This window comes from Vreelandella zhanjiangensis DSM 21076 (assembly GCF_000377665.1).
GTDB classification, from domain to species: domain Bacteria; phylum Pseudomonadota; class Gammaproteobacteria; order Pseudomonadales; family Halomonadaceae; genus Vreelandella; species Vreelandella zhanjiangensis.
The window spans coordinates 227,867-285,537 of sequence record NZ_KB898649.1 but is presented as its reverse complement, the minus strand read 5'-3'; the positions used below and the strand labels follow the sequence as shown (position 1 = coordinate 285,537).

At 56.1% G+C, this 57,671-nt stretch carries 48 protein-coding genes and 1 riboswitch (2 of these 49 running past the window's edge); of the genes, 28 read left to right on the top strand and 20 right to left on the bottom strand.

The features are described 5' to 3' along the window. The 4 genes from pgi to ptsP all read right to left on the bottom strand — a co-directional run. On the bottom strand, positions 1-629 hold the 5' end (the start) of the coding sequence (gene pgi / locus D467_RS0110320) for a glucose-6-phosphate isomerase (RefSeq protein ID WP_018917444.1). Its footprint begins 1,033 nt before the window's first position; the window shows 629 of its 1,662 coding nt (coding positions 1-629); its start codon is at positions 627-629; the stop codon falls past the left edge of the window. A 187-nt stretch (positions 630-816) separates the two neighbouring features. Beyond that, on the bottom strand, positions 817-2,556 hold the full coding sequence (locus D467_RS0110315; RefSeq protein WP_018917443.1) for a PTS fructose-like transporter subunit IIB: 1,740 nt from the start codon (positions 2,554-2,556) through the stop codon (positions 817-819). Next, the gene (gene pfkB, locus D467_RS0110310; protein WP_018917442.1) at positions 2,553-3,518 is read right to left on the bottom strand and encodes a 1-phosphofructokinase; all 966 of its coding nucleotides are present in this window, start codon (positions 3,516-3,518) and stop codon (positions 2,553-2,555) included. The genes D467_RS0110315 and pfkB overlap by 4 nt, the downstream gene beginning before the upstream one ends. Next, positions 3,518-6,415 carry a phosphoenolpyruvate--protein phosphotransferase gene (gene ptsP / locus D467_RS0110305; RefSeq protein ID WP_018917441.1) on the bottom strand — a complete coding sequence of 966 codons (2,898 nt, stop codon included), beginning with the start codon at positions 6,413-6,415 and terminating at the stop codon, positions 3,518-3,520. The genes pfkB and ptsP overlap by 1 nt, the downstream gene beginning before the upstream one ends. 84 nt (positions 6,416-6,499) lie before the next feature. Here ptsP and cra point away from each other — a divergent pair, with 84 nt between their 5' ends. Beyond that, entirely contained in the window at positions 6,500-7,606 is a 1,107-nt protein-coding gene (cra, locus tag D467_RS0110300; protein WP_340139690.1) for a catabolite repressor/activator, read from the top strand. A gap of 21 nt (positions 7,607-7,627) precedes the next feature. On the opposite strand, the gene D467_RS0110295 is transcribed toward cra, so the two are convergent. Then, positions 7,628-8,101 carry a methylglyoxal synthase gene (locus D467_RS0110295; RefSeq protein ID WP_018917439.1) on the bottom strand — a complete coding sequence of 158 codons (474 nt, stop codon included), beginning with the start codon at positions 8,099-8,101 and terminating at the stop codon, positions 7,628-7,630. 3 nt (positions 8,102-8,104) lie between these two features. Next, positions 8,105-9,583: a pyruvate kinase gene (gene pyk, locus D467_RS0110290; protein ID WP_018917438.1), complete on the bottom strand. Its 1,479-nt coding sequence runs from the start codon at positions 9,581-9,583 to the stop codon at positions 8,105-8,107. 257 nt (positions 9,584-9,840) lie between these two features. On the opposite strand from pyk, the gene gap reads away from it, so the two are divergent. From gap to D467_RS0110270, 4 genes are all read left to right on the top strand, one after another. Next, positions 9,841-10,845 (top strand): type I glyceraldehyde-3-phosphate dehydrogenase, encoded by a 1,005-nt coding sequence (gap, locus tag D467_RS0110285; protein WP_018917437.1) that lies wholly within the window; start codon positions 9,841-9,843, stop codon positions 10,843-10,845. A 209-nt stretch (positions 10,846-11,054) separates the two neighbouring features. Further along, positions 11,055-11,576, top strand: a complete 522-nt coding sequence (locus D467_RS0110280) for a DUF3455 domain-containing protein (RefSeq protein ID WP_018917436.1) — start codon at positions 11,055-11,057, stop codon at positions 11,574-11,576. A 112-nt stretch (positions 11,577-11,688) separates the two neighbouring features. Then, positions 11,689-12,252, top strand: a complete 564-nt coding sequence (locus D467_RS0110275; RefSeq protein WP_018917435.1) for a sigma-70 family RNA polymerase sigma factor — start codon at positions 11,689-11,691, stop codon at positions 12,250-12,252. Continuing rightward, the gene (locus D467_RS0110270; RefSeq protein WP_018917434.1) at positions 12,249-12,989 is read left to right on the top strand and encodes an anti-sigma factor; all 741 of its coding nucleotides are present in this window, start codon (positions 12,249-12,251) and stop codon (positions 12,987-12,989) included. Before D467_RS0110275 ends, D467_RS0110270 begins: the two co-directional genes overlap by 4 nt. Before the next feature lie 59 nt (positions 12,990-13,048). Here the strand turns inward: D467_RS0110270 and trkA are convergent, their stop codons facing one another. The 4 genes from trkA to D467_RS0110250 are packed head-to-tail and all read right to left on the bottom strand — an operon-like array spanning position 13,049 to position 17,776. Then, the gene (trkA, locus tag D467_RS0110265) at positions 13,049-14,422 is read right to left on the bottom strand and encodes a Trk system potassium transporter TrkA (RefSeq protein WP_018917433.1); all 1,374 of its coding nucleotides are present in this window, start codon (positions 14,420-14,422) and stop codon (positions 13,049-13,051) included. Further along, entirely contained in the window at positions 14,419-15,135 is a 717-nt protein-coding gene (locus D467_RS0110260; RefSeq protein ID WP_018917432.1) for a response regulator transcription factor, read from the bottom strand. Before D467_RS0110260 ends, trkA begins: the two co-directional genes overlap by 4 nt. Continuing rightward, complete coding sequence (locus D467_RS0110255; RefSeq protein WP_018917431.1) at positions 15,128-16,237, bottom strand: sensor histidine kinase; 1,110 nt, start codon at positions 16,235-16,237, stop codon at positions 15,128-15,130. The genes D467_RS0110260 and D467_RS0110255 overlap by 8 nt, the downstream gene beginning before the upstream one ends. Positions 16,238-16,285: 48 nt before the next feature. After that, the gene (locus tag D467_RS0110250) at positions 16,286-17,776 is read right to left on the bottom strand and encodes a TrkH family potassium uptake protein (RefSeq protein WP_018917430.1); all 1,491 of its coding nucleotides are present in this window, start codon (positions 17,774-17,776) and stop codon (positions 16,286-16,288) included. Between the two features lie 326 nt (positions 17,777-18,102). Here D467_RS0110250 and zwf point away from each other — a divergent pair, with 326 nt between their 5' ends. From zwf to D467_RS0110230, 4 genes are all read left to right on the top strand, one after another. Continuing rightward, complete coding sequence (gene zwf, locus D467_RS0110245; protein ID WP_018917429.1) at positions 18,103-19,608, top strand: glucose-6-phosphate dehydrogenase; 1,506 nt, start codon at positions 18,103-18,105, stop codon at positions 19,606-19,608. A gap of 1 nt (position 19,609) precedes the next feature. Continuing rightward, complete coding sequence (gene pgl / locus D467_RS0110240) at positions 19,610-20,275, top strand: 6-phosphogluconolactonase (RefSeq protein WP_018917428.1); 666 nt, start codon at positions 19,610-19,612, stop codon at positions 20,273-20,275. A 35-nt stretch (positions 20,276-20,310) separates the two neighbouring features. Next, positions 20,311-20,973 carry a bifunctional 4-hydroxy-2-oxoglutarate aldolase/2-dehydro-3-deoxy-phosphogluconate aldolase gene (locus D467_RS0110235; protein ID WP_018917427.1) on the top strand — a complete coding sequence of 221 codons (663 nt, stop codon included), beginning with the start codon at positions 20,311-20,313 and terminating at the stop codon, positions 20,971-20,973. A 210-nt stretch (positions 20,974-21,183) separates the two neighbouring features. Beyond that, complete coding sequence (locus D467_RS0110230; RefSeq protein WP_018917426.1) at positions 21,184-22,779, top strand: solute:sodium symporter family transporter; 1,596 nt, start codon at positions 21,184-21,186, stop codon at positions 22,777-22,779. A 105-nt stretch (positions 22,780-22,884) separates the two neighbouring features. On the opposite strand, the gene D467_RS0110225 is transcribed toward D467_RS0110230, so the two are convergent. The 10 genes from D467_RS0110225 to D467_RS0110180 all read right to left on the bottom strand — a co-directional run bounded on the left by D467_RS0110225 (position 22,885) and on the right by D467_RS0110180 (position 35,919). Beyond that, positions 22,885-23,769 (bottom strand): SMP-30/gluconolactonase/LRE family protein, encoded by an 885-nt coding sequence (locus D467_RS0110225; protein ID WP_018917425.1) that lies wholly within the window; start codon positions 23,767-23,769, stop codon positions 22,885-22,887. After that, complete coding sequence (locus tag D467_RS0110220; RefSeq protein WP_018917424.1) at positions 23,766-24,374, bottom strand: 2-dehydro-3-deoxy-6-phosphogalactonate aldolase; 609 nt, start codon at positions 24,372-24,374, stop codon at positions 23,766-23,768. The genes D467_RS0110225 and D467_RS0110220 overlap by 4 nt, the downstream gene beginning before the upstream one ends. Positions 24,375-24,416: 42 nt before the next feature. Continuing rightward, positions 24,417-25,442, bottom strand: a complete 1,026-nt coding sequence (locus tag D467_RS0110215; protein WP_018917423.1) for a 2-dehydro-3-deoxygalactonokinase — start codon at positions 25,440-25,442, stop codon at positions 24,417-24,419. A 3-nt stretch (positions 25,443-25,445) separates the two neighbouring features. Further along, the gene (gene dgoD / locus D467_RS0110210; protein WP_018917422.1) at positions 25,446-26,594 is read right to left on the bottom strand and encodes a galactonate dehydratase; all 1,149 of its coding nucleotides are present in this window, start codon (positions 26,592-26,594) and stop codon (positions 25,446-25,448) included. A gap of 88 nt (positions 26,595-26,682) precedes the next feature. After that, on the bottom strand, positions 26,683-27,402 hold the full coding sequence (locus D467_RS0110205; RefSeq protein ID WP_018917421.1) for a FadR/GntR family transcriptional regulator: 720 nt from the start codon (positions 27,400-27,402) through the stop codon (positions 26,683-26,685). A 178-nt stretch (positions 27,403-27,580) separates the two neighbouring features. Beyond that, positions 27,581-28,543 (bottom strand): carbohydrate kinase family protein, encoded by a 963-nt coding sequence (locus D467_RS0110200; RefSeq protein WP_018917420.1) that lies wholly within the window; start codon positions 28,541-28,543, stop codon positions 27,581-27,583. Between the two features lie 60 nt (positions 28,544-28,603). Further along, positions 28,604-29,572, bottom strand: coding sequence for a glucokinase (gene glk, locus D467_RS0110195; protein WP_018917419.1), 969 nt, complete (start codon positions 29,570-29,572; stop codon positions 28,604-28,606). Continuing rightward, positions 29,569-31,461: a phosphogluconate dehydratase gene (gene edd / locus D467_RS0110190; RefSeq protein WP_018917418.1), complete on the bottom strand. Its 1,893-nt coding sequence runs from the start codon at positions 31,459-31,461 to the stop codon at positions 29,569-29,571. Before edd ends, glk begins: the two co-directional genes overlap by 4 nt. A 279-nt stretch (positions 31,462-31,740) precedes the next feature. Next, positions 31,741-34,854: an efflux RND transporter permease subunit gene (locus D467_RS0110185; protein ID WP_018917417.1), complete on the bottom strand. Its 3,114-nt coding sequence runs from the start codon at positions 34,852-34,854 to the stop codon at positions 31,741-31,743. A 9-nt stretch (positions 34,855-34,863) separates the two neighbouring features. Then, complete coding sequence (locus D467_RS0110180) at positions 34,864-35,919, bottom strand: efflux RND transporter periplasmic adaptor subunit (RefSeq protein WP_018917416.1); 1,056 nt, start codon at positions 35,917-35,919, stop codon at positions 34,864-34,866. A 174-nt stretch (positions 35,920-36,093) separates the two neighbouring features. Between D467_RS0110180 and D467_RS0110175 the strand changes: the two genes are divergently transcribed. From D467_RS0110175 to D467_RS0110095, 19 genes are all read left to right on the top strand, one after another. Beyond that, entirely contained in the window at positions 36,094-37,563 is a 1,470-nt protein-coding gene (locus D467_RS0110175) for an efflux transporter outer membrane subunit (protein WP_018917415.1), read from the top strand. A 111-nt stretch (positions 37,564-37,674) separates the two neighbouring features. Next, a complete protein-coding gene (gene cobT, locus D467_RS0110170) occupies positions 37,675-38,721 on the top strand; it encodes a nicotinate-nucleotide--dimethylbenzimidazole phosphoribosyltransferase (protein WP_026285712.1) in 1,047 nt (348 codons plus the stop codon). A gap of 5 nt (positions 38,722-38,726) precedes the next feature. Continuing rightward, on the top strand, positions 38,727-39,689 hold the full coding sequence (gene cbiB, locus D467_RS0110165) for an adenosylcobinamide-phosphate synthase CbiB (protein ID WP_018917413.1): 963 nt from the start codon (positions 38,727-38,729) through the stop codon (positions 39,687-39,689). Positions 39,690-39,968: 279 nt separating this feature from the next. Beyond that, positions 39,969-40,505: a bifunctional adenosylcobinamide kinase/adenosylcobinamide-phosphate guanylyltransferase gene (locus D467_RS0110160; protein ID WP_018917412.1), complete on the top strand. Its 537-nt coding sequence runs from the start codon at positions 39,969-39,971 to the stop codon at positions 40,503-40,505. Next, on the top strand, positions 40,502-41,272 hold the full coding sequence (gene cobS / locus D467_RS0110155; RefSeq protein ID WP_026285710.1) for an adenosylcobinamide-GDP ribazoletransferase: 771 nt from the start codon (positions 40,502-40,504) through the stop codon (positions 41,270-41,272). The genes D467_RS0110160 and cobS overlap by 4 nt, the downstream gene beginning before the upstream one ends. Next, the gene (locus D467_RS0110150; RefSeq protein WP_018917410.1) at positions 41,209-41,862 is read left to right on the top strand and encodes a histidine phosphatase family protein; all 654 of its coding nucleotides are present in this window, start codon (positions 41,209-41,211) and stop codon (positions 41,860-41,862) included. Before cobS ends, D467_RS0110150 begins: the two co-directional genes overlap by 64 nt. Then, complete coding sequence (locus D467_RS0110145) at positions 41,814-42,245, top strand: bifunctional adenosylcobinamide kinase/adenosylcobinamide-phosphate guanylyltransferase (protein WP_026285709.1); 432 nt, start codon at positions 41,814-41,816, stop codon at positions 42,243-42,245. The genes D467_RS0110150 and D467_RS0110145 overlap by 49 nt, the downstream gene beginning before the upstream one ends. Before the next feature lie 161 nt (positions 42,246-42,406). Next, positions 42,407-44,485, top strand: a complete 2,079-nt coding sequence (locus D467_RS0110140) for a type VI secretion system Vgr family protein (protein ID WP_018917408.1) — start codon at positions 42,407-42,409, stop codon at positions 44,483-44,485. Continuing rightward, entirely contained in the window at positions 44,486-45,460 is a 975-nt protein-coding gene (locus tag D467_RS0110135) for a DUF4123 domain-containing protein (RefSeq protein WP_018917407.1), read from the top strand. Beyond that, positions 45,453-48,749 carry a T6SS effector BTH_I2691 family protein gene (locus tag D467_RS0110130; protein WP_018917406.1) on the top strand — a complete coding sequence of 1,099 codons (3,297 nt, stop codon included), beginning with the start codon at positions 45,453-45,455 and terminating at the stop codon, positions 48,747-48,749. The genes D467_RS0110135 and D467_RS0110130 overlap by 8 nt, the downstream gene beginning before the upstream one ends. Before the next feature lie 10 nt (positions 48,750-48,759). After that, complete coding sequence (locus D467_RS19180; RefSeq protein ID WP_018917405.1) at positions 48,760-49,494, top strand: hypothetical protein; 735 nt, start codon at positions 48,760-48,762, stop codon at positions 49,492-49,494. 562 nt (positions 49,495-50,056) lie between these two features. Then, the gene (locus D467_RS19560; protein ID WP_020610680.1) at positions 50,057-50,359 is read left to right on the top strand and encodes a hypothetical protein; all 303 of its coding nucleotides are present in this window, start codon (positions 50,057-50,059) and stop codon (positions 50,357-50,359) included. A gap of 7 nt (positions 50,360-50,366) precedes the next feature. Beyond that, the gene (locus D467_RS19555) at positions 50,367-50,789 is read left to right on the top strand and encodes a hypothetical protein (RefSeq protein WP_020610679.1); all 423 of its coding nucleotides are present in this window, start codon (positions 50,367-50,369) and stop codon (positions 50,787-50,789) included. 583 nt (positions 50,790-51,372) lie between these two features. Next, positions 51,373-51,783: a hypothetical protein gene (locus D467_RS20005; RefSeq protein WP_018917404.1), complete on the top strand. Its 411-nt coding sequence runs from the start codon at positions 51,373-51,375 to the stop codon at positions 51,781-51,783. Positions 51,784-51,812: 29 nt separating this feature from the next. Continuing rightward, complete coding sequence (locus tag D467_RS20000) at positions 51,813-52,706, top strand: hypothetical protein (protein ID WP_244147821.1); 894 nt, start codon at positions 51,813-51,815, stop codon at positions 52,704-52,706. Beyond that, the gene (locus D467_RS20080) at positions 52,707-54,023 is read left to right on the top strand and encodes a hypothetical protein (RefSeq protein ID WP_018917402.1); all 1,317 of its coding nucleotides are present in this window, start codon (positions 52,707-52,709) and stop codon (positions 54,021-54,023) included. A 301-nt stretch (positions 54,024-54,324) separates the two neighbouring features. Further along, on the top strand, positions 54,325-55,035 hold the full coding sequence (locus tag D467_RS0110105; RefSeq protein WP_018917401.1) for a hypothetical protein: 711 nt from the start codon (positions 54,325-54,327) through the stop codon (positions 55,033-55,035). A gap of 200 nt (positions 55,036-55,235) precedes the next feature. After that, a riboswitch (cobalamin riboswitch) is annotated at positions 55,236-55,443 on the top strand. A gap of 136 nt (positions 55,444-55,579) precedes the next feature. Continuing rightward, positions 55,580-57,385: a TonB-dependent receptor domain-containing protein gene (locus tag D467_RS0110100; RefSeq protein WP_018917400.1), complete on the top strand. Its 1,806-nt coding sequence runs from the start codon at positions 55,580-55,582 to the stop codon at positions 57,383-57,385. Next, positions 57,366-57,671: the 5' portion of a cobalamin-binding protein gene (locus D467_RS0110095; protein WP_018917399.1), read on the top strand. It continues 618 nt past the right edge of the window; only the first 306 of its 924 coding nucleotides appear in the window; it begins with the start codon at positions 57,366-57,368; the stop codon falls past the right edge of the window. The genes D467_RS0110100 and D467_RS0110095 overlap by 20 nt, the downstream gene beginning before the upstream one ends.

Below are 57,671 nucleotides of genomic sequence, written 5' to 3'. Positions count from 1 at the left end.
GTGGAAAACGTCTTGGTCGAGACGATAAACAGTGTGGTGGCCGGGTCCAGGCGCGAAAGCACCTTCTGGATATGCGTGCCGTCCACGTTGGAGACAAAGTGGAAATGCATCTCCGGGTGGCGATATTTAAGCAGCGCGCGCACGGCCATATTGGGGCCTAGGTCCGAGCCGCCAATCCCGATATTGACCACGTCCTTGATCGCTTTGCCGCTGTAACCTTTCCATTCACCGCTGCGCACCGTTTCCGAGAACTGCTTGATCTGCTCGCGGGTGCGGGTTATCTCCGGCATGACGTCTTCGCCATCCACATACACCGGTTCATCACTTAGGTTACGCAGTGCGGTATGCAGTACCGGGCGGTTTTCGGTGACGTTGATAATATCGCCGGAGAACATCTGTGCCCGGCGCTGTACCAGGGCGGAATGGTTGGCCAGTTCAATCAGCTTATCCAGCACGTCTTCTGAAATATGGTGCTTGGAGTAGTCCAGAAACAGGCCGCCTACCCGCAGGCTCATTTTGTCAAAGCGCTGTGGGTCTTGACGAAAATAGTCGCGAATACGGTCGTTGGCGGTTTTATCGCGCAGGCGTTCAAGCGCCTGCCAAGTGACACTGCGGGTAAGTTGGAACATAGGGCGGTCCGTGGTTGTGTATCAGCCAATGGCCGTGATGTTATTTGTGTAAAAATACTACATAAAAAGCGCGATGGGGCAAATAGATGCCCATAATTCATGTTTGGGAAGTAATAAAACAAGTAGGAAAAATAAGTAGATATTGAGAAAGGCAGGAACATCCTGCCTTTCTACGGCTAAACGATGTTTAGCTTGCCACCGCAACCTGCGCCGCGCCACGTTTGAGCATCGCGTAGCTTAAACCGGTCACCAGCGAGCCCGCCACAATCGCGCCCAGGTACAGCAGGGCGGGGGTAATGGCGTTGGGAATCAGCAGCACGAAGATACCGCCATGAGGCGCCATCAGTTTGGCACCCACCAGCATGGAAAGCGCACCGGTGATGGCTCCACCCGCGATGCAGCAGGGAATGACCCGCAGCGGATCCTTGGCGGCAAACGGAATGGCGCCTTCACTGATAAAGCATAGGCCTAATACAAATGATGCCTTGCCCGCTTCACGCTCCGGTACGGAGTATTTGTAGCGCGCCACAAAGCTTGCGATACCCATTCCAATAGCCGGTACCATGCCCGCTGCCATAATCGCGGCCATCGGGCCGTAGGTTTCTGATGCCAGCAGGCCCACGCCAAAGGTATAGGCCGCTTTGTTGATCGGGCCGCCCAAGTCAAAGCACATCATGGCGCCCAGCAGAATACCCAGCAGCACGGCGTTGGTTGAATCCAGCGATGCAAGGAAGCTGGTTAAAGCGTTCAATAACGCCGCGACCGGCTCGCCGACTACGTAAATCATCACCAGGCCGGTCACCAGGCTCGCGACTAGTGGGATAATCAAAATAGGCTTGAGCGACTCAACGCTTGAAGGCAGTTTCACATAACGAGTGATCGCCAGGGCGACGTAACCGGCCAAAAAGCCTGCCAGAATACCGCCGATAAACCCCGAACCAATATTGGCGGCCAGCATGCCGCCAATCATGCCCGGTGCAATACCGGGGCGGTCGGCAATCGAGTAGGCAATATAGCCCGCCAGCACCGGGATCATCAGCGCGAACGCGGTACCGCCACCAATCTGCATAAGCGCCGCGGCCAGCGTGCCTTCCTGCTCGAAGGCTTCGATACCGAACATGAACGACAGTGCAATCAGCAGGCCACCCGCGACGACCATGGGCAGCATGAACGACACGCCGGTAAGCAGGTGCTTATACACGCCTTTCTCTTTCAGGCTTTTGCCTTCAGTTGAGGAAGCATTAGATACGCCTGCACTTTCCAGCGTGGCCTGGGCCAGGGCGTTTTCAATCGTTGCCTGGGATTTTTTCAGCGCCGTGCCGGTAGACGTACGGTAAACGCGCTTGCCCGCAAAGCGGGTAGGATCCACTTCAATATCGCAGGCCAGAATCACCACGTCAGCGGCGGCAATTTCGTCATCGGTGAGTTTATCCTGAGCACCCACCGAGCCTTGAGTTTCTACACGGATAGCATGTCCCATGGCTTTGCCCGCTTCAGCCAGCGCTTCAGCCGCCATAAAGGTGTGGGCAACGCCAGTCGGGCAGGCAGTGACGGCCACGATGCGCTTTTCACCTGGTGTGGTAATGGCTTCGCTAACCGGAGCAACTTCTGGCGGCGTGTAAAGCGGCGCCTCGCGCTTGGCGGTGGCTAGAAAGGTTTCCGGGTTGGGCAGTGCCTGGGCTATAGGCGCCTGGTATAAACGCTTACCTGCAAAGCGTTCGGGGGCCGGTACGTGATCCGCCGCGACCACGATTAAATCAGCGTGGGCAATTTGGTCGGCGTTAGCCGTGTCTACCGGGGCCAGCTCACCATGCATTTCTACATGGACTTTCCAACCTTGGCGCTGGGCGGCCTGTTCCAGGCGCCGAGCTGCCAAAAAGGTTGTGGCCATGCCGCTGGGGCAGGCGGTAATTAAGATGATATTCATGAAGTTCCCTCGGCGCTGTAGGCGTGCAGGCGCTGGACCTGAGTACGTTGTAGAAGTAAGGCAAAGTCGTCGGCATGGGCATTACCCACGCCTACATGGCGAACCGATTCGGCAGAAAGTGCTGTGGCAAACCGTAAGGTTTCTTCACTACTGTGCTGGCTAAGCAGGCCATGCAGCATGCCAGCCACAAAGGTGTCGCCTGCGCTCACGGTATTGGCCGCCTGAACGTGGGGCGGCGTTGATTGCCAGGCACCGCTCGCATTCACCCAGATAACCCCTTCAGCCCCGGCAGAAAGCAGCGCCTGGCCGACGCCTGCTTGATGAAGGTGCTTTGTAGCGTTTATCCGCTTGGCGTGATTATCCAATGCTTCACCGGCCCATTCGGCAAGCTCAACCTCGTTGGGTTTAACGGCCTCGGGGCCTACCTCAATAGCACGCAGCAGAGCCTCACCGCTGGTATCGACCCATAGCGGCACGCCGGTGGCTTTCAGGTGAGTGAGAAACTCACTAAACGCCGCGAGGCTTAATCCCGGCGGCAGGCTGCCGGCTACCAGAATGGCGTCAACCGGGGCTTCGTTTAACTGCTGTTCAATGGTGCTCAGCAGGGCGGTAATTTGAACCGCGTCTACGCCAATGCCTGGGCCGTTGATGTCGGTTACTCGACCACTTTTTTCGGCCAGCTTGGCGTTAATGCGGGTTTCGCCCGGCACGCGGACAAACGCATCCGTCACGCCCATGTGCTTAAACGCCAGTTGGAAAGGGCCATCGTTATCGCGGCCTAAAAAGCCGCTGACCACTACGTCATGGCCCAGTGAAGCCAGCACGCGCGCGACGTTAACGCCTTTGCCCGCGGCTTCGAGCTGCGCATGCCTGGGGCGGTTAACCGCGCCCAGGGCTAGCTCTTCAAGATCAAATGCCAAATCCAGCGCCGGATTAAGCGTGATGGTCATTACCCGCGCCATTAGCGTGCCTCCAGCGCATCGCGCACGGCAATGCTGGTGGCCTGGCTAAGCGCTAGCTGGGCGCAGGCCTGGGCATCGGCCAGGTCAAACTCGCGCAGGCGGGCTTTCACCAGCGGAATTTGTCGGGCGCTAACCGAAAGCTCATCCACCCCAAGCCCGACCAGAACCGGGATAGCCGCGGTATCAGAGGCCAGTTCACCACACACGCCGACCCATTTGCCTTGAGCGTGGGCGGCTTCAACGGTCATCTGGATCAAGCGCAGCACCGCCGGGTGCAGCCCATCGGCCTGAGCGGAAAGCTCCGGGTGGCCGCGATCGATCGCCAGGGTGTACTGGGTGAGATCGTTGGTACCAACTGAGAAGAAGTCCACCTCGGCGGCAAGCGTGGGTGCGAGCAGGGCGCTGGAAGGAATCTCGATCATCACGCCCAGCTGCACGTCGCTTGCCCGTTCGCCTGCGGGAATTTCGGCAAGCAGGCGATCAAATATTGCCTTAGCGGCGCGGAATTCAGCGATGTCCTTGACCATCGGCAGCATGATGCGCAAGCGTCGCGGTGCATCTTCAGAACCCGCTACCGGCGCTGCCGCCATCAGCAGGGCACGCAGCTGGGTTTCGAGTACGTCGGGCTCGGTCAACGCCAGGCGAATACCGCGCAGACCCAGGAACGGGTTGTCCTCCTGGGGCACTGGCCAGTAGGGTAGCGGCTTGTCGCCGCCGACATCCAGGGTACGTGCCACCAACGGGCGGCCGTTTAATGCATCGATAGCCTGGCGGTACTCGGCGGTTTGCGTGGCAAGGTCCGGCGCGCTTGAGTGGGCCATAAACAGGAACTCGGTACGCAGCAGGCCAACGCCTTCTGCACCGCGCTCCACAGCGTCTTCCGCGTGGGCGGTGTTGCCCAGGTTAGCGGCAACCTCAATAAGGTGGCCGTCGCGGGTCTGGGCAGTTTCAAAACGCCGCTCCCAGGCGTCGGCTTCACGCGCCTGTAAATCAAGCAGGTGCTGCTCGGCGCGGCTTAAACGCTGCTCAGAAGGTGAGGGGATAACCCGGCCTCGTTCGCCATCCAGAATCATCATGCTGGCGTTGGTTAGTGCCATCACCGCTTTGCCTGCGCCAACCACTGCCGGTATGCCCAGCGCACGGGCCAGAATAGCGCTGTGGGCTGTGGCGCCACCGCGCTCGGTTAAAAGACCCCGCACGCGCGAGGTATCCAGGCGGGCAACATCTGAGGGGCCGATATCGTCCATTACCAAAATGTAGGGATGGTCAGGCGGCTCGGGCAGTTGAACGTCGCACAGAATACTCAGCACCCGCCGACCCACATCGCGAAGGTCAGTGGCCCGCTCGGCAAGCAGGCGGTCCGCGAGCATTTCCTGGGCGTGGGCGGCGGTTTCAATGGCATCCCACCAGGCGGCTTCTGCCGAGCGGCCTTCGCGAATAGCGTCTTCGGCGGCGCGGTGAAGCTCGGGGTCGTCCAGCATCTCTTCGTGCATGGATAAAATATCGGCGACTTCGCCCCCAGCGGCGTTACGCACCAGGGCTTCCAGCTGGGCAATGCCTTCCTGAATAGCATTATGCAGCCGGGTCAACTCGCGGTCAGGGTGGTCGGCCTGCTCGGCGTAATCAAAGTGCTGAGGACGAATAACAAATACCGGTGCAATCGCAAGCCCGGGTGACGCGGCAATCGCCGTATGCGGCGTATCGGCTGCCAAGGGCTCGACGATGGCTTCCTGACGGGTGGGCCGGGGCGCCAGGCGCTCACGGCCGCTGTCAAAGGGCGTTACTTTTTCACCCAGGCCGCCTTCGATGGCTTCCGCCACGTTGGTCAGCGCCTGCTGGGCGTCGGCGCCTTCGGCTGACAGTACCAGCCACTGACCGCGGCGTGCGCCCAGGCCAATCACTTTGGTCAGGCTTGCCGCCGAAACGCTCGCAGGGCTGCCTTCCTCCAGGCGGACGTTAATCGCCACCGTCTGTGCACGAGCCGTTTGCACCAACTGTTTGGCTGGGCGGGCATGCAGCCCGTGAGGATTTAAAACACGCACCCGCTGGGTATGCGTATTGGCCGTTTCACCCGCTAGCAGGGCCAGCACTTGGGATGCATCGGCCTTCAGCAGCGCCCTGCTATCAGCGTTTTCAAGTACGGCCTGGAGTTGCTCCAGCAAGGGGCGGTGGGCGTTGCCCTGCGCGGCCAGACAAAACAGCCCGTGCACAGCATGGCTGTTTTCTTCCAGGTTCGTTTCAACCGGGGTTGCCACGCCTAGCGCAGGGTTTTGCACGCCGCTGGCGCTGCTGGCAAGCCAGAAACCTTCACCCAGCCAAATCGGTGGTTTCGCGGCGATATCGGCAATAAAACAGTTATCCACACAGCCGCTTTGGCGCAAACGGGCGGCGGCTGCCAGGGCCAGTTCCTGGACGCTTTGTGCCGGAAACTGTAGGCACAGGGTGTCGCTATCCAGCTTGGGCGCAGGCACTGATTTAGACAGCAGGCGGGCGACGTCCTCGGCGGAGCTGGCAGCGGCAAGCTCTTCAGCAACGCCGTCACGGTCCAGCACATGGGTCAGGGCGCGCAAGATATCCAGATGTTCGTCATTTTGTGCCGCAATGGTTACCAGCACATACACCCGATGCCCATCGTGCCATTTTATACCTTCAGGAAACTGCAGCACCCGAACGCCGGTACGCTTAACGTGCTGACGGCTTTCCGGCGTGCCGTGGGGAATGGCAATCGCATTACCCAAGTAAGTAGACGACTGCGCTTCACGGGCATGCAGGCCGTCACGGTAGGCTGAGCCAACCAGTCCCGCGTCGGTCAGCACCCGGGCGGCCTCATCCAGTGCCGCTTGCCAGCTATCGGCATGGCGATTCAGCAAGATGTCATTAGGGCCGAGTGTAAGCATGCATTTCTCCTGTAAAGACGAGTCCGGTAGCGACTCGACCGCGACGCAAGCGTGCGTTGGCGCATCGAGTTTTCGGATTGAACGATGCCTGTGGTTTATGATGGTATGCTGAAACGATTCAGCAAAAGGTACAAGGGGTGTGTTTTTAGACTTTGGTGGGGGTGTAGTCAAGGCGCTGTTACACTTCGCAGGCTTATAAGGAGAAAAAACATGACATTAGCCGATATCGCCCGGCTTGCCGGCGTTTCGCGCACCACGGCCAGCTATGTCATCAACGGGCAGGCGGAACAGCGTCGTATCAGTGCGGCCACGATTGAAAAGGTGATGGCCGTTGTCCGTCAGCACCAATACCAGATCGACCCCCAGGCAGCGGCGCTGCGCCGTGGGGCGAGTCGCTTGTTGGGGTTGATTGTTCCTGATCTGGAAAATATCAGCTACGCCCGCCTGGCCAAACGGCTAGAGCGTGGCGCGCGCGAGCAGGGTTATCGGCTGCTGATTGTAAGCTCTGATGACTGCGCACAAAGCGAGCGCGCCCTGGCGCTGGCCCTGCGTGCCCAGCGCTGCGAGGTGCTGATTACCGCCAGCTGTCTGGCCGATGACGACCCTTTTTACGTGGATTTAGCCAACGACGGCTGGGCTGTGGTAGGCGTGGATCGGGGGCTTGATCGCCAGCATTTTGTCAGTGTGGTCAGCGATGATTATGACGCCGCCGAAAAGTTAACCCGCTCGGTGCTTAACGAAAATACTCGGCGGGTAGCCTGGCTGGATGCCATGCCGGGGCTTTCGATTAGCCGTGAACGCCGGGCCGGTTTTAAGGCCGCCTTAAAAGAGCAAGGCATTGAGGCCGTGTGTTTGAGCGCAGAGCATTACGAGCGCAGTGAGGCAATGGTGCTTGCGCAGCAGGTGCTTAATCAACCCGAGGGTGTGGATGCGCTGGTAACGGCTTCGTATACCTTGATGGAAGGCGTCTTCGATGCGTTTTTAGAGCGCGGTGGGCTTTCCAAACATATCCGGCTGGCCACCTTTGGCGATCATCGCCTGCTGGATTTTTTGCCCGAGCCGGTCAATTCGGTGCTTCAGGATTATGACCGCATTGCGGCGTTAACGCTGAATAGCGCTTTAGAGGCTGCCCAAGGCGGTCGTAACGTTGGGCAGCAGGTCGTCAAACGGCATCTTTTCAAGCGGGCTTAAAGCCCGCTGAAGCAAGAAACGTTAAGCGCGGGCACTGGCCCAAGCGTTGGCGTCGGGTATCGACATATCGTAGCTTTCGCTTAAATAGGGCGAAGAGAGCATAAAATCGGCGCTCGCGGCGTTGCAGGCCACCGGTACGTTCCATAGTGCTGCAAGGCGCAACAGCGCTTTGACATCGGGGTCGTGAGGCTGCGGGGCGAACGGGTCCCAGAAGAACACCAGCACGTCGAGCCTCTGCTCGGCGATGCGCGCCCCAATCTGCTGGTCGCCGCCGAGTGGCCCGCTCATCAATCCTTCAACCGTTAGGCCTAATTGATCGGTTAAGCGTGCAGCCGTAGTGCCCGTACCCATCAGCTGATGCTGACGCAGCGTATCCTGCCAGCGTGCGGCCCACTCCAAAAGCTCCCCTTTTTTACCGTCATGGGCAATCAATGCAATGCGCTTTTGAGCGGGTAGGGTACGCTGCGCCTGGCGAGGCGGTCGGGCATCGTTCATTGATTACTCTCCTAAGGTTTCCGGCTCGATGGCGATAATCTTCATGGTATTGGTGCCGCCATGGGCATTCATATGGTCGCCGCGAGTAAGAATGATATGTCCACCGGGGCGTGCCAATCCATAAGCTTTAAGCAATTTTAGCGCTTCTTGGTTTACCTCGGTGGGTTCCATCTGCGTGGTATCGAAGGGAAGCGAAACCACGCCGCGATAAAGTGCCATGCGTCGCTGGGCAACGGGGCTATGGGCCAGGCCGACGATGGGCAGCCCCGAACGAATGCGTGAGGCGATAAGCGGCGTGTAACCGGTGGAGGTCATGCAGGCAATCGCGCTGACGCCGGTTAAATGGTTGGCGGCGTACATGGCCGAAAGGGCGATGGTTTCATCCATGCGCTCAAAGCCTTCATGCATGCGGTGACCGGACGACTGCGCCAACCGTTCGCGCTCGGCGCCCAGGCAAACCCGGTCCATGGCTTCAACGGTTTCTACCGGAAACTCGCCGGCGGCGGTTTCGGCGGAAAGCATGACCGCGTCGGTGGCATCCAGCACGGCGTTAGCCACATCGAACACCTCGGCGCGGGTCGGCAGCGGCGATTCAATCATCGATTCCATCATCTGGGTCGCGGTAATCACCGCGCGGTTAAGCGTACGGGCATGCTTGATGATGCGCTTTTGGGTACCAATCAGCGCTTCATCGCCTATCTCTACGCCCAAGTCGCCGCGGGCCACCATGACGGCTTCTGAGGCGATGATGATGCCATCCAGCGTTTCGTCATCCGCAACCGCTTCGGCGCGCTCCAGCTTGGCGACCAGGCCGATTTCTTTGCCTGCTTCGCCCAGCAGTGCGCGGGCTTCCTGCATGTCAGCTGCCGAGCGCGGAAAGGAAACCGCCAGATAATCTACGCCGATTTCCACGGCGGTTTTTAGATCGGCTCGATCCTTGTCGGTCAAGGCCGGAGCAGAAAGGCCGCCACCCTGTTTGTTGATGCCTTTGTTATTGGAGAGCTTGCCGCCTACATGCACATTGGTGTGTATTTCCTGGCCAACAATGGAGGCCACATCCAGCACCACGCGGCCATCATCCAGCAGCAAACGGTCGCCGGGGGAAACATCATCAATCAGCGCCGGGTAATCGCAGCCCACGCGCTCACGGTTACCGGCATGGGTGTCGAGCGCCATATCTAAAATAAACGGCTGCCCCGCTTCCAGGTGAATAGGGCCTTCGGCAAAGCGGGCGATACGGATTTTAGGGCCCTGTAAATCGCCTAGCGCGGCAACGCATTTGCCTAAGCGCTGCGCAATATCGCGAACGTCCTGCAGGCGGCGTCGGTGATCGTCAGGCGAGCCGTGAGAAAAGTTAAGGCGAACCACGTCGACCCCCGCCTTGATCATCGCTTCGAGCACGCCAGGGCGGTCGCTGGCTGGGCCTAAGGTGGCAACAATCTTGGTACGACGCAGCGGCAGAGGTGCATTCGATAAATTCATGGCGGGTTCTCCTTAAATATTGCTAATAAATCGTAAAAACCAGCGTTGCCAGGGATCAGAATATTGATGCAATTGTCATCATGAAGGTATAGACGGCCCTGGTGATAATATAGTAATTTTACTACATATAAATTGTTAAGTAGCTACAAAACAACCGGTTTCAGCCATTTTTAAGCTTTTTAGGCGCCATAAAAGTGTCTTTTTGGTAATTTTTTTACCGAATTGAAGCCGTTTACCACCGAGCGTGAGGTGTCAGTATGACTATCAGAGTTGCTATCAACGGGTTTGGCCGGATCGGTCGTAACGTACTTCGAGCGCTTTATGAAAACCGCTACCGTGAGCAGATTCAGGTGGTGGCGATTAATGATCTGGGCGACCCGTCGCTAAATTCACATCTACTGCGCCACGACACTGTGCATGGGCATTTCCCTTTCACTGTAGAGCACGATGCGGAAAGTATCAGTGTCGATGGTGATCGCATTGCTATCTCGTCAGAACGCGACCCTGCCAAGCTTCCCTGGGCCTCCCTGAATATTGATTTGGTCATGGAGTGCACGGGGCTATTTACCAAGCGTGACGCGGCTGCCAAACACCTGGAAGCGGGCGCCAAGCGGGTGTTGATCTCAGCGCCCAGCCCCGATGCTGACGCGACGATTGTTTACGGTGTGAATGACAGTATTTTGACTGCTGAACACAAGGTGGTGTCTAACGCGTCCTGCACCACCAATTGCCTGGCGCCAGTGGCCAAGGCGTTAAACGATACGGTGGGTATTGAGAACGGTCTAATGACCACGGTTCATGCCTACACCAATGATCAGAATCTGTCAGACGTCTATCACTCTGACCCGTACCGCGCACGTAGCGCGACGCACTCCATGATCCCGACTAAAACCGGGGCCGCCGCCGCGGTTGGATTGGTACTGCCCGAGCTTGAAGGCAAGCTGGATGGGTTGGCGGTACGTGTGCCGGTAATCAACGTGTCGCTGGTGGACCTGACCTTTACCGCAGGCCGTGACACCAGCAAGGAAGAGATCAACCAGATTGTCGAAAAAGCCGCCGCTAATTCGAGCGTGCTGGCAGTGAATGCTCAGCCGCTGGTGTCTATCGATTTCAACCATGACGCGCATTCATCGACATTTGATGCTAACCACACGCGTGTGAACGGACGTTTGGTTAAGGTGATGGCGTGGTACGACAACGAGTGGGGTTTCTCCAACCGCATGCTGGATACGGCGATCGCCATGCAGGCAACCGCTGTGTAAGCGTTTAGCGTTCGATTAGCTGTATTCTCAGCGCTGTTAGAAGGGCCGTTTTACCAAACGGCCCTTTTGTTTTTTTAGCGTATTTAAAAAAGTATTTAAAAAAGTATTAAAAAAATTTAAAAAGACTGCATCCAAAACGTCTCCTCGCGTGTATTCCCTATACAGCCGCTATTTACGGTGGTTGATAATAATCCTTTAGGAGACTGAATATGACCATTAATCATCTAACGCGTACTGCTCTGGCCGCCGCTGTGATCGCATCCTTCAGTCATGCCGCTCTGGCCGAAACGCCAGCGGATGTCCAGGTACCGGACGGCAACACCGTAGCGCTTGAAACCGTAGGTGTTGGCGCAATTACCTATATGTGTGAAACCAATGATTCTGGCGAGATGGCGTGGGTTTTCAAAGGCCCGCATGCCGCGCTAAACGATAACGATGGCAGCCAGGTAGGCAGCTACTACGGCCCCCCGGCTACTTGGGAAGCGCTGGACGGTTCTAAAATTACCGCTACTCAGTTAGCCACCGCACCCAACGGTGACGGCAACATTCCTCTTCAACTGGTAGAAGCCAATCCTGCTGAAGGTGAAGGCGCAATGTCAGGCGTTAGCTACATTCAACGCTTGAATACCGAAGGCGGTGTAGCGCCAGACGTTGCCTGTGATAGCGATCATGACGGTGCTACTGCGGTAGTTACCTATCAGGCTGACTATATTTTCTGGACAGCTGAATAAGCAGTAAAAAGTTAATTTAAGTTACGCTAGGGGCTCGTGCGTCGTGCCCCTAGCGGCTATGCTAACTGGATGTGCGGCAAGCGATATTGGCGCGCCACCAGGGAGCTAGGGTGTGACAGACGTAACCAACGAATTTGACTATGTTGCCGTGCTTGCACGCTGCGCGCGCGGTGATCATGACGCCCTTCACCAACTCTATTCAAAAGAGGGCGCTGCACTGTTAGGTGTTGTACTTCGAATCGTTAAAGACCGGGGTATGGCGGAAGATATTGTGCATGATGCCTGCCTGAACATCTGGCAGCGTGCCGATAGCTTCGATCCTGCAAAGGGATCAGCGCGAACCTGGATTTTTAGTATCGCGCGTCATCTGGCGCTCAATGCGATTCGCTACCGGGACCGTGAAGTCAATGTCGACCACAACGACCCTTCCGAATTTGATCATGATGAAACATTCCAGCATGCCTCACGCGTTGAGGAAGCCTATGATTGGCAAACCGGTCAGCGTATTGACGAGTGCTTGGAGCAACTTGAAACAGAACGGCGTAACTGCGTGCTTCACGCCTATGTGGACGGTTTGAGCCATGCGGAAATTGCCGCTCATACGGGCGCACCGCTAGGCACCGTTAAAGCCTGGATTAAGCGTAGTTTGCTGCGCCTACGGGAGTGTATGGCATGACCCGTCTTAGTCAGTCCGAATATGAACACGATGATGACCATACCTTGGCGGGTGAATACGTACTCGGCACATTGCCGCTTAATAAGCGCCAGGAAGTGGAAGCGCGTTTGATACACGATGAGGCGTTGCAGAAAGCCGTTGCCGCCTGGGAAGACCGTTTTCAACCTTACACGGCGCTTACCCAGCCGGTGGCACCCTCGGACTACCTGTGGCCGCGCATCAAGCGCAGCCTGAACAACTCGTCAGTTCAAACGCCTGTGCCGGACGTTGCGCCCGCAAGGTTACCGCGTCGGCGTTTCATCAACAGTCTGCCGGTTTGGCGTGGCGCTGCAGGGCTTGGAATTGCTGCCGCTTTGGTTATGGGAATTATGCTCGCTAATAACTCCCCGTTGCCCGCCACGCCTGAATATATGGTGGTGCTTTTAGCACCGCAAACGCAGTCGGCCGGCTGGGTGGTGCAGGCCTCAACGCGCCAGAGTATTCAGCTGATACCTTTGGGCACCTTTGAAGTACCGGAAGGCAAGGCGCTTGAGTTCTGGACAAAAGCGGACGACTGGCAGGCGCCGGTATCGCTTGGGCTGGTGGAGCCAGGCAGGCCCATCAACGTAAATCTTGATGAGCTGCCGCCCCTTCAGGACAATCAGCTTTTCGAGCTGACGCTTGAAGAGGAAACCGGCTCAGCAACCGGCTTGCCCACCGGCCCCATTGAGTTTATCGGCAGGGCGGTGGAGATCTAAGCAGCTAGAGGTCTTGATTTAAATAATCTGTTTAAAAGAACCTGTTTACAAAAACCTGGTTAAAAGAACGTCAAGCCCACCTGGAACAAGCGCTCGACATCACGGATGCGGCGCTTGTCGATCACAAAAAGAATCACGTGGTCACCGCTTTCCACCAGGACATCGCCGTGGGCGATAATGACTTCCTTGCCGCGCACAATCGCGCCGATAGTGGTGCCGTCCGGCAGATTGATCTCGCGGATGGTACGCCCCACCACCTTGGAGGACTGTTTGTCGCCGTGGGCGATGGCCTCAATGGCTTCCGCCGCCCCGCGGCGCAGCGAGTGCACGTTGACGATGTCGCCGCGGCGCACGTGGGTTAAGAGGCTACCGATAGTCGCCTGCTGGGGAGAAATCGCGATATCGATATCGCCGCCCTGCACCAGGTCCACATAGGCAGCGTTATTGATCAGCGTCAGGACCTTCTTGGCCCCCAGGCGTTTGGCGAGCAGCGACGACATGATATTGACCTCGTCGTCGTTGGTCAGCGCGCAGAAGATATCGCAGTCTTCAATGTTCTCTTCTTCAAGCAGCCGCTTGCTGGTGGCACTGCCGTGCAGCACCACGGTGCGGTTCAGCCGCTCGGACAGCGTGGTGCAGCGCTCAAGGCTGTGTTCAATGATCTTGACCTGGTGGCTATGCTCCAGGTGTTCGGCCAAGCGCTCGCCGATATTCCCGCCCCCGGCAATCACTACCCGTCGAAAACCGCGCTCGATACGCCTGAGTTCACTCATCACCGCGCGAATATCGCGCCGGGCGGCGAGGAAGAACACCTCGTCATCGGCCTCGATCACGGTGTCGCCGCGCGGGATAATCGGCCGGTTGCGCCGGTAAATCGCCGCCACGCGGGTATCCACATTGGGCATATGGTGGCGCAAAAACGCGAGATCCTGACCCACCAACGGGCCGCCAAACACCGCTTTCACCGCGACCAGTTGCACCAAGCCTCCGGCAAAATCCAGCACCTGCAGGGCGCCCGGATGTTCGATCAGGCGGCGTACGTGATCCGTCACCACCTGCTCGGGGCTGATCAGCACATCGATCGGAATGGCTTCGTGGGCGAATAGCCCCTTGCGGGTCAAATAGGGGGTGGCGCGCACCCGGGCAATTTTGGTGGGCGTACGAAACAGGGTATGCGCAACCTGACAGGCGATCATGTTGACTTCGTCGGAGTTGGTGACCGCAATCAACATATCGGCATCTTCACAGCCGGCCTGGCGCAGAACGTTAGGATAAGAAGCCGCGCCGGTTACGGTGCGAATATCGAGCTTGGTATGCAGCTCACGCAGTTTATTGGCGTTGGTATCGACCACGGTGATGTCGTTTTCCTCGCGGGCGAGGTGCTCCGCCAGGGTGCCGCCGACCTGGCCAGCGCCGAGAATGATGATTTTCATGGAGTTGTATCCTCACGGTCAGGCTCGATGTAGAGCCGATAACCAATGCCGGGTTCGGTTTGAATAAGCGTAGGGAATTGCGAGTCACCGCTTAGCTTTTGGCGTAGTTTACTGACCACAATCCGCAGGTAATGAGTGTCTTCCCGGTGGGTGGGCCCCCAAATATCGCGTAATAGCTGGGTTTGGGTGACAATTCGCCCGGCATTGGCCATCAGCTGAGCAAGCACGGCAAACTCTTTAGGCGTCAGGTGAATGTCACGGCCGTTAAGCGTGGTTTGATAAGCCGCCATATCAAGGATTAGGCCAGCGTGCTGATAGCGCTGGGGATGACTTTGTGGCGCCTGGCGGCGTAACAGCGCGCGAATGCGTGCCAGAAGTTCTTGAATGCCAAAGGGCTTGGTAACGTAGTCATTGGCGCCGTTATCCAGTGCGTGGACTTTCTCTGCCTCGTGGCCGCGTACCGACACGACAATAACTGGAATAGCGCTGCGCTTTCGAAGAGTAGCCAACACCTGTTGACCGTCCATGTCGGGCAGTCCCAAATCCAGCAGAACAAGCGTAAAAGCCGTCGGCTGGGCGTTGAGTAAAGCCAGCCCCTGTTGGCCGGTGCTGGCCTCGGTTACCTCAAAACCTTGCGAACTCAGGCTGATGCGCAGGAAGTGACGAATTTGTGGCTCATCGTCAATGACCAGAACTTTTCCATGATCACTCATCCACAGCTTCCTCGTCAGTGGCAGCCTTGTGTGGCACCGTAAGGGGAAGCGACATGACAATGCGGGTGCCAAGGCCATTAGATCCTTCATCAACATAAACGCTTCCACCATGAGCGCCCAGCATGCCCCGGCATATGGCTAACCCCAGGCCGCTACCGTGTAGGCTGCGATCACCGCTGTTGCCGATAAAGAACATTTCAAACACCTGTTGACGCATTTCAAACGGAATACCTGGACCCTGGTCGGTTACGGAAAACTGCAGCGTCTGAGCATCTGCGTTGTGCTGGGCCGCAATCACGATAAGGCCATTAGGTGGTGAAAAACGCGCCGCGTTTTCCAATACATTGATGAGTGCTTGTTCGATCAGCGCAGGATGGGCATATAGCAGCGGAATTTCCGGGCTCCACGCTTGCTCGACCCGGCAGTGATCAAGCGCTGTGCCCAGACGTTTGCACGCCGAGGCCACAATATCGTCAAACGCAATCCAGTCACGCTCGATTTTTAATTCCCCATGGCCCAGGCGCGTCATATCCAGCAAATTCTGGATATAGCGGTTAAGCCGTTCGCTTTCACTGAGCACGCCATCTAAAAGCTCGATCCTGTCCTGCGGGGTCAGTTGGGCATCCAAGGTGCGCAGTGAGCTTGCGGCACCAATGATTGACGCAAGCGGCGTACGCAGATCATGCGAAACGGACGCCAGCAGTGATGAGCGCAGCCGTTCTTGCTCTTCAGCCAGGCGGGAGGCATTGAGTGCCAGCATACGTTGGCGGCTATCGCCTGCCACCTTGCCCACCACAATGGCAATCAGCAGGAAAAAAAGCAGGGTTAAAAGCTGTTCACGGTCGGCAACGGCCAGGGAAAAGTGGGGCGCCGTAAAACAGAAGTTAAAGGTTAAAAAGCCCACTACTGCACTTAATAGGGCGGCATAGCTGCTGGCCAGAATGGCGCAGGCAAGTACGGCGGTTAAAAAAAGCAGTGAAAGGTCAGCTAATGCAAGCCAGGTATACAGTCCCCAGGCGACCAGCAAGGCAGCCAGATTGCTTATCACTACGCTAAGTAGCTCATGCCTATTGGGCAGTCGAGGCGTTACGGGCAGTATCATTGTTCACCTCTATTCATAAGCTATTAGTCACAATCTATTAGTCATAAATTATCGACGCCAGAACATGGGCGTCAGCAGCACGATGACGGTCAGAATTTCCAGGCGTCCCATCAACATGCCGATGCATAAAAACCACTTGGCGGCGCTAGGCAAAGGTTCAAAGTTGCCCGCCGGGCCAATTAAATCGCCAAGCCCTGGCCCTACGTTGGTAACTGCGGTGACCGCACCTGAAAGCGCAGTGACTAAATCCAGCCCCAGTGCCGCAAGGCTTAATGCCAGTAGCGCAATGGTGATAAAGAAGAAAAACGAAAAGGCCACCACGCCTCGCGAAATATCGCTGGTGACCGGCTGCTGGTTATAACGCGTGGTAAATACTCCGTTGGAATGAATCAGGTAATGAAGCTGGTTACGCAACATCAGCATGGCAATTTGCAGACGAAAAATCTTCATGCCGCCGCTTGTCGAGCCGCTGCAACCGCCTACAAAGGTCAGGTAGAAAAACGCCACGATCGGCAATGCTCCCCAGAGGGTGTAGTCATCTGAAGCGTAGCCGGTAGTGGTCACCACCGAGATCACGTTAAACGTAACGTGGGTAAAGGCTTCGAATACCGGTGTGCCCTGAGTGATGCGCCATACGCTTAGGGCCATGATCGCGATTGACAGAAGTTTTAATAGTCCGCGTACCTGCTGGTCTTGCCATAGCGCAGTTTTAAAACCCCGTAAAAACCGGATATAAAGCACGAAGGGCAGAGCGCCGCTTAGCATAAACAGGCTACCCATCCAGAGTAACCAGGGCTGGTCAGCGTAGGCACCAAATGAGGCGTCGGAGTTGGCAAAGCCGCCGGTCGCAAGCGATGTCATTCCATGCACCACGGCATCAATGGGCGTCATGCCGCCTAGCCAGTAGCTCAACATGGCCAGCAGTGTCAGGCTGATATAAACCCCGAGCGTAGCCTTCGCAATGCCGCCGGTACGCGGCATGACCTTATCCGACCAATCGGAGGATTCAGTATGGAACAGGCGCATGCCGCCCACTTTCAAAAACGGCAGAATCGCGATGCCCATCACGATAATGCCGATGCCGCCCATCCACTGCATTAGTCCGCGCCATAGCTTTAAGCCGTCTGACAGCGTGTCGATACCTACCATCACCGTCGAGCCGGTCGTGGTGATCGCTGATACGGACTCGAATACAGCATTGGTAAAGCTTAACTGCGGTGCGCCAAGCACTAGCGGCAGGCTGGCAAAGCCGCTGATACTGGTCCAACTGGCGACCGTCAAAATGAACATTTGCCAGGGCTTGAGTTCAAGCGGCGCGCGAAAGGTTATTAACCAGGTGCAGGCAACGGTGGTCAGCACGGCCAGTATGGCGATACCAAATGCCCGCGCGTCCTGCTCATGCTCCATCACCAGCACTCCCCAAGGCACCAGCATAAACAGGGCAAGCACCAGCCAAAGCACTGAAAGAATTTTAAATATCGGTGCCCAATGCCGATATAACTCCCAATTACGGTAGAACGTGGGGGCTAAGAGGTACATGCGTTACCTGCTGTGTTAAATGCCTTGTCGGGAGTATCACACCACAGCGAGGTATAAAAAGTACGTAAAAATAAGGCCGGCTAACGTGTGTTCGTAAAACGTCGGCAGAGCCTGAGTAAAAGTGCTATTAGTTGGCTACTCTGGCAAAGGGTGGTTTGTGCGCGGTTCAAAACGTAAAGTGAGTGTGAGAGCGGTTTATAAAACGTCACGCTTAATTAAGGTCTTTTTGTAGTAAAATTACATTTAATATTGCTTTTGTTGCCGCTTATTAGGTAGTTTTTAGGTAATCTAACCACCAAAGTGGTTCAGCAATCATAGGAGCAGAGATGAGCAAGTCATATGCCTCCCCAGGTGCCCCGTTAGGTGACCGTGATCATGCCATTGATTTGGCGCTTTTTGGGGCGCTGGGCGACCTTGCCATGCGCAAGCTGTTTCCTGCTTTATACCACCTTGATCGTGAAGGATTGATGCCGGAAGCCACGCGCATCATGGGGCTGGCCCGCCAGGAGCACGATCTGGCGGAGTTTCGTGAGCTTGTTAGTGGCGCACTGCGTAAGCGGCTTAAAAGCAGTGAGCTGGATGAAGAGAGCTTTGAGCGTTTCTTGAATCGCCTGGATTACCGGCAGCTCGACTTCACGACGCTGGAGGGCTTTGAGGCCATTCGCCAGTGGCGTGAAGGCGCAAAACATCCCATGGTGGTTTACCTTTCGGTTGCCGCGCGCATCTATGGTGATATTTGCCGCAATCTTCAAGAAAGCGGCAGCGTGGATGACGATACACGCGTAGTGGTTGAAAAACCGATTGGCTACGACCTTGGGTCATCAGAAGAGATTAACGATGCCATTGGCGCTGTCTTCCCCGAGTCCCGGGTGTATCGTATCGATCATTACCTGGGCAAGGAAACGGTTCAGAACCTGATAGCGCTGCGGTTCGCCAACCCCTTATTTGGTACCCAATGGAACCAGAACCATATCTCTCACGTTGAAATTACCGTGGCGGAAAAGGTCGGTATCGAGGGCCGCTGGGGCTATTTTGATGATGCGGGCCAGCTGCGCGACATGGTGCAAAATCACCTGCTGCAACTGCTCTGCCTGATTGCCATGGACCCGCCCTCCAACCTGGATGCGGATGCCATTCGTGATGAAAAAGTAAAAGTGCTAAAAGCGCTGAAGCCGTTTGCCGGTGAGGCGCTGGGGCGCGATGTGGTACGCGGCCAATATATTGCAGGCACAAGCGATGGCCAGACGGTCCCCGGCTATCTGGATGAAGAGGGCGCCAATACGCAAAGCCAGACAGAAACCTTTGTCGCCATGAAAACGGAGGTCTCCAACTGGCGCTGGGCGGGCGTGCCTTTCTATCTGCGTACCGGCAAGCGCATGCCTGAAAAGCTTTCCCAAATCGTGATTCACTTTCGCCAGCAGCCGCACTATATCTTTGACCCGGACCAGCGCGATATTGCTTCCAACAAGCTGATCATCCGTCTGCAGCCGGAGGAGGGCATCGCCCTGCAGGTGCTGACCAAAGACAGCGGCCTGGATAAAGGAATGCGCCTGCGCCCCGGCCCGCTGCATCTCGATTTTAATAGCGCTTTTCCTAAATCGCGTATTCCAGATGCTTACGAGCGCCTGCTGCTTGAAGTAATGAAAGGCCAGCAGTATCTGTTCGTGCGCCGCGACGAGGTAGAACATGCCTGGCGCTGGTGTGATCAGCTGATCGCAGGCTGGCAGACCCGTGAAACCCCTCCGCGGCGTTACCCGGCGGGCTCCTGGGGGCCTGTGGCGTCCATTGCGATGATTACCCAGGATGGCCGCAGCTGGTACGAGGATTATTAATATGAGCCAATCACGTCAAAAGCTTGCCGAACAGCTCGCTGAAGCGGTCTTCCAGGCATTAAGCGAAGACCTCGAGCGCCAGGAGCGTGTGCTTTTAATTGTCTCCGGTGGCTCGACCCCGATTGCCTTTTTTAAAGCGTTGGCTGTCAAGCCGCTGCCCTGGTCACGCATCGACGTTACCTTGGCCGATGAGCGCTGGGTGGACGAGCAGAGCAGTGACAGCAATGCCAAGCTGGTGCGCGAGAACTTGCTGCAGGGCGAGGCGGCGGCTGCGAATTTTGTGCCTCTGACATCAAATGCCTCCACGCCTGAAGAGGGCGTGGCGGAAGTCGCCGAACGAACAGCATCCCTTGCCTGGCCTGCCAGCGTGGTCATCTTGGGGATGGGAGGCGATGGGCATACGGCGTCGCTGTTTCCGGATAGTCAGGAGCTGGGGCTTGCGCTGTCAACCAATGAACCGCTGGTGGCCGTGCGCACTCCCAGCCAGCCTCAGCCGCGGATTACTTTTTCTGCTGGCCACCTGCATCAGGCCCATCGGCATATCCTGCATATCACCGGTGACGATAAGCGCACCGTATTGGCAAATGCCCTAAACAGCGACGACGTAAGGCAACTGCCGATACGCGCATTTTTATCCTGCCCACTGGCTATTTACTGGGCACCTTAACAGTCAATTAATAACAAATTGTTTGGAGACTCACTATGTCAATTGATAAACAGCTACCTTCAACCCGCACCGCCGAACTCGACAGCATTTGCCACAAGGCAGAAGTCATTCCAGTGATTACCATCGAGCGTCTTGAAGACGCCGTGCCGCTGGGCCGAGCCTTAGTCGAAGGTGGCTTAAGCGTACTGGAAATTACCCTGCGTACCGACTGTGCTCTTGAAGCGATCAAGCGTATGAAGAAAGAGCTGACCGGTGCCAGCATTGGTGTAGGCACCGTGTTGACTCCTGCGCAATACCGCCAGGCTGAAGAAGTAGGTGCAGATTTTGTGGTATCGCCCGGCACGACCGAAGCGCTTTATCGCTATGGCATCGAAAGCCCGGTGCCCATGCTGCCCGGCGTTTCAACCGTGTCCGAACTAATGACCGGCTGGCAGTACGGCTACCGGCGTTTTAAATTCTTCCCGGCGGAGTCCAGCGGCGGTGTCAAAGCATTGAAAGCCTTCGGCGCGCCTATTCCGGGTGCAAGGTTTTGCCCAACGGGCGGTATTACGGTTGATAACGCTGCCTCTTACCTGGCGCTGCCCAACGTTATGTGTGTGGGCGGCTCGTGGTTGACACCCAGCAAGCTGGTTGAAGCAGAGGACTGGGACGCTATTCGCAAGCTGGCGCAAGAGGCTGCCGAGCGTTTCCACCACTAATCCTTTTTAATTCGAATGCTAATACCCGCCGGGCAGGTTTATCCTGCCCGGTTTTTTTACGTGTAAATCAATGAGGTTAGCTACGACCAAAGGCGGATAACACGTAAATCCTCAGGTCAACTAAACTCCGGATATATATAATATGTCAGACATTTTTTTGCGTGCTTGGCATACGAGCGTGAACCACTTACCAACATGGAGTAAGTTAGTATGCATATGCTGACCTTGGCGTCTTTCCTGTTTTTTACAGGGTTAGTCGCTTTTGTTACGTGGCGTATTACGCACCGTGATGACCATTCCAGTACCAGCGGCTACTTTCTGGCTGGTCGTTCGCTTACCTTCCCGCTGATTGCGGGTTCGCTCTTGATGACCAACCTTTCCACCGAGCAGATGGTGGGGCTTAACGGAGCAGCGTTTGCCGATGGTCTAAGCGTTATGGCCTGGGAAGTGGTCGCGGTGATTGCGCTAGTTGCCCTGGCGCTGTTTTTCCTGCCGCGTTTTTTGAAAAGCGGTATTGCCACATTGCCTCAGCTGCTTGAGATTCGATTTGATAAAGACACCCAGCTGATTACCAATATTATTTTCCTGATTGCCTACGCGGTTATTCTGCTGCCAATCATTCTCTACTCGGGCGCTATTGGCCTGCAGGGGATGCTTGATCTGCAGGGGCTAACCGGTATCGAGTCTTCTACCACGCTGCTTTGGTTAACGGTCTGGATCGTCGGTATTATCGGCGCGGTGTACGCGCTGTTTGGTGGCCTGAGAACGGTTGCGGTTTCCGATACCTTGAACGGCATCGGGCTGTTAATCGGCGGCTTTGTAATCGTCTACTTCGGCTTACAAGCGGTAAGTGGCGGTACGGGTATTATGGAAGGCTGGAGCATCCTCAAAGAGAGCGACCCGGAAAAGCTGAACTCAATTGGTGGCTCGGAACAGCAGGTGCCATTTTTCACTCTGTTCACCGGGGTATTTCTGATCAACCTGTTCTACTGGAGCACTAACCAGCAGATCATTCAGCGCACCTTTGCCGCCAAAAACCTGGCGGAAGGCCAAAAGGGCGTGCTGTTGACAGGGCTCTTCAAGCTGTTGGGGCCGCTTTATCTGGTGCTGCCGGGCATCATTGCCTATCACCTTTACGCCGACCAGGGCGTGCGCGCCGATGAAGCCTATGGCCATCTGGTGTTTAACGTGTTGCCGCCTTACTTAACCGGCTTCTTCGCGGCCGTCATGGTTGGGGCCATTCTGTCTTCGTTTAACTCAGCGCTTAACAGCACCACGACGATTTTCAGTCTGGGTATCTATAAGGGCGTGTTAAATAAAGATGCCACCGAGCAGCAGGTCGTTAAATCGGGCAAGGTCTTTGGCTGGATCATGGCGGTGATTACCATGATTATTGCACCGCTTCTGGCCGGGCAGGATAGCCTGTTTGGTTATTTGCAGAAGATGAATGCGATCTACTTTATTCCGATTCTCGCGGTCGTTCTGGTAGGTCTGCTGACCAAGCGGGTACCTCCCATGGCGGCTAAAATTGCTCTGGTGGGTGGCTGTTTGCTGATCGCGGCAGGCTACTTCGTACCACCCTTTACCCTCCTGCCAGAGATTATGCACGAGTTCCATTTTGTGGCACTGGTGTTTGCGCTGTTAGTAGCGGTAATGCTGATTATTGGCAAGTTGCGCCCGCGCGAAACTGACTGGGTACAAGAGCACACCGGCGATGTTGACCTGACCCCTTGGAAAGGCGCGGTACCCGCAGGCATTGTGCTGGTGGTGCTGGTGATCGTGATGTATATAAGCTTTGCGGGTTAATTGCCCAACGGGCTATTAAAAGCTCAAGCATCGCTGTTAACCCCCAAAAAGGAAGGCCCCGCCAGCATTCGCTAGCGGGGCCTTCTGGTTTAACGGCCATTTTATTTAGGTAAGCCGAAGCGGCGGCTCGGCAAGCCCAGCTATATCGAGTTGCACTGAAAATAGCGCGCCAGCGTCAGGCTCTTGGGCAAGCTGGTCCGGGGTAAAACCTTCTTGGGCAGTGGTGATATACAGCGTTTTAAGGTCAGCGCCGGCAAACGCCGGGCAGGAGGGCTGGCTGGTAGGCAAGTCAATACGGCCAATGACTTGACCTTGTGCATTTAAGCGCACTACTTGTCCGGCGCCCCACAGGGCCAGCCATAGACAGCCTTGGCTATCCATCACGGCGCCGTCCGGGTTGCCGGTATGGTTGGAAAAATCAGCAAAAGGCACGGGGTCATCAATGGGCCAGCCCTGATCATCCAGCGCCCAGCGCATCACCATGCCGGTCGGTGTATCGGTAAAGTAAGCGGCTGCACCATCGGGTGAAAAGCATAGCGCATTGGGAATGGTAAGCCCGGTGCGTAGCTTTTCAAGCTTGCCGCGATGCAGGCGGTAGAGGCTGCCCGCATTAGGCTCGGCCTGCTTGCCCATGCTGGAAAGCCACAGGCTGCCATGGCGATCAACCCGCGCATCATTGCTGCGCGTAACGGGGTTGTCGGCTTCAAAGTCGGCAAAGTGAGTGGCTGTGCCGCTATCAGGCTCGAAGCGCGTCAATGAATGCTCACCGACCAGCAGCAGACCGCCATCGTCAAGCGGGGCGGCAAGCGAGACTTTTTGAGCCAGCAGGTAATGACCGCTCTCCGCCGTAGCGGGGGAGTGCCAGTGCAGGCGTTTGCCCAGGATATCGCACCAGTAAAGCCGCCCACTGCTGGCATGCCACTGCGGGCCTTCCCCTAGCTCGCAGCGTGAATCTACGCTAAGTTCGGCCTGCCAGGTGGAGATATTCATGCATTGGCTCCTGCTTTCCAGGCGGCGACCAGCGCCTGTGCCTGTTGGCTTACCTGAGACGCCGTTTGGCCTGGTTTGTACAGCGCGCTGCCCAGGCCTGCGCCATCCACGCCTGCCGCTTGCCAAGTAGCAAAGTTATCGATACCCACGCCGCCCACGGCATACAGCAGCGTGTCGCTAGGTAGCACGGCGCGCACCGCTTTCATGCCCTCAAGGCCTACCTGAACGGCCGGGAAAAGTTTCAGGCCCGTGGCACCTGCCTCCAGCGCATCGAACGCTTCTGAAGGTGTGACAATGCCCGGCCAGCTGGCCATACCCAGCCGATGGGTTTCTTCAATCACGCTGGGGCGGCAGTTGGGCGAGACAATCAAGCGTCCGCCAGCAGCATGCACATCACGCACCTGCGTAGGGGTGAGGACCGTACCCGCGCCAATCACCGCTTGCTCGCCAACGGCATCTACCAGGCGGCGAATGCTCTCTAACGGGTCTGGAGAGTTGAGGGGCACTTCAATCTGCGTAATGCCTGCGGCAAGCACCGCGCGAGCAATCTCAACGACTTCATCGGGCGTTACACCGCGTAAAATACCGATCAAAGGTAACGTCATAGCACAATCTCTCCATTATCCGTTAGCATCAAAAAGACGGCCTTAGTGCGGCAGCGCCTGATGGGCAAGCTTAAGGCCTGCCAATACGGCAGTATCGCCATCCAAATAGTGTGTCTGATAGCCGATAGCATTGAGCGCCATGGTGTAGCGCTGGCAAAGGGCTTGATTGCCTATCAGGGTGATCGGCTCATCGCTTGGGCGTGATTGGCAGGCACCGGATAGCTCAAGGCCGATGGCGAGCCCCGAAAGCCTGGCCGCGAGCACCGCTCCCCGTGTTTTGCCCACAGGCAGCTCGCTGTCGAGTAAATCCTGTGCGCGAAGCCCGAAAAGGCGGCTACTAAACGTTTCGGGCGCGGCATTTACTTCGCTCACCGCGTTAATAAATGCCGCGCGGCAGGCGGGATCATTTAGCGCATCGCTTCCAATCGAGTGCTTGAGAACCGACTGGGTAGCCAGCAGTTGATAGAGTTCACCCGTAAGGTAGGTGGTGAACTGAGTTACCGCACCCGAGTCCAGGGTCGCCCATTTGGAATGGGTGCCCGGCAGGCAAACAAGGCCGGAAAATTCAGGCGTATCGGCAACCAGGCCCGCAAGCTGGGTCTCTTCGCCGCGCATCACATCGAAATGCCGCGAATCGCTGCGGGTCTGGCTTAATCCGGGCAGCAGATAAACGCGTAGCTGGCTGCCTGTCAGGGTGGGCATGACGGCCCCTTGACTGAGCTGATCCAGCGGGGTGGGCACCGGTAGGTAGGCCGCTTCCTGCCAGCCTTGTCGGGCGCCCGCCATGCCGCAAACCATCACTTCTACCCCGTTGCTTGTAGGCAGCCAGGGGCTAATCAGGCGCAGCAATTCAGCTTCGTACTCGTCGGGTTTAAGCGAGAGCATGCCTTTGTCGCTGCTGCTTTGGGCAATAACGTGGCCTTGCTGATCCATCCCCCAGGCGCGCAGATTGCTCGAGCCCCAGTCAACCGCCACCCAGGCAAGCGGGCGGTTCTGCTCGTTAGTCGTCTCCGTGGCGCTAGTTTCTATGGAGTTAACTTTTGTGGAGTTAGTTTCTATGGGTTGCATGGATTACCACTCCGCAATTGAGCCATCTTCGTGGGTCCATACCGGGTTGCGCCAGCGGTGGCCGGTTTTGGCACGCTCTTCCACAAAGGCTTCGTCAATTTCGACGCCGAGGCCCGGGCCTTGGGGAATGGCGCAGAAGCCGTCGGTGATACTCAAGGCCGTTTTATCCACCAGATAATCCAGTACATCGTTGCCCTGGTTATAGTGAATGCCCATGCTTTGCTCTTGAATAAAGGCGTTGTGACTCACGGCATCCAGCTGAAGCGAGGCGGCAAGTGTCAACGGCCCCAGCGGGCAGTGGGGGGCCAGTGCAACATCATAAGCGGAGGCGAGTGCGGCAATTTTCAGCCCCTCGCTGATACCGCCGCAGTGGGAAATATCGGGCTGGATAATATCGATCATACCGTCGGCCAGCAGGTCGCGGAACTGAAAGCGGGTATGCAAGCGCTCACCGGTCGCCAGGGGATAGCCCAGCCCGCCGGCAATATCTTTCAAGCACGGCAGGTGCTCCGGTGCGACGGGTTCCTCGACAAACATGGGATGAAACGGCTCAAGCTCACGCAGTAGCGCCTTGGCCATGGGGCGGTGAACGCGGCCGTGAAAATCGATGCCGATACCCACATCAGGCCCAACGGCATCGCGCGCCTCACGAACTCGGGCCACCGCTTCATCAACCTTGCGGTGCGAGTCGACGATTTGCATTTCAGGCGTGCCGTTCATCTTGAAGGCGGTAAAGCCTTTTTCGACCAGTGCCTTGGCGCCTGCGCCTACGTCACTTGGCCGGTCGCCGCCTGTCCAGGCGTACATGCGCATCTTGTCGCGTACCGCGCCGCCTAGTAGCTGGTGGACGGGTACGCCCAGATCACGTCCCTTCAGATCCCAAAGCGCCTGGTCGATACCCGCAATGGCACTCATTAAAATAGGTCCGCCACGATAGAAACCGGCGCGGTAAAGCGTGTTCCAGAGATGTTCGATACGGTGCGGGTCCTGGCCGATCAGGTAGTCGGAAAGCTCATGCACCGCAGCTTCAACCGTAGCCGCGCGACCTTCTATTACCGGTTCGCCCCAGCCGTAGCAGCCTTCATCCGTTTCAATTTTAAGAAATAGCCAGCGTGGCGGTACTTGCCAGGTCTTCAAGCGGGTAATTTTCATGTTTAGCTGTCCTGTTAAAGCGTCATTAGCGAAATAGTTATTTATGAGTTGGTTATTGGCGAATAATTAAGTAATGGAATAGCCATCATTAACTGACAATGCCGAGATCAATAGCGGTACGCCGCAACACCTCGCGGGCAGCAGTCTCGGCGGCGTGAGCATCGCAGGCTTTAATGGCTTCCAGCACGTGGCGATGGCGCGTGAGACTGTCGTCCAGCGTTTTGATATCGTGCTGTGAGCGGTGCACCAGCGCCATGATAGAAGGGCGCAGTAAATGCCCCATTTGTCGCCAGACCAGGTTGTGGGTGGCGCGGTAAGTGGCGTCATGGAAGGCAACGTCATATTCAGCATGTTGGGCACGGGCGTCAGGGTTGCCTGCCGAGCGGCGCATGCCTTCAAAGGCCGCTTCAAGCCGGGCGATGTCCTCCGCGCTTGCCGCTTGGGCCGCTAAGCCGGCAACGGTAGGCTCGGCTGAAAAGCGAAACGCGTAAATCGCGCGTACCAGCTGAGGGTCCAGGTTGACCAGCCCCGTCATCCACTCACTCATCAATGGATCAAGCAGGTGCCATTCACCCATCTCACGTACCAGCGTGCCGCGGCCTGCCGTGCGCTCTATAAGGCCGGTAGCCGTTAAGCTGGCTAACGCATTACGCACCTGGTTGCGGCTAACGACAAAATGTCTGCCTATATCCAGCTCTTTGGGAAACAGGTCACCGGGCTGCCAGTGCCCGGCTAGCAGCGCTCTTGCAAGCAGGCGTGCCAGGTTTTCAGCCCCACCGGGGTGGGAAGGTAAGGCATCTAGCGTCATGGCATGTCTCAGTAAATGACGATCATGCCTAGAGCTTATTAAATGTCTGACATTTTAACAAGCAGACGAAAGTTGGTATGCAAAGAGCTGCAAGTGGTTAGGAACAGTTAAGATGAACCGGTGTTATGAACAGTTGTTATGAACAGCTGTTATGGACGGTCGGTCTAGACAGGGCGCTTTAAAGCGCCCGCAGTGCGTCAATATCTTTTTGGGTAGGCAAGGCGGCATAGGCGCCCGGGCGGGTAACGGCGTGCGCGCCGCAGCGGCAGGCTAACGCCACCGCCGCGTTTAGGAAGGCATGATCTTCATGCCAGCCGTGTGCAATTCCATACCGGGAGAGCTCTGCCAGCAGGCCGCCAATAAAGGCGTCGCCACCCGCTGTCGTATCGACGGCCTGTACGCTGGGCGGCGCAATGCGCTGTTCGAGGGCGGCGCTTTTGAGCACAACGTCATTCGGGCCGTCAGTAATAAGAATGACCTTTACGCCAGCATCCAGGCGCTGAGCCAGCCACGCATCCTGAGTCTGCTCGCCGCGCAGGTAGTCAAGCTCCTCAAGAGATACCTTAAGCAGCTCTGCAGTGTCTAAAAGCTGGGTCACCAAGCCCGTATCGGCCGCGGCATCTGCCCATAAGTTATGCCGCAGGTTGGCATCCACGCTAACCAGGCAGCCCGACTGCTTGGCCATTTTTGCCAGAGCAAGAGTGGTTTCGGCAATTTCTGGGTCGGTGAGGCTATTGCTGCATAGGTGAACAATGGCCGGTTTTTCAAATATCCCTTGGGGCAAATGATGAAGGCGGTAGAGCAGGTCGGCAGCCGGTGGGCGGTAGAAATCAAAGGTGCGCTCGCCCTGAGCATCACGTGAGACAAAGGCGAGCGCCGTACGGGCTGCTTTGGTCAGCACAACGCCGTGGGTATTGACGCCGTGACCATCCAGTTCGCGAATCAGAAAGTGGCCAAACGTGTCATCGCCCACCATGCCTAAAAAGCGGCTGGGTACTCCCAGACGAGCACAGGCAACCGCCACATTAGCGGGTGCGCCGCCAGCGTAGGGGGTGAAGGTTTCCTGATGATCGTGTGTATCCCCCAGGCGGCTAGAGAGCATATCGACGAGCGCTTCGCCAAAGGTAATCACAGAAATCATGGGCGTTCCTTGTTGTTATATTAGTTATTAGACGTTTGATTTTAGGTGTTGGCCTGGGTGTTAAAACACTTCTTCGTTGTGCAGCGCTTCAGCCGCGCCCAATAAACCGGTCCAGGGAGCGGTGACGACCCATATGGGGATATCAACGTTATAGGAACCCATGCGGCCTTTATTGATAAACGCGCTGCAGAGTTCGCTTTTCGGCAGCCAGTCCAGCAGGCGGGGAATGATGCCGCCACATAGATAAACCCCGCCGCGCGCGCCCATGGTCAGCGTTGCGTCGCCGCATACATCGCCCAGGATTTTTAGAAACCGCAGCAGTGTCCGGCAAGCGATTTCATCACCTTGGTTGGCGGCCTGAGTGACTTCGGCCGCGGTGGTAAAACCTGACGCTACGCCATCAAGGGCACAGTGCGCGGCATAAAGATCCACGATTCCCTGGCCGCACAGCATGCGTTCTACACTTACGCGTGAATAGTGCTTGTGCAGCTCATCAAGCAGCTTACGCTCGTAGGTGTCGGTGGGCGCAAACGTCACGTGGCCGCCTTCCGTAGGTAGCGGGATCCAGGCGTGCAGCCCAGGAAATACGCCCGCGACCCCCAATCCTGTACCCGGGCCGATCACCAAACGCGAGGCATGCGCTTGGGTGGTGCCGGCCTTTACTTCCACCAGATCCTGATCCGGCACGTGGGGAATGCCGAGCGCCTGTGCAGTAAAGTCATTAATGACCTTAAAAAGTGACAGGTTCAGCGCCTGCTGAACCTCGCTTTTTAAAAACTGCCAGTGGTTGTTGGTCATTTTGACCTGCTCGGCGTGTACCGGGCAGGCAAACGCCAAACAGGCTTCGGTGGGCGCGTTATTGCCTGTAGCGCCCACCTGGGTCAAGTAGTCTTGAACGGCTTCGACCACGCCGGGATAGTCGGCGCAGGGCAAATTGATAATCTGCTGGGGGGCCGTTTGCCCCGGGGTTACTAACGCGAAACGAGCGTTAGTTCCCCCGATATCGCCAATGAGAGCGGGTCGGCTCATTGGTCCTCCTGCTCGATTTTTTCAAGCTCGCGCGACAGCACTTCGGCTTCGAAGCCGCCAAACACACCAGCCCCTTCTTCGGCTTTGGTCGCCAGGTGGCGGAAGCCGCCAAATAGTTCACGGCCCATGCCGAAGTGACTGTGTTCAAGATTGACCTGTGCACAGGGGCGGGCATTGAACGTGGCGGCATCCACCAGCACGTTCAGCTCGCCGGTTTCGGCATCCAGGCGCACGATATCGCCATCCTGAAGCTTGGATAATGGCCCGCGATCAACCGCCTCCGGCGTTACATGAATGGCCGCAGGCACTTTGCCCGATGCGCCCGACATACGGCCATCGGTGACCAGGGCAACTTTAAAGCCCTTGTCCTGCAACACGCCCAGAAACGGCGTGAGCTTGTGAAGTTCGGGCATGCCGTTGGCTTTAGGGCCCTGGAAGCGCACCACGACGATCACATCGCGATCCAGCTGGCCGGATTCAAACGCCGCTTTGACCTGGTTTTGGTCATCAAATAGCTGAACCGGCGCTTCCACAATGCGGTGGGCCTGCTTGACGGCGGAAATCTTGATCACGCCCCGACCCAGGTTGCCGTCCAGTACGGTAAGCCCGCCGGTGGGTGAGAAGGGATTGCTGACCGGGCGGAGTACCTCTGAATCAAGGCTTGATTCAGGCCCTTCGCGCCAGGTGAGCTTGCCGTCTTCAAGGAAAGGCTCCTGGGTGTAGGCGCTCATGTCGGTGCCAAACACCGTGGGGATGTCGCCATGCATAAGCCCGGCTTGAAGCAGCTCGCGAATCAGCAGGCTCATGCCGCCGGCCGCCTGGAAGTGGTTCACATCCGCCTGGCCGTTGGGGTAGATACGCGTCATGCTGGGCACTACCGCTGAAAGCTCGGTGAAGTCATCCCAGTTGATGGTAATACCCGCCGCCGCCGCCATGGCGACCAGGTGCAACGTATGGTTGGTAGAGCCGCCGGAGGCCAGCAGGCCGACCATGGCATTGACGATGGCACGTTCGTCGATCTGCTTGTAGAACGGGCGATAGTTGCCGCTCTGCTCGGTATTGCGAATCGCCTGCTCGGTGGCGTAGCGGGTGAGTGCTTCACGCAAAGGTGTGCCGGGGTTAACAAACGACGCGCCGGGCAGGTGCAGGCCCATCATTTCCATCATCAGCTGGTTGGAGTTGGCGGTGCCATAGAAGGTGCAGGTGCCAGGGCTGTGGTACGACTGGGATTCGGCTTCCAGCAGTTCGTCACGGCCAACCTTGCCTTCCGCATAGAGCTGGCGCACCCGGGCTTTTTCATCGTTGGGCAGGCCGGTCGTCATCGGCCCGCCAGGCACAAAGATGGCCGGTAGATGGCCAAAGCGCGCGGCACCAATAAATAGCCCAGGCACGATCTTGTCGCAGATCCCCAGATACAGCGTCGCATCGAACATGTTGTGGGAAAGCGCGACGGCTGTTGCCATGGCAATCACATCGCGGGAGAAAAGCGATAGCTCCATGCCGGGCTGGCCCTGGGTCACGCCGTCGCACATGGCGGGCACGCCGCCGGCAAACTGGGCGGTTGAACCCATGCCACGTGCGGCTTCTTTAATAACCGCGGGGTAATCTTCAAAGGGCCGATGGGCTGACAGCATATCGTTATACGACGATACGATGCCCACGTTGGCGCTATTGGTTAACTTGAGGCGGCCTTTATCGGTAGGTACGTCACAACCGGCAAAGCCGTGCGCCAGGTTTCCGCAGGAAAGCTCACCACGGTGCACGCCTTGCTTATGCTGGTCGGCCATATGCGCTTCGTAAAGCGCACGCCGCTGCCGGGAACGCTCGCGTATACGTTGAGTAACCTCGGCGACGGTGGTATTTAACGTAGCAGGTGTTGGGCTCGGCATAAGGACCTCTGCATGATAGAAACTGCACGATTTGTGTAGTTATTTTACATACTAATACGCGAAATTAAGAGTTTTAAAAGCGTAACAGAACCAATTGCGTAGTTTTATTACTCTATGTTGATAGAAGCGGTTGATAAAAACGGTTGGTAAAAAAACGTCTTGCTCAATAAAAGCTAACCACGTGCAGTGCACTTCACGTGGTTAGCCCAGCGTAGGCCTCTGAATGAAACCTAGTATAGCGTATGCCGGTGCTCTCTCAGGCAATGCCGCCCCGTAAGGCTATCGGCTCTCCACTTCGTCGCGTTTGATCTTGAAGAACATTGCATAAAACGTGGGAACGGCAATCAAGGTCAATATAGAGGCAAACAGCAAACCGCCCATGATGGTTACGGCCATGCTGTTGAAGAATGCATCCCATAAAAGCGGAATCATGCCCAGTATCGTCGTGCCCGCGGCCAGAAAGACCGGCCTCAAACGGCTGATGCTGGCATCCACCAGAGCGGTAAAGCGCGCGGTGCCAGAGCGTATCTGTTCATCAATCTCGTCCACCAGGACGATGGCGTTTTTCATCAGCATGCCCGAAAGGCTCAGCATGCCGAGCAATGCGGTAAATGAGAAGGGCAGGCCGGTGATTAAAAGCCCAATCACCACCCCGCACACTGACATGGGCACCACCAGCCATACGATCAACGGCTGCCTAAGCTTGCCAAACAGCAGAATCGAGGTAAGTACCATGATCAAAAAGCTCACCGGAAGCTGCTCGCCCAACGACGCCTGGGCATCGCCCGAGTTCTCGTGCTCGCCACCCCACTCAAGCGTATAGCCGGGCGGCAGTTCGATAGCCTCGATTTCCGAGCGCACGGCATCAAATGCCTGGGCGGCGGTATAGCCCTTGTCGGGCTCGGCGCCGACTGTCAGGGTTCGCACGCGGTTGCGCCGCTCAATCAGCGCTTCCTCTGCGCGTATTTCAAAATCGTCGACCACCTGGGTGATCGGCACGAACTGCTGCTGTGCCTCGCTGTAGATCTGGCGGTCGCGTAAAAGCGCCACATCATCACGCTCGGCCTGGGGGGCGCGTGCGATGATCGGAATCAAGTGCTCGCCTTCGCGGTAGGTGCCCGCGCGAATGCCGGAGGAGGCGAACTGCAGTGTCTGGGCGATATCTTCGCGGGTAACGCCGGCAATCCGCGCGCGCTGCTCGTTGATGATCGGCGCCACGACCAACTCCTGCTGGCGCCAGTCGATACGTTCATCGATCAACAGCGGGTTGGCCGCCATGCGCCGGCGGGCCTCGTTACCCAGCTCACGCAACACCTCGGCCGAGGGGCCTTGAAAGCGTGCTTCGATATCCGCGCCGTCGCCGGGGCCAAACTGTAGCCGCTGAGTGCGTACCTGGGCGTTGGGATAGCGCTCGTTGAGTTCCTTGTAGAACTCCCGGTCGAGCGCATCGATGGCATCAAGCTCGTTGGTGCGAATGATGAACTGCGCGTAGCCGGTATTGGGCTGCTCCGGGGAGTAGGTAAGCATGAAGCGCGTCGCCCCCCGGCCCACGAAGCTTGCCACGGACACCACATCCTCGTGTTCGAGAATATATGCCTCGATCTCGCCAACATCACGAATCGTCGCGCGGATATCCGTGCCCTGGGGCAACTCGTAATTGATGAAGAAAAGCGGCGTACTGGAGTCTGGAAAGAACGACTGCGGCACCAATGTGAATGCCCACATGCACACCCCGGTGAGTACCACCAGGGCCGTCACGGTGATAATGCGCAGTTTAAGCGCCGCTAGCAGCAGCATCCGGTAGGTGCGATAGACAATCCCGCCGTAGCCGCGGTCTTCGTTGTCTTCGTCGCGCTGTTCGCTGCTTTCCTCGCCTTGCTCTTGCTCTTGCTCTTCGTCTTCCTCTTCACCTTTCTTGCGCAGCAGAAAGTAGCCAAACAGTGGGGTCACGGTCAGTGCCAGCAGCCAGCTCAGCATTAATGAAACGAGAATGACGATAAACAGGGAGAACATGAACTCCCCGGTCACATCGCTTGAGAGGCCAATGCCGGCGAAGGCCATGATGCCGATCAGCGTGGCGCCCAATAGCGGTATCTGAGTACGTTTGGCGGCAGCGCTTGCCGCGCGCTTGGCCTTCATGCCGCGCTTGATATTGGTGACCATGCCTTCGGCCACCACGATGGAGTTATCCACCAGCATGCCCATGGCGATAATCAGCGCGCCCAGCGATATGCGCTCCATCTCGATATTGAAAATACCCATGACAAACAGCGTGCCCAGCACGGTCAGCAGCAGCGTACTGCCGACCACTACGCCGACCTTCCAGCCCATGACCAGACACAACACCGCGATCACGATGGTCACCGACATGGCCAAGTTGATCAGAAAGTCGTTGATGGCGTCGTTGACCACGTTGTGCTGCTCGTAAAGCGGATGCAGCTCCACGCCCAGAGGAATCCTGCTTTGCAGCTGCTCCATGCGTGCTTCAACCGCCTCGCCGATTTCGATGATGTTTTCAGTGGCGATACCGGCGATGCCCAGAGTAAAGGCGGGCTCGCCGTTATAGTGCATGATGTGGTCGGGAATATCGGACGGCTGACGGTAAATCGTCGCGATATCGGCAAGCGCGACCTGCTCAGTGGTGCCGGGGCGGCCGATGCGGATGGATTCCAGAAGCGTCGTGCTATCGATATTGGAACGCGCCACCAGGCGCACCTGTCGATCGCCCGTTCTGAGCGTGCCGGCATCTTCCACGGCGTTCTCGGTCTGGATGGTGTTGATGACCTGATCGATGGGAATGCCCAGCGTCGTCAGCCGCTCATTGGAGATATCGATGTAGATGCTCTCTTCGCGCTCGCCGGCGGTGGTCACCCGGGCTACTCCCGGTACGGCCAGTATTTCGCGCTGAAGAAAGGTCGAGATATCGCGTACTTCCCGGGCGGAGAATCCTTCGGCCGTGACGGCGTAAAACAGTCCGTATACCTCGCCAAAGTCGTCGTTCACCTGAGATGCAAGGGCCCCCTGAGGCAAGTCAGACTGGGCATCGTTGACCTTGCTGCGTAGCTCGTCCCAGATCTGCGGCAGTTGGTCGCTGCCGTAATTGTCCTGGATCTCGACCTGAATCTCCGAGCGGCCCGGCAGCGATTTGGAGTCGAGCACGTCGAGCTGCTCCATCTCTTGAATCGCGCGCTCCAAGCGCTCGGTAACCTCTTCTTCTACCTCTTCGGCGGTTGCGCCAGGGTAGGGGGTATTAATGATGGCGTAAGGAATGGTAAAGGAGGGGTCTTCAAGCTTGCCAACGGTATTGAATCCCCAGATGCCGCCCAGCAGGCAGATCACCACAATCAGCCACGTATTGATCGGTTTCTCGATCGAACGTTTTGCAATATCCATGCGGCCCCCTTAAAGCGCGGCGTCGAGCGGTTTGACCTGCATGCCATCGCGCAGCAGATGAACGCCGGTGGCCACCACTCTTGAGCCAGCCTCAAGGCCTGCGGTAATCATTACCTGGTCGTCGACCATCTCGCCCACGCTGACGCGCTGCGGTGCCACCGTGCCTTCGTCTGGATCAAACACCCATACCCGAAACTCGCCGTCTGCGTCGTTATCCAGGGCGCTGCTGGGCAGGGTGATCAAAGGGCTATCGATCTGTGCTTCCGGTTGGATGTAGACCGTGGCGGTAGTGCCGGGCAGGGCAATAATGCCATTACCCACCGGGGCGAACTCGACCTCGAACGTCTGGGCAACGTCATCGGGCTCGGTGACGTGCTCGCGGTACTCAAGCGGAATGCGTTGGCCCGGGAGGGTGGCAATCTCCGCCTCGGCGCTGAAGTGTCGGCCGTTCTCCAGGTGCTGCATCAATGCCTGGGGCACATTGAAGCGAATGCGCAGTTCTGAAACATCCTGAATGCGCACGACTTCGGTGTTGGGTGGGACAGTGGTGTATTTCTCGACCAGACGACGAGCGATCAGCGCATCAAACGGGGCGTGAAGTGTGGTGTAGGCGAGTTCCTGGCGAGCGCTGTCGAGCTGGGTTTCGGCGCGCTCGGCCTCGGCAATGGCGGCATCGAGCGCTGCCTGGGAAACCGCCCCCTGAGCGCGTAGGTTACGCTGGCGGTTCAGGTTGCGCCGGGCCTGCTCATACTCGGCTTCAGCGGCGCGCACCTGTAGTGCGTAGTCGGTCTGGTCCAATTGGGCGATCAGCTCACCCTGGGGTATTACCGCCCCCTGTACGGCGGGAAACTCGGTGATCCGTCCGCCGACCTGAAAGGCGTAGTTTACCGTGCTTCGGGCATCGACCCGGCCCACGAAACGGCGTCCAGGGTAAACCGCTTGCTGGCTTGCCTCTACTAGCTTGACTACCTGTGCGGGGCGCTCTTGCTGCTCTTCGTCGTCACCGCAGCCGGCCATTATCAACGGTGCAATAAGTAAAAAGATCCCTAAAAAAACCGGCTTCATGCGCTGCCTCCCTGCAAGCGGTTAACATGTCCCAATGGTGTTATTACGTCAGCCACCTACTATAGTTGTTGGCTGAAAAAAGGCGAACAGTCGTTTAAATTTTTAATTGAGAGTAACACTTAAGCGAAATCAATAAAGGCGCACAGGTAAGCCAATAAAAAGCAAGGAGAATTAATGAAGAAGGGATGCACAAGAAGCCGTTGGACGGGCATCGCGCTGGCGCTACTTCTCAGTGGCTGTGCGGTGGGGCCGGACTACCAGGCGCCAGAACTCGAGCTACCTGAAACCTGGCCTGAGCATATCGAGCTTAGCCAAACCGAGCGCATGGATTGGCGCAACTGGTGGCGCCAATTCGATGACCCGGCGCTCACCGCGCTTGTGGAGCGCGCCACCCAGGATAATCTGGAGCTTGCCGTTCAGCTGGCGCGAATTCAGGAGGCGCGCGCCCAGCTCGGCTTTGCCGATGCCGAACTGTTCCCAAGCGTGGGGTATCAGCTGGAGGCCAACCGCGAGCGCACGCCCGGTGCCTCCATTCCGATCGACATCGAGCCGGTGCAGGATCTGATCACCTCGACCAGTAATCAGTTTTCTCTGGCAGGAAGCCTTGAGTACGAGTTTGACCTATGGGGGCGGCTTGCCCGTCAGCGCGAAGCGGCGCTGGCCACGTTCAGCGAAAGTCTGTTTGCCCGGGACGCCGCCGAAATCGGGGTGATTGCCGATGTGGTCACCACCTATTTTGACCTCAAGAGCGCCCAGTACCAGCAGGATATTCTGGAGCAGACCGAAGCCACCTACGAAGAAACCTACCGCCTGCAGAAGCTGCGTTATGACGTGGGCGATATCAGCGAGCTTGCTTTTCGTCAGGCCGAGGCCGAGTGGCGAGGCGTGCGTACCGAGCTTCCCCAAGTGAAACAGCAGGTGGAAACCCTGAAAGGGGCGCTGGCGATTCTGGTGGGGCTCACCCCACGTGAACTGATGAGCGAGCTCGATTACGGCGATACGCATCTGGTGGAAATTGCCGAACCCCAGCGGCTACCGCGCCTTCTGCCCTCGGAACTGATTCAGCGCCGTCCGGACATTCGCTCCGCCGAAGCCACGCTGATCGCTGCCAATGCCGGGGTGGGCGTGGCTGAAGCCGCCCGGCTTCCCTCGATCAACCTCAACGCCTCCATTGCCAGCGTGGCCGCCGATACCAGCGACCTGTTCACCGACAACGCACGCGCCTGGGGCCTCGGGGCATCGATTGTCGGCCCGCTTCTGGATTTCGGCCGCAGCCGCGCCAATGTGGAGATTGCGCGATCCCAAGTGGAGCAAGCCGATGCCCAGTACCGGCTGACCGTACTCACCGCTTTTAACGAAGTGCGCGATGCGTTGAACAATTTCGAGCTGACCGATCAGCGTGTCGATGCGGTGGACGCGCAGCTTGCCGCGGTCTCGCGCGCCCGTGATCTGGCGGTGCTGATGCATGACCAGGGCCAGACCAGCATGCTCGAACGTCTGGATGCCGAACGCTCGCTGCTCTCAGCCAAGCTTGACCGCGCCGAGGTGCAAAGCGAGCGCCTGACCGCCGTGGCCACGCTGTTCAAGGCGCTGGGTGGGGGCTGGAAGGAAAGCACCTCAACCGCCGGAGAAGAGACGATCTAACCGCCCCTCGCATGGCTTGCCTCAGTGAAAGAGCCACCCGCCATGGCGCAAGTTTTGATACTATTTGCGCCTTTCGTCGCGGTTGACCTTTATCCTGCCCTGGAGCCTGCCATGCATTCCCTTATTGCCCAGATACAACCTGTCGATTGCGCTGCTGGCGACAGGGCGCGGGCTTATCTGGACACGCTTACCAAACCACCGGGAAGCTTGGGGATGCTGGAGCAATTGGCTATTCAGCTTAGCGAAATCAGCGGTGAGCTTGCGCCTTCTATAACACCACCCGCCGTGATTGTATTTGCCGCTGACCATGGAGTCGCCGCTGAAGGCGTCTCCGCATTTCCTCAAGCCGTTACGGCGCAAATGGTGGCTAACTTCGCCAATGGTGGGGCAGCCATCAATGTGTTTGCGCGCCAGATCAATGCGCACTTGGAAGTGGTGGATGTGGGGGTGGTCAGCGACGTTGAGGCCCCTGGTGTGGTCGTTGATAAGATACGCCGCGCCTCGGGAAATATCGCGATCGAAAACGCCATGCTTCCCGAGCAAGCCGAGGCTGCGATTGAGGTGGGCATTAATGCCGTAACGCGTGCGCAAAAAGTCGGCTGTCGCAGTGTGATTGTAGGCGAAATGGGCATTGCCAATACCACTGCCAGCAGCGCCATGCTGGCGGCCTTCACCGGCACGCCGGTCGCGCAGGTAGTGGGTGCGGGCACGGGGCTTGATAGCCAGCAGCAAACGCATAAAGTCGATGTCATTCAGCGCGCATTAGCAGCGCGCGTATACCTAGCTGATGAGCCGTTAAGCGTATTGGCCGCGTTGGGCGGGCTTGAAATTGCCGCCATGGCGGGCGCTTACCTGGCCGCTGCCGCGTACCGCCTACCTGCCGTGGTGGATGGCTTTATTGCCACGGTGGCGGCACTCACTGCTTGCCGTCTTTGCCCTGCGGTGCGTGGCTATCTGGTGTTCGGCCATCGTTCAGAAGAGCCGGGCCACGGGGTGGCGTTAGGCGCGCTTGAAGCAACCCCGCTGCTTGCTTTGGGCATGCGCCTGGGCGAGGGCAGTGGCGCCGCGCTGGCATTCCCGTTGCTTCAGGCCGCCACCGCCATGATGGCTGAGATGGCGACGTTCACCTCAGCAGGTATCGCGGACAAAGCGCCGTGACCCTTATGCTGCTTATCACGCTCGCCATTGGCTTGGATTTACTCATAGGCGACCCACGCTCTTTACCGCATCCCGTTGTTGTCATCGGCCGCATGATCAGCTTTTTGGAAAAGCGCTGGAACCAGGGCACGCCCATCCAGCGAAAGCGGCGGGGCTTTCTGCTCACCGCGACGGTGGTGATGAGCGTATTGGGAATAAGCTGGGCAGTGCTTGCGCTGTTGAAAGCCATCCATCCCTGGCTTGGGTTGGCCGCAGAGCTTTGGCTGCTGACCACTACCCTTGCCATTAAAGGGTTGGCGGATGCGGGGCGTGCCGTTGCAGCACCGCTTATGCGAGGTGATTTGCCAGGCGCACGCCAGGCGCTTTCCATGATAGTGGGGCGCGATACGGCAAAGCTTGATGAAGCGGAAATTACCCGCGGTACGGTGGAAACCGTGGCAGAAAACACGGTGGATGGCATCACCGCACCGCTGCTTTTTGCCATGCTGGGTGGCGCGCCTTTAGCGCTGGCTTATAAGGCGATCAATACGCTTGACTCAATGGTCGGGTATCGTAACGAGCGCTATGAAAACTTCGGCTTTGCGTCGGCCAAGCTAGACGATATCGCCAACTGGCTGCCCGCCCGGTTAACGGCGGGTTGCCTTTGGGTGGGTGGCGTTGTATTGACTGCAGTAACAAACAAGCCGCTGCATTGGCGGGGCGCGCTGCGTGCTACCTGCCATGAAGCGCCGCACCATCCAAGCCCCAATGCCGGTTGGCCGGAAGCCATGGTGGCTCGGCTACTGGGCGTGCAGCTGGGCGGTATTAACACCTATCAGGGAATTGTCTCGCGCCGCGCGCCGCTCGGCGAACCTTTAGAGCCGCTTAACGTAACGCATATTAATATCACCATTGCGCTAATGCATATGGCTTGGCTGCTGTTCCTGGGGCTGATGTGGATATGGATATTGCTGATGCATGCAGTGTGAATATTATGTGTGTGAGTGATAAACCGCCGCGTATCACAAGCGCAGGGAGGCGGCGAAATCTCTTCATACCTGTTGGCGACGCGTTATAGTGCACTTTTTTCGAGCAGAGCCTAATAATGCTTTGCGAAAGCGTGGGCTTGCCAGTAACGTATTTTGAACGGCGGTTGCGCAACGGCATGCTTATTCGCCATCCCCATCGTGTTTCCGGTTTAAGCAGTGGCCGGGTGCGTATTGCGCTGTGTGATACAGGTTTAATCCATTGACTATTAACGGTGCTGAATGATTGTGTTTGTTAGTGGCGGTGCACGCTCCGGAAAAAGCGAGGTGGCCGAGCTGCACGTAAAACAGGCTGCCAGCGGGGGTAGCTGCTACTACATAGCCACCGCCGAGATTTATGACGCTGAAATGGCCGCCCGTGCAGCACGCCATCAATGCGCTCGGGATGCCCGCTGGATCACGCTTGAGGCACCGCTGGCCATTGACCAGGCAATTGCGCAGGTACCTGACGGTGCCGCCGTATTGCTGGACTGCTTGACGCTCTGGGCAAGCCAGGTTCTGTACGCCAGTGAGCTAACCGAATCCCAAGGCAAGATGCTTTTAGCAAAAAGCATGCATGATGCGCGGGCTCGCGGATTACAGCTGGTGCTGGTGTCCAATGACATTAACGAAGGCTTACCTGCTTGTGACCCGGAAACCTGGGGCTATGTGGCCTTTTTGCAGTCGCTGCATTGTTGGCTTGCCGCTGAGGCTGACTCAGTCCTTGAAGTAGTCGCAGGCCGTGTCATCGAATGGAAGCCCAAGGCAACCGCATGCTGAAGAGTGCGCTTTACGGGTGCGTTCTGGCGCTTCAGTTTTTAACCCGGTTGCCGCTACCCATTGCCTGCCCGTGGAACTCTGAAACCCGCCGTTGGGCCATCCGTGCCTATCCCCTTGTTGGACTTTTTCTGGGCTGCCTATTGGCGTTGCTGGCGCTATTAATGCATAACGCACCCGCGCCGATTACGGCGCTTGCGCTACTCAGCCTGTGGGTAGGCTTAAGTGGTGGCTTACACCTTGACGGGGTAATGGATTTAGCCGACGCGCTGGGCAGCAACCAGCCGCTGGCGCGCCGCTGGGAAATCATGAAAGACCCTCAGATTGGCAGCTTCGGCATATTAGCGCTGCTTTTCTTGTTAGCCTGGAAGGGCGTGTTGCTGTGGGCGCTGCTGAGCTATAACGCGCCGCTCTGGTGGCTGATCGTTTTACCTGCCCTAGGCCGTTGGGGGGGGGCAGCGCTGTTGATATTAACGCCCTGCGCGCAGTCGAAAGGGCTGGCTTGGGCCTGGAAACAATCGCTTGGCGTGCGTGACGTATGGCTTTCACTGGTGCCTTTGTTGGTGTTGGCGCTTTTTTACCCAGGCATCATTGCAATGCTGATAGCCACTGGCGTACTGGTGGGCGGCTGCCGGTGGGCGCTGGTAAAACTGTTTCAGGGTATTAACGGTGATATGGTGGGCGCTACGATTGAAGGAGTAGAACTATGGCTGATGGGATTAATGTGGAGCTGGTGGTGGTTCGCCATGGCATCACCGCCTGGAATGTAGAGCGCCGCTATCAGGGGCAGCGTGATATCCCACTGCTCTTTCCCGAGGCCGAAGAAGGGCTTTTAGCACTACGTGCAGGGTTGGCCGATGAGCAGTTTGATGCGATCTACTCAAGCGATCTTCATCGCTGCCAGCAAACCCTTGAGTGGGTGCAAGCGGCCAAGCCGAGCGTACCGTTAAGCTTAGAACCCCGCTTGCGGGAGCTGCATTTTGGCGAGTATGAAGGCAAAGTATACGACGAGTTAAAAGACCTGCCGCATTATCGCGCCTGGATCGATAGCGTAGGTGAGCTGCAGATCCCCGGCGGGGAGTCAGCGGCACAGTTACGTGAACGCCTGGATCTATGGCTTGCCGATGTGGCAGCGGATGCCCTGGCAAACGGGTATCGCAAAGTTCTCGCCGTGACCCACGGTGGGGTTATTCGCGAGCTGCGCCGACGTTTTGAAGCCATCGATTTTTGGGAGGGTACCGTACTTCAAGCCCAGGGACGACGCTGGGAATTGACGTATCAACCGGACGTTAATGGGCAAGGAGAGTGGCTATGCAAGTGTTCATCGGTGGTGCCTGTTCCGGTAAGCGAAGTGTTGTAAAAAAGCGCTTTCCAAGTGCCGTATGGTGGCGGCTGTCACCCGGCCAGCGGTTACGCGAATGTGGAGGCATAATGCTACCCGGCACGCCGCTGGTAGTGCACGGCGTACTGGGTTGGCTAACGGCGACCATTGAATCGGATGTAGGTAGCGACGATTGGCGCGCGCAATGGTGCGATGATCTAAACGAGCTTCAGCAGTCCGCGCAAGCGAACCACATTACCCTGGTAATGATCGTTAAAGAGGTCGGGCGCGGCATAGTGCCCATGGAGCGCCAGCAGCGCCGCTTACGCGATTTGAACGGCTGGTTTTGCCAGGACGCCGCTGAGCGTGCCGAACACGTTTGGTATGTGCGCCATGGCTTGGTGCAGGCGTTAGATAAGTAGTGCTATGTATTTATAAATTCAAATCTTTTAGTTTTTTGTAAGAAATATCTTACTTGCTTGTAAGACATTGGCGCTTCGTGTCGTGAATGGGTTGCCCTTTAGACTAATGCCGTTACCCTGATTGTTTCTCATTTTTGAGTCTCGGTCCAAGGAGCGGCGCGATGGCAGATGGCACTGGCCTACAATTCACCTTAAAGCTACCCGGCGTTGATGATGCTGCCGTCATCGATTTTGCCTACCGAGAAGCGCTTTCTCAACCGTTTGAGCTGGGGCTAAATTTTGCCAGTCGCGATAGCCGCTTAAGCGCAACCGAATTACTTGACCAACCCGCCACACTCACTATCTGGCAAGATAGCAAGCCGCTACGCTACGTAAACGGCATGATCAGCGAGTTTATTCTAGCCGACCGTGGCCACCGGCGCACATTCTACTCTGTCAGGCTTAGTCCTTCGCTATGGCGCCTTTCGCTACGCCAGAACTCACGTATTTTTCAAAAAGTGGACCCACTCTCCATCATCAATACCCTGTGTAGTGAACGGGGCATTAATGACGTGGTTTTTAACGTGATCCGCGAGCCATTAGAGCGTGAGTACTGCGTACAGTACCGCGAAACAGACCTCGCTTTTATCGAGCGCCTGGCGGCGGAAGAAGGGCTGTTTTACTACCATACCTTTGAAGAAGGCGCCCATCAGCTGGTATTTGCCGACGACCCGCGCCTGCTTGGCCACGTAGGGCAGCGTACCTACCACAGCCGCGCCGGAGGCACCGCGCCGATTCGCCATGTGCGAAAGCTTCGCCAGACCGCTCGCGTAGCGGCGGCTTCCGCCACGTTGAAAGATTACACCTTCAAGAACCCGGCCTATGCCCAGTTGCACGAACACGTGGGCCGCGACGTTGAACAGCACGGCCAGCGCAGCGACTACGAACATTTCGATTACCCTGGCCGCTATAAAGAAGACGCCTCTGGTAAGCCGTTTACGCGCATACGTGTAGAACATCTGCGCCGTGAAGCGCTCACTGCCCAGGCAGAAAGCGACCTGCCGGAACTCGCGCCGGGGCTGCGTTTCACTCTGACCGACCACGATACCGAAAGCCTTAACCGCGACTGGCAGCCCGTCGAGATCCTTCACCACGGCGAACAGCCCCAGGCGCTTGAAGAGGATAGCGTCGGCCATTTCGACGCGAACGGCATGACGCGATATTTCAATCAGGTCACGCTCATTCCTGGCGACATACCCTGGCGAGCAACGCCCAACCCCAAACCGCGCGTGGATGGCCCCCAGGTTGCCTTCGTGGTGGGGCCGGAATGTGAAGAGATTCACTGCGACGAGCACGGCCGGGTGAAGGTGCAGTTCCCCTGGGACCGCTACGCCGATCCGGATGAAACCGCCAGCTGCTGGGTGCGGGTAGCCCAGGACTGGGCGGGCGGTGGCTACGGGGCCATGGCCATTCCCCGCATCGGCCACGAAGTGATCGTATCGTTTCTGGAAGGTGACCCGGACCAGCCGCTGGTGACCGGGCGCACCTATCACGCCGTCAACCAGCCGCCGTATGCGCTGCCGGAACACAAGACCCGCACAGTCATCCGCACCCAGAGCCATAAGGCCGAAGGCTTCAACGAGCTGCGCTTTGAAGACGAGGCGGGTGAAGAGCAGATCTGGCTCCACGCCCAGAAGGACCTGGACCTGCTGACGCTTAATGACCGTGTTGAGGAGATCCAGCGCGATAGCCACCTCAAGGTCCACAACGACCGCATCAGCGAAATCGATAACGACGATCATAAAACGGTGCACGGCAAGCGCCATACGCATATCAAAAACAATGACCACCACATCGTCGACACCACCCAGCACCAGAAACTCGGCCAGGCCCATCTGGTCGAAGCCGGGCAGGAAGTGCACCACAAGGCGGGCATGAAAGTAGTCATCGAAGCCGGTGCCGAGATCACCCTGAAAGTCGGCGGCACTTTCATGAAACTTGACGCCAGCGGGGTCACCATTGTGGGGCCTCAGGTCAAGATCAACGCGGGGGGTAGTCCAGGAAACGGGACGGGGCAAGCGGCGCAGCCTCCTAAACTTCCGCCGGTGTTGGAGGGCAAGGATCATGACCGGGTGGCGGCGGTGGCGCATTCACCGGTGTTGACCCCGATTCATCATGCCGCGCAGCTCAAGGCCCTGCTGAAGGCCCCCGCCTACTGCGATATTTGTGAAGCACCCAGCGATCAACAAGGGGAACGCTAAATGCGGACTTTCTCTACCGCGACGCACGCACTGATCGATGGCGTGCGGTATCCCGATGCCCTGAAACGCTTGTATCGCCGTGACGATGTCGAAGAGATCGAGCCGCTTTACCTCGCTACCCGCTGGAGTGATCTGGCCGAGCATGGCCCCATTGTGGTCAAACTCAAGCGACAAGGTTTGCTCAGTGAAGCCAATGATAGTCAAGACAACACGCTGTATCGGGCTCTCTCGTTTATCAATAGCCAAGCGGATACAGGGCAGCTTAGCCGCCATTTTCGCCGATTTATTACCTTCAAAGGCGCGGCTGGCCAGGAGCAACTGCTGCGTTTTGCTGATCCGCTGGTCACGCGCTTATGGTTGGAAAGTTACGCCGGGGCGCTGCTCCCTTCCCTGATGGGGCCGATCACTACCTGGTGGGTCGCCCACTGGTCCCCCAATTGGCGCGAGCAACGAACGTTCTCATGGCAGGCGTTTCAACGGAGCGACGATTCGTCTTCGGGAAATGCCCGTGTAGTCTCCAACAGCGCCCAGGCGCCCGATTTTCTACCCATGGCACACGCGCAATACGACGCATTGGAGGCAGTCGCTCACTGGCAGCTGAAAGAACGCCTGACCGACTACTTCAATGAACATGCACGTACCGCCTGGCACGCCCTGCCTGCTCAGTACCGGGGGCAGTGGCTGGATGCACGATTGGCACAGGCCAAGGCCTGGGGCGCCAATACGCACCGCCAGCTGGCTATCTGGGTAGACCTCAGCTTGCACTGGGGGAATGACTTTAGTACCGCCAGTGATGGGCTTTACCACCGCTGGCGAGAGCACGCCGCTGGCGGCACCCATCTCTCGGCGCAAGAGCAGCTGTATGCCATGGATCGTTGGAGCCGCACGCCCGCCGCGGATAGTGTTCCCTCTACTTCCCATCACACCGCCGCGACCCAAACACCACCTATCAATAATGAGGCCGCCCATGGCTAACACGGATGCTCAGGCGCAATCGCGCGATGCCGCCTTTGATGAAACGCCCATGGGAGGCGGTGTCTGCCCGCTGTTACTCGACATCGATATTTTTCCCGTACGTTATGCCATTGATGAAGCGCCTGCCGAGGCAGGCGCGCCCGCGCCTCACCCGATTGCCGAAGAGTGGCAGGGCCCGGGTTATCCCGAGATCGACACCCGTGATTACACGCTACGGCAGTTGCGGGATGGCTGGCTGTACGTCTGGGTAAGCGAGGAAGGGGAGACACGTATTGATGAGTACCTCATAGAGGGCGCCACATTCAATGGTGATCCCCATCTCACCTATTCTACTGGCATCTCTATCGCCATGGCGTACTCTTCCGTGAAGTGGACCGAGCGCATTCGCGAATATGTGCTGGAGAACGCGGATGTTCGCCAACGCATCATGCGCTCCATCAATTTAAATGCGGCGGTCAATGCAACCGGTAACAGCACATCATTCTCCGCCCATGCCGGCCCGATCGCGCAGCTTGGCGAGCATGTGGCGGACATTACCCCCGATGGCGCGGTGGATGGGTTTACCAGTACGACGGTCTCGACCGTGGAAAGGGAGGAGACTGTCTCGGATAGCCCGTCTGTTAACGGGGATGAAAGCGTATATCGTCATATGGAAGTCAAACCCGAGATTACGGAGCACAGCGTTCTCGCTGGTATCGCTAACCACGATGAATCCATTTTCGTAGCACTCGATGATGACTTGGGAATTGTCAATGACCTGCACATGGCGCTAGCCGGGCGCGAGATGGAGTTGGAAGCGTTTCTGGATGAGCATGGGCATAAGCTACAGATTGCATCCGTTTTACAAACGCTTTGTGATTATCTGGATGACGACAATATTCCAGACGATGTCCGAGATGATCCCGCTAAAACAGCTCGGGCACGACAACTCACTGAAGATTTGAAGCAGGTTTTATCCGGTGAGACTTATAGTACAGACAGCCGTGAGCAGCGAGTCATAGACATTTATGATGAGTTAGAAGCATTAGGTATTGAACCGCCTGATCCTGATGTTTTGAACGCTACAAGCCTCTTGCGTGATGACGTGCATTATGAAGAAGCCATTGACTATATCCATCGTCATCAGCCACAGCTAGAGCGTTTGCAAACTCATATCGAAAACAGCCTGGCCGACCTGACTATCTGGTTGGAACGTTTGCCCTTGTCTGCTCAAGAACTCTGTTTCGATACGGTTGATGCCAACCAGAACCAAGCCATTCATGAATGCGGTTGTATGGCAATGGAAGCTGTTGGGGCAACGCAGACCGGCCGGGCGTGGCTGAACACGACATACCAGGCACGTGATTCGTTAATTGGCTTCGCAATGGGTAATTTTGATCCTGCTCTGACTGATGCCCTTGAAACCATAGCACAACACTTTATTGAGCAGGGCACTGAAGATGGAGAGCCCGCCGACAATGGAGTTAGCGCTTCGAGCGTGGCGGAACGCACCGAGGCGTTCCGCGGTATTCTCAAGTATGAACAGGTGCAAAATCATGCCATCTACAAAGCCTTGGCGCCGCATGTACGAGAGGCTTTTGATACCTTACGCGAAGGGGTAAGAGGGCCTACGCAAAAAGTGTGGGAAAGTATTTCTTATCACTTTCTAGCGTCCTTGGGTGCCGGCGGGCAGGTGTCGTTAGAAAAAACAGCTAAAGCACTATGGCATCCTGTTATGGTCGTTCTTACTCACCCGGATTTAGCCTCATCAAGACTGGTGCTCGATCTTGAGTACGAGATCAAACTTCGTGAATGGTATGACACCTCTTGGCGGATAACTGCACAGATTAATGACGCAAACAAACAAAAAAATACCAATCGAGCTAATCGATTAGAGCAACAACGCCACGTGCATGCCTTCGAAAAACCTAACCGCGTCGCTGCTGCAGACAATTCCCTCGATCTTGATAAGTCTGGCAATCAGGTTCGCGCGAATAATCTTGCAACTGTTGGCTTATACGAACAGCGTACAATCGAGCGTTTAAGATTCACGGATGGTGCAAACGCGGCTCGACGTTATATGGCCGGTTTCATTGAGCGGATGGGGGGAGGAATGCCGCTTTTGATTGCCGGATTGAACCTCTATAACTTCAAGGAAGCGGCACGTACCGCCAATGTAGAGGGTGTCGATGCCGCGGAAGCGAGGAACCTGGTGGCTAACGCTGGTTTTGCCGCTGGCGCCACCATGAGCCTATGGGTCATGCCGTTTTGGAGCAAGCATGCTACACGGCAATTTTTGCTTTCAGAGAGTATGACTGCAGTAGCACAGGCTGGTATTACAAAATGGCTAGGCGAGGGGAACAATCAAGCGGCACGCCTCGCGGGCAAATTGGCCACGCGAGTAGCGGGCTTGTCAGCTATCGGGGCTATCTCCGCGGGGTTGGATACGTGGAGTAGCTATAGTGATTATGGAGAGGCTACCAGTACTAGTGAGCGCGTAGCACTTGGATTTAAAATGGCTGCAAGCGGTGCTATGACCGTTACAGCCACTGCTCAAATTGTTGGTGCCACTGCGGCTAGATCGTATGCTTTCGCATGGATATTGGGCGGATGGGTTTCTGGTATTCTGTTTGCGGCAGGGGTCATACACCTTGTCGCCTCGCATTTTGCTGCCCGTTTTCACCGAGAAGGGGTTCGCTTATGGCTCTATACCAGTATTTGGGGAAGAGGAGAATATAAATGGGATGAGTCTGATGAGGGCCAGAATAACGAATGGCGCGCTTTGATGGAAACGCTGCTACGACCTTCTGTCAAATTGACGCAAGTAAGCCGTACGACATTTGATCTGTCTCATGCGTCTAATAACAGTCCAGGCGAGATGAGTACTACTTATTATGGCTACTGGTTACAAATCTCCTTCCCTGCTTCTTTAGCAGGGGATACCGTCAGCATCTCTGAGATCGGCCGAGATGGATTTTGGGCGCCTGGCGATAGCTTCAAGCGCAGTCCTCATCAAGCAGGCGAACAGGGAGCCGTGCTCACTACCGGCTCAGAATATAACACGGAAGATGTGCGAGTGTGGCAGGCCTGGATACCGGCCAGTGAACAAGAAAAAAGTGAGTCTTTTACCCTTACGGTAGAGTACAGCGAGACGCTGCTCTCACCCGGAGAAGACCGCTTACGTTTTACCTTTTACAAGCCTGACGCTTCCGCAGGCAAAAAAGAGATCGAACCCAATGGTGAAGAAACTCGGGGTATCCGCGCGCCTACCCGCTTTGCCCTGACGGTTCCCCTAACCCCAGAAGAGTAAGGATACTGATATGTGGTTTATTCAGCCCAAGCAGGACTTCATTGCCGAAATGCCCTGGAGGTATACGAATGAAAATGCCGTAATGAGTTGGCAGATTAAAGCCCGTAATTATAACACTTCTGGCATGAATTTTATTTTAATTCCAATGGTGCTGGTTAGTCTTGGAACGGGTTTTTTTGGTTTCAATATTGGTTCTATTGGTAGTGAAGGACTTTTACTCCCGCTATTGCTAGGAGCAGTGTTTTTTTTGTTTACAATATCACTTTCCCTATTTATTACTCATTATACGACCATCTTTGTCTATCGTTTTACTGAAACGTTAGTGGAGGTGCATTCGTGGGAGCCGCGGGAGGTATCGGGCAAGGCATTCCTGAAGTGGTCCGCGATTATTTTGCTACCTGTAGTGGGCGTACTGGCATTGTTTGAGCCAGCCTTGATAATTGCAGGTATCGGACCTTTGGGAATGGGGCTCATGGCTCTGCAAGCGGGATCGCAGCAGGCAAAGCAGGATAATATTAAGCATCATTCGTTTTATTGGCCAGACACCAACAAAATCTATCTTTATCCTGGAAGAGACATCATCGGTTTGAATGTCCCTTGGTATAACCCTGAACAGGGTAAAATGATACCTACGAGTATTAGGCAAGTTTATTATAAGGAGGGCGAGCGAGAATCTGTATTAAACTTCTTTAAAACCCGATTGCCAGATGTTGAGGTGGTAGAAGAGAAGTTTCATCTGTGGTGATGCTGATTTGGCTGCCGATGCAACACGAACCTACCCTACCGGCCGTGCCGTTTTTGAAAACTACTTCATGAAGTCGCTGCAGCATTTTGGGCAATGTTTTAGAAGCAGCAGGGCCAGCGTTGGCACTCTTATGGTTTTACCGTCCCAAGTGACGCAGGTAATGAGCTACCGATAACCGAGGCTCAACGATACCTGGTTCATGGCCGCGTTGAATGGGGTATCAGTCAGCGTCAGATCGGCTGAAATATGGGCGTTCAACAGCACAGTTAGCCGTAAGCTTTGCTGCCATTCGACCGGGTAGTGATCCCAAGTAGCCGCAGGCGTGCAGTGATCACTGCCGTGGCCGGCTGGCTGTGGTAGGAGTGTATCCTTGAACCGATTCAGTGACCCGAAACGCTGCTCTCACCAGGCGAAGACCGCTTACGTTTCACCTTTTACAAGCCTGACACTTCCGCAGGCAAAAAAGAGATCGAACCCAATGGTGAGGTAAATCGGGGTATCCGCGCGCCTACCCGCTTTGCCCTGACGGTTCCCCTAACACCAGAAGAGTAAGGATACTGATATGTGGTTTATTCAGCCCAAGCAGGACTTCATTGCCGAAATGCCCTGGAGGTATACGAATGAAGTGGCTGTAATGAGTTGGCAGATAAAAGCAAGAAACTACGATACTTCAACAGCTAACATAGAACTAATTGCAATGGTACTGGTTAGTCTTGGAATGGGGGGGGCGGCTTATTTGTTTTCCCATCCTGAAGTTCCAATGTTAATTTCACTATCTTTCTCCATGATCATACCTTTAGTTTTCATACCACTTTCTCTAAGTATTACCCACTATACAACCATCTTTGTCTATCAGTTTTACTGAAACGATAGTGGAGATACATTCGTGGGAGCCGCGGGAGTTATCGGGCAAGGCATTCCTGAAGTGGGCCGCCATTATTTTGCTACCTGTAGTGGGCGTACTGGCGTTGTTTGAGCCAGCCTTGATAATTGCAGGTATCGGCCCCTTGGGAATGGGACTCATGGCTCTGCAGGCGGGATCGCAACAGGCAAAGCAGGATAGTAGTAATCATCGTTCGTTTTATTGGCCAGACACCAATAAAATCTATCTTTATCCTAAACGAGATGTTATTGGATTGAATATCCCATGGTATGACTCTGATGAGGGTAAAATAATGCCTAAAGGTATTATGAGGGTCTATTGCAAAAAGGGCGAGCGAGAAGAAGTTTTAAACTTCTTTAAAGCCAAATTGCCAGATGTTGAAGTAGTAGAAGAGAAGTTTCATTTGCGGTGATGCTGATTTGGTTGCTGATGCAACACGAACCTACCCTGCCGGCCGTGCCGTTTTTGAAAACTACTTCATGGAGTCGCTGCAGCATTTTGGACAATGTATTAGAAGCAGCAGGGCCAGCGTTGGCACTCTTATGGTTTTACCGTCCCAAGTGACGCAGGCAATGAGCTACCGATAACCGAGGCTCAACGTTTGGTAATCCGGTAATCCCCTCGACAGAAACTGGCCGCTGTGGCCTGAGCTCTACTTTTGAAGCCCTTTAAAATGAGGGGATTACCGGAGGACTCTCTGCGTGATTTTACTCAGGACGTACTGACTCATTCAGCGGTAGGCGTTTTAGGTGATGGCGCGGTCACCTATCATTTTCCACCGGAAGCTATGCAGGATCTTTTTACGCCTAGTGGTTCACACGGAATTGAATGAAGAGTCTTCCACCCAGGTGTATGAGCTTTACAAGCGCGGTTGGTCGCTACCAGGTGAATGGAGAGAAATAAATGAGCTCACAGATGACTCCTTCAGCGTTAGGACACCGGGTAGTTGGCCTGGCATGCCCCTTGAGCCTTGGACCACAGAGTAAGGACGCTCTATGTTGAAAAGCAATGCACCCAAAAGCTTCTCCCCCATGCGCGCTGGTGAACGAGAAAGCCGCGCAGGCGGCGTTCTGTACTGCCTAAGCCCACTACCACTTCCCTCCGATGGTGAGCACGCGCTGGATGTGGCCCAACTGGATGTGAACCATGATGATGTCATTATGGATCTTCGCCAAGGTGCTAGTCCGGAAGGTTTGATAACAGCTGGGTATACGTTGACATGTGGTTTTGTATTCATGTCTTGTATATTTCTATTTCTACTTTTAATTGACGCTATAAAAGGCTATTGGTATTTGGAGTCCCTTATAATATGTATTGTTGGACTGTACGCCATCTTTCTTTTTGCGTTCAATCCGGCAATTCCCTTCGTGAATACTCTTCTTAAACGTACCCCCCCATACGCCTGAATCGCCAGCGCCGAGAAGTGGCGTTTGTCGTGGCGCCCCCTGGCCGCTTCTGGCTGCCTGATCCTGAGAGTCTCTGGTTTATGGGGTTGGTGCTTATGGGGGCATCATTTGTCTCCGGGCCAATTGCCATTTTTGATACTAGTCAGTGGTTAATTGGAGCAGAGGAATGCTTTCCCATTGGGATCGTACTATTCCACATTATTGCCATGGCGCTTTTTTATGTTTACCCCACTATTTATGATTTCATCTCACGCCTGTGTAAACGCGAACGCCGCACTGTATTGGCCCCCTGGGAGGATATTGTCGCGGTGGCGGGTTTATACCCGACGTTGACGCCGAATGCCATTACCGGTTTTGGCTGGAGCTTTGCGCTCCTGGCCCCCGACCCGGAGCGGCCCGGCTACTCTTTGCCCGGGGCAGGGATTATTGGCAGTGTAGGTGGCCTGCCGGGGGCACTGGCCCAGTGGGAGTATATCCGCACCTTTATGGAGGTAGGCCCGAAAGCTATTACGCCCACGACAAGGGAATGGGGGCTTGAGTGGTACGATGCTTACGTGGCCCACGAAAAGGCCGAGTGCGAGCGCACCAACGACCCCGCCCGCTGGCGTCGTTTCCGGCGCAAACGCTTATGGGAACATGCCCGCTTTGCTCACTGGTACACCGAGTACCGCATGAAGAATATCCTACCCAAAGCTGTGCCAAAAGACTGGCTTGCCGAGTGGTCGAAGCCTTTACCCGAATCCCAATGGGCCAAGCCTTCGGCGGCGCTTAACGAACTTAGCGAGCACCTGCGCGCGGCTTACCAGCGCGGCGAAGCGTTTATTGACATGGGTGATATCGAAAAACGTTTTGGCGTGGCAGCGCCTGCCGCCAGTCAACAGGCTTATCCCTCGTTTCCGTTTAGACGCGGTAGTTCACGATAAATGTTTAACACCAACCCCAAAGACGCTCTGCCGCCCATGCGTGCGGGTGAGCGGGAAAGCCGCGCAGGGGGCGAGCAATACTGTTTAAGCCCCCTGCCACTGCCTACGGACAGCGAAGGCTTGGCCGATGTAGCGCATATCGATGTACACCACGATGGTGTCACAATGGATATTCGCCAGGGCGCTAGCCCCGACAGCATGATGACGGCAGGACATATGTTAAGCGTCGGGACTGTGTTTATGAACGGCTTTTTTTTAGTGGTGTTTTGTATGGCAATGATAAAAAACACGGCTTACAGCCAGGTATTAGCATTCTGGGGCGGGGGGCTGTATTTCGGTTTTTTATTTGTATTTATTTTAGGCATTATTTGGATCAATACATTACTCAAACGCATCCCTCCTATTCGCCTAAACCGCCAGCGCCGTGAAGTTGCTTTTGTAGTAGAACCCCCAAGTCGCTTCTGGCTTCCCGCGCCTCAAAATCTGTGGTTAACGTCTGCGGCGGGTGTAGCTGCAGCGGCACCAGGAGGAATGGGGGTCATTGAAATTGGCGAATGGCTGCGCGGTACCCGGGAGAGTTTCCCTGTGGGTTTAACGCTACTACATATCGGCGCCCTGGCCTTTTTCTACGTTTACCCGCCGATTTATGACGCCCTCTGTCGGCTATTCAAACGCGAGCGGCGCACGGTGTTGGTGCCCTGGGAAGATGTGGTCGCAGTGTGTGGCTTCAATCCTAACCTGGGACCTGGGGCGGTCACCGGCTTTGGCTGGAATTTTGCGCTGCTGCCGCCGGAGCCGGAGCGCCCTGGTTACACCCTTCCGGGTGCAGGTATTATGGTTGGCGTGGGTGGCTTGCCGGGAGCACTGACCCAGTGGGAGTATATTCGCCGCTTTATGGAAGAGGGCGCTGATGCCATTACCCCCTCAGCCAGAGAGTGGGGCGTCGAGTGGTACAACGCCTATGTGGCCCGTGAAAAAGCCGAGTGTGAACGCACCAACGACCCCGCCCGCTGGCGTCGTTTCCGGCGCAAACGCTTATGGGAGCATGCCCGCTTTGCTCACTGGTACACCGAATACCGCATGAAGCATATCCTACCCAAAGCTGTGCCAAAAGACTGGCTGGCCGAGTGGTCGAATCCTTTACCCGAATCCCAATGGGCCAAGCCCTCGCTAGCGCTTACTGAACTGAGGGGAGCACTCCGTGCGGCTTACCAGCGCGGTGAAAAGTTTGTTGAAATGGGCGATGTCGAAAAACGTTTCAGCATTAATTCTATTAAGTTCAGGCAAACCCCTTACCCTTCGTTTCCATTTAAATAGGAGTGGGGCGTTCTATGCGACTTTGCACGATAGGTGCATGGCGAGCGAGGCAGACATTTAGAAAATTCAACATGACTAGATGCAGTGAGAAAGTAAGCTACTGGGTAATCGCTTAGCGTCTACGGTAGCGTGGTGTTGATGGATATACTTGAGTAGTAATTCTTACCGGTTACCTGGCCACGCCACGTTTAGAGATATACGTTCGCAAAGCCTTCCTCTGGAAGCCTGGTTGTGCAATTGGCTATTCCAAAGAGGCAAGATAACATGCTGGTATTATCAAACGCTCTATAAGGAAGAAGCTATGTCGATGCATGAATTTGAAGACCTAGTGGAAATGTCAGTCCATAGTCTTGATCAAGCTGGCGAGCATAGCAGCGAGGATTTGCGTGATCTGTTTTACAATCTTTACCAATTTCAAGCGTCATGGGATACCAGTTTCACGCATTTTCGAGTGATCGATACTCTCCTGGAACATAAGTTTGTGTATCAGTTTGAGATATCTCAGCATCCTGATTACGCGGAGCACGAGACGTTTTTTAATGGAATCAGTGATTTTTCTTTCATAAATTTAAAGCCACAAGAAGAGTGGCACGAGCAGTCCAATCCAACGGCTGGTTATATCAAGCCTCCTTATTTATTTTTTGATGCTGGTTCACCTCTTTGGCAGCAGTTTGTGGAACAAGGTGATCTTATAGGCAGTGATGCGTTGCCCCCCAAAACGATAGATACTGTAGATATGGTTAAAGAAGTGATTTTTTCCGCTAAATCTAATGACGATCATGAATTGATCAGTCTCTGGTACACGGCGTTAGGTTTACATGTTGGGTTATTTTCTTCAGAGGAGGAGCAGATTAGTATTAAGGAAAGCTCAAGTATCAGCAATATTAGAGATATAGTACTGGAAACGAACGCTTTAGAGATTGATGCTGGCTACGGTTTTTTAGCACAGCCTACGCCTGAACTGGTTGAGGAAGATGCTTTTTTAACCTGGTGGTTTCAAGTAGGCGAATAATATTTTCAGTTGGGCAACATTAAACTATGCAAAGCATACCTTATTTGTACCCATTGATTATATTTTCGCTTGGTATTGAGTGATTTCGGCTAGGCTGCAAGAAATGATCCGCTACCAACCGGTCAGGGCGATCGTTTTTTAAATGTTGTGTTTTGTACGGTAAGGAACCCGTCAAATTGACCGGGTCACGACAACTTGCTAGTTTACGCGCTCTTTCAGGTGTCGGCGGCCAAAGCCGCTGGTGAAACGGGAAGTTGGTGCCCAATCCAACGCTGCCCCCGCAACGGTGATCAAGTTAAGAGCCCTCGTTACCACTGTGCAATATAAACGCATGGGAAGGTGAGTGCTTGGAAGCGTCAGTGTGCTTCGCTTGTCAGCCCGGAGACCGGCCTGAGAGAGAGGGCTATATAAGCCGAACATGCCAGGACGCGGTGGGCGCTCTCAAGGCGATTAGTGAATTCCTGCTATTCCCTTGTGGTGCCTGCGCTTGGCGATTATAAAAACCACGCTGTGCGGGTTGGCACAGTGCGCAAGGTACCTCCTCATGCCTAACTATCTTCCTGTTTCTGCCGCGCTTGCTGCGTTGGTTGTATCTCCCGTGGTCGTTGCTCAGAGTGACGCGACCAGCGCTCAAGCTGATTCGCAAAGCATTCTTAATCCGTTGGTGGTTACTGCCGCGCTGGCACCACGTACGGCAAATGAAAGCCTTTCCTCGGTTACCGTATTGGATGAAGCCACGCTGCGCCGCCAAGACCCGGTGAGTATTACCGATCTGTTTCGTGGCCAGCCCGGTGTGGATGTAAGCTCTAACGGCAGCTTTGGAAAAAACAGCAGCGTGTATATTCGCGGTACTGGAAGCGGCCAAAACGTGCTGTTGATTGACGGTATTCGTTTACGTTCAGCCACCAGCGGCGGGGCGGCCTGGTCGTATCTTGACCCGCGTATGTTTGAGCGCGCTGAAATCGTGCGCGGCCCACGGGGTAGCCTGTACGGTGCCGATGCGATTGGCGGGGTAGTGCAGTTATTTACGCCCCAAGCAAGCGAAGAGGGGCCGCAGCCGAGGCTTTCGATAGGCGGTGGTTCGTTCGATACTCAGCGCGTAAGCGCGGGAATCAGCGGTCGTGAAGGCGGTACCCGCTACAGCTTTGCGGGCAGCCACTTGACTACCGATGGCCAGCCGGTTCGTCGCGATGGCGAAGATAAAGGCTACGACAATACCTCTGCGTTGGCGCGGGTTTCGCATACGTTTGAAAATGGCGCTAAGGTGGGTGCCCTTGCGCTACGCGCTCGGGGTAATAACGAATACGATGGCGGTGAAAACGACTTTGTTCAACAAGTAGCCGGTATTTATGGCGAGTTGCCGATCACAAGCGACTGGCACAGCCGCCTCACGCTGAGTGAATCCCGCGATGAGAGCGATGATTTTTCAAGCTTTGGCGACTCGGTATTCAACACCAAGATTAGCACTGCGCGCTGGGAAAATATCGTTACCGCGGGGGCTCACGAGCTGATCGCAGGCGCTGAATACAGTGAGGACAAGATAGACAGTACCATTGAATATGATGAAACCAGCCGCAGTAATAAAGCCGTATTCACCCAGGCGCTGCTGGATTTTTCACCGCTAACGCTGCAAGCCAGCTTACGCTTTGATGATAATGAAGCTTATGGCGATGAAGTCACCGGCAGCTTGGCAGCCGGTTACGCGCTGGATAGCAACCACACCCTGCGGGCCAGCTATGGCACGGCGTTCAACGCGCCGACGTATAACCAGCTTTACTACCCAGGGTTTGGTAATCCGGACCTTGAGTCTGAAACCTCTGAAACCGCTGAAGTGGGTGTTCGTGGCCAATATGCGCAGTGGTTTTGGGATGCCGCTCTCTATCAAACGGATATTGATAACCTTATTGCGGGGCAGGGCGTTCAGTCTAACGTACCTTCGTCACGGATTCGGGGGGCAGAGCTTGCCAGTGGCGTTGAGCTAAATGATTGGATACTGGCTGCCGCGTTGACCTACACCGATCCTGAGAACCGCTTAACAGGCAATCGGCTGCAGAATCGCGCTACGCAAAGCGTACGTCTGGATATCGACCGCGAATTAGGCGAGTGGTCGCTGGGCGGTTCGTGGGTCGCCCAAAACCACCGCTATCGTGATGCACAAAACCAGGATCGGCTAAGTGGTTATGGGCTGGTCAATCTGCGCGCCGGCTGGCAGTTTGCTCCATTGTGGAGTGCTCGCCTTACATTAGAGAACGTTATGGGCCAGGATTACGTGACCACACGCTCCTTTGACGGCGCGGACTATTTAAATGCGGGACGGGCAGGTTTTCTGAGTGTTCATTTTGGTCAATAAAGTGCATAAATTGGCGCGAGCGGCGCTGGCCCTCGTGCTAGTAATGCCGGTGGGTATGGCGCAAGCGAATCACCACGCGCGCTGCGTGGTGGATGATCGCGACCGCGAAGTCTGCCTGTACAATCCTGCCCGGCGCATCGCCACGCTGTCGCCGGGCGCCACCGAGCTTACCTACGCCGCCGGTGCGGGTGAGCAGGTGGTGGCGGTGGTCTCCTATAGCGATTATCCGCCCGAGGCAAAGCAGGTTGCCTCAGTGGGCAGCCATACCCGTATTGATCTTGAGGCG

Excerpts from the sequence above, each read along its gene's own strand:
- D467_RS19560 (WP_020610680.1), top strand. The coding sequence starts at position 50,057 with ATGTGGTTTATTCAGCCCAAGCAGGACTTCATTGCCGAAATGCCCTGG.
- D467_RS20005 (WP_018917404.1), top strand. The coding sequence starts at position 51,373 with ATGTTGAAAAGCAATGCACCCAAAAGCTTCTCCCCCATGCGCGCTGGT.
- D467_RS0110130 (WP_018917406.1), top strand. The coding sequence starts at position 45,453 with ATGGCTAACACGGATGCTCAGGCGCAATCGCGCGATGCCGCCTTTGAT.
- D467_RS0110150 (WP_018917410.1), top strand. The coding sequence starts at position 41,209 with ATGGCTGATGGGATTAATGTGGAGCTGGTGGTGGTTCGCCATGGCATC.
- pyk (WP_018917438.1), bottom strand. The coding sequence starts at position 9,583 with ATGAATTTATCGAATGCACCTCTGCCGCTGCGTCGTACCAAGATTGTT.
- pfkB (WP_018917442.1), bottom strand. The coding sequence starts at position 3,518 with ATGGCGCGGGTAATGACCATCACGCTTAATCCGGCGCTGGATTTGGCA.
- D467_RS0110135 (WP_018917407.1), top strand. The coding sequence starts at position 44,486 with ATGCGGACTTTCTCTACCGCGACGCACGCACTGATCGATGGCGTGCGG.
- D467_RS0110185 (WP_018917417.1), bottom strand. The coding sequence starts at position 34,854 with ATGGATATTGCAAAACGTTCGATCGAGAAACCGATCAATACGTGGCTG.
- D467_RS0110175 (WP_018917415.1), top strand. The coding sequence starts at position 36,094 with ATGAAGAAGGGATGCACAAGAAGCCGTTGGACGGGCATCGCGCTGGCG.
- D467_RS19180 (WP_018917405.1), top strand. The coding sequence starts at position 48,760 with ATGTGGTTTATTCAGCCCAAGCAGGACTTCATTGCCGAAATGCCCTGG.
- D467_RS0110225 (WP_018917425.1), bottom strand. The coding sequence starts at position 23,769 with ATGAATATCTCCACCTGGCAGGCCGAACTTAGCGTAGATTCACGCTGC.
- D467_RS0110205 (WP_018917421.1), bottom strand. The coding sequence starts at position 27,402 with ATGACGCTAGATGCCTTACCTTCCCACCCCGGTGGGGCTGAAAACCTG.
- edd (WP_018917418.1), bottom strand. The coding sequence starts at position 31,461 with ATGCCGAGCCCAACACCTGCTACGTTAAATACCACCGTCGCCGAGGTT.
- glk (WP_018917419.1), bottom strand. The coding sequence starts at position 29,572 with ATGAGCCGACCCGCTCTCATTGGCGATATCGGGGGAACTAACGCTCGT.
- D467_RS0110160 (WP_018917412.1), top strand. The coding sequence starts at position 39,969 with ATGATTGTGTTTGTTAGTGGCGGTGCACGCTCCGGAAAAAGCGAGGTG.
- D467_RS0110200 (WP_018917420.1), bottom strand. The coding sequence starts at position 28,543 with ATGATTTCTGTGATTACCTTTGGCGAAGCGCTCGTCGATATGCTCTCT.
- gap (WP_018917437.1), top strand. The coding sequence starts at position 9,841 with ATGACTATCAGAGTTGCTATCAACGGGTTTGGCCGGATCGGTCGTAAC.
- D467_RS0110140 (WP_018917408.1), top strand. The coding sequence starts at position 42,407 with ATGGCAGATGGCACTGGCCTACAATTCACCTTAAAGCTACCCGGCGTT.
- D467_RS0110315 (WP_018917443.1), bottom strand. The coding sequence starts at position 2,556 with ATGAATATCATCTTAATTACCGCCTGCCCCAGCGGCATGGCCACAACC.
- D467_RS0110220 (WP_018917424.1), bottom strand. The coding sequence starts at position 24,374 with ATGACGTTACCTTTGATCGGTATTTTACGCGGTGTAACGCCCGATGAA.
- cbiB (WP_018917413.1), top strand. The coding sequence starts at position 38,727 with ATGCTGCTTATCACGCTCGCCATTGGCTTGGATTTACTCATAGGCGAC.
- D467_RS0110215 (WP_018917423.1), bottom strand. The coding sequence starts at position 25,442 with ATGCAACCCATAGAAACTAACTCCACAAAAGTTAACTCCATAGAAACT.
- D467_RS0110230 (WP_018917426.1), top strand. The coding sequence starts at position 21,184 with ATGCATATGCTGACCTTGGCGTCTTTCCTGTTTTTTACAGGGTTAGTC.
- D467_RS0110105 (WP_018917401.1), top strand. The coding sequence starts at position 54,325 with ATGTCGATGCATGAATTTGAAGACCTAGTGGAAATGTCAGTCCATAGT.
- trkA (WP_018917433.1), bottom strand. The coding sequence starts at position 14,422 with ATGAAAATCATCATTCTCGGCGCTGGCCAGGTCGGCGGCACCCTGGCG.
- D467_RS0110145 (WP_026285709.1), top strand. The coding sequence starts at position 41,814 with ATGCAAGTGTTCATCGGTGGTGCCTGTTCCGGTAAGCGAAGTGTTGTA.
- cra (WP_340139690.1), top strand. The coding sequence starts at position 6,500 with ATGCCTGTGGTTTATGATGGTATGCTGAAACGATTCAGCAAAAGGTAC.
- D467_RS0110295 (WP_018917439.1), bottom strand. The coding sequence starts at position 8,101 with ATGAACGATGCCCGACCGCCTCGCCAGGCGCAGCGTACCCTACCCGCT.
- ptsP (WP_018917441.1), bottom strand. The coding sequence starts at position 6,415 with ATGCTTACACTCGGCCCTAATGACATCTTGCTGAATCGCCATGCCGAT.
- pgl (WP_018917428.1), top strand. The coding sequence starts at position 19,610 with ATGAGCCAATCACGTCAAAAGCTTGCCGAACAGCTCGCTGAAGCGGTC.
- D467_RS0110180 (WP_018917416.1), bottom strand. The coding sequence starts at position 35,919 with ATGAAGCCGGTTTTTTTAGGGATCTTTTTACTTATTGCACCGTTGATA.
- D467_RS0110280 (WP_018917436.1), top strand. The coding sequence starts at position 11,055 with ATGACCATTAATCATCTAACGCGTACTGCTCTGGCCGCCGCTGTGATC.
- D467_RS0110270 (WP_018917434.1), top strand. The coding sequence starts at position 12,249 with ATGACCCGTCTTAGTCAGTCCGAATATGAACACGATGATGACCATACC.
- D467_RS0110235 (WP_018917427.1), top strand. The coding sequence starts at position 20,311 with ATGTCAATTGATAAACAGCTACCTTCAACCCGCACCGCCGAACTCGAC.
- D467_RS0110260 (WP_018917432.1), bottom strand. The coding sequence starts at position 15,135 with ATGAGTGATCATGGAAAAGTTCTGGTCATTGACGATGAGCCACAAATT.
- D467_RS20080 (WP_018917402.1), top strand. The coding sequence starts at position 52,707 with ATGTTTAACACCAACCCCAAAGACGCTCTGCCGCCCATGCGTGCGGGT.
- D467_RS0110250 (WP_018917430.1), bottom strand. The coding sequence starts at position 17,776 with ATGTACCTCTTAGCCCCCACGTTCTACCGTAATTGGGAGTTATATCGG.
- D467_RS0110255 (WP_018917431.1), bottom strand. The coding sequence starts at position 16,237 with ATGATACTGCCCGTAACGCCTCGACTGCCCAATAGGCATGAGCTACTT.
- dgoD (WP_018917422.1), bottom strand. The coding sequence starts at position 26,594 with ATGAAAATTACCCGCTTGAAGACCTGGCAAGTACCGCCACGCTGGCTA.
- D467_RS0110100 (WP_018917400.1), top strand. The coding sequence starts at position 55,580 with ATGCCTAACTATCTTCCTGTTTCTGCCGCGCTTGCTGCGTTGGTTGTA.
- zwf (WP_018917429.1), top strand. The coding sequence starts at position 18,103 with ATGAGCAAGTCATATGCCTCCCCAGGTGCCCCGTTAGGTGACCGTGAT.
- cobT (WP_026285712.1), top strand. The coding sequence starts at position 37,675 with ATGCATTCCCTTATTGCCCAGATACAACCTGTCGATTGCGCTGCTGGC.